The sequence below is a fragment of the Streptosporangium sp. NPDC003464 genome, from assembly GCF_053588315.1.
Genome location: NZ_JBSFPS010000039.1, coordinates 1 through 46,730 on the forward strand (window position 1 = coordinate 1; position 46,730 = coordinate 46,730).

37 protein-coding genes are annotated in these 46,730 nt (G+C 71.5%); 23 read left to right on the forward strand and 14 right to left on the reverse strand.

What is annotated here, in order from left to right:
• From ACWDS7_RS11650 to ACWDS7_RS11675, 6 genes are all read left to right on the forward strand, one after another.
• Window positions 1-2,371 (forward strand): ATP-binding protein (locus ACWDS7_RS11650; RefSeq protein WP_451929222.1); only part of this gene is annotated, 2,371 nt, incomplete at its 5' end.
• A 3-nt stretch (window positions 2,372-2,374) separates the two neighbouring features.
• Window positions 2,375-3,007, forward strand: a complete 633-nt coding sequence (locus tag ACWDS7_RS11655) for a response regulator (protein WP_306860835.1) — start codon at window positions 2,375-2,377, stop codon at window positions 3,005-3,007.
• 537 nt (window positions 3,008-3,544) lie between these two features.
• Complete coding sequence (locus ACWDS7_RS11660) at window positions 3,545-3,712, forward strand: hypothetical protein (protein WP_306860837.1); 168 nt, start codon at window positions 3,545-3,547, stop codon at window positions 3,710-3,712.
• Between the two features lie 25 nt (window positions 3,713-3,737).
• Entirely contained in the window at window positions 3,738-4,283 is a 546-nt protein-coding gene (locus ACWDS7_RS11665; RefSeq protein WP_451929242.1) for a MauE/DoxX family redox-associated membrane protein, read from the forward strand.
• A 10-nt stretch (window positions 4,284-4,293) separates the two neighbouring features.
• On the forward strand, window positions 4,294-4,824 hold the full coding sequence (locus ACWDS7_RS11670) for a TlpA family protein disulfide reductase (RefSeq protein WP_451929223.1): 531 nt from the start codon (window positions 4,294-4,296) through the stop codon (window positions 4,822-4,824).
• A gap of 92 nt (window positions 4,825-4,916) precedes the next feature.
• Entirely contained in the window at window positions 4,917-6,725 is a 1,809-nt protein-coding gene (locus tag ACWDS7_RS11675) for an ABC transporter ATP-binding protein (protein WP_451929224.1), read from the forward strand.
• Window positions 6,726-6,759: 34 nt separating this feature from the next.
• Here ACWDS7_RS11675 and ACWDS7_RS11680 read toward each other — a convergent pair whose 3' ends face one another.
• Together ACWDS7_RS11680 and ACWDS7_RS11685 are read right to left on the reverse strand one after the other, a co-directional pair.
• Window positions 6,760-7,947 (reverse strand): NYN domain-containing protein, encoded by a 1,188-nt coding sequence (locus ACWDS7_RS11680; RefSeq protein WP_451929225.1) that lies wholly within the window; start codon window positions 7,945-7,947, stop codon window positions 6,760-6,762.
• 368 nt (window positions 7,948-8,315) lie between these two features.
• Window positions 8,316-10,808, reverse strand: coding sequence for an RNA polymerase sigma factor (locus ACWDS7_RS11685; RefSeq protein WP_451929226.1), 2,493 nt, complete (start codon window positions 10,806-10,808; stop codon window positions 8,316-8,318).
• A gap of 184 nt (window positions 10,809-10,992) precedes the next feature.
• On the opposite strand from ACWDS7_RS11685, the gene pyrE reads away from it, so the two are divergent.
• Window positions 10,993-11,529, forward strand: a complete 537-nt coding sequence (gene pyrE, locus ACWDS7_RS11690; RefSeq protein WP_306860850.1) for an orotate phosphoribosyltransferase — start codon at window positions 10,993-10,995, stop codon at window positions 11,527-11,529.
• Between the two features lie 130 nt (window positions 11,530-11,659).
• Here pyrE and ACWDS7_RS11695 read toward each other — a convergent pair whose 3' ends face one another.
• Window positions 11,660-12,094 (reverse strand): hypothetical protein, encoded by a 435-nt coding sequence (locus ACWDS7_RS11695; protein WP_451929227.1) that lies wholly within the window; start codon window positions 12,092-12,094, stop codon window positions 11,660-11,662.
• Between the two features lie 54 nt (window positions 12,095-12,148).
• Entirely contained in the window at window positions 12,149-12,877 is a 729-nt protein-coding gene (locus ACWDS7_RS11700) for a DedA family protein (protein ID WP_306860854.1), read from the reverse strand.
• A gap of 163 nt (window positions 12,878-13,040) precedes the next feature.
• Between ACWDS7_RS11700 and fbaA the strand changes: the two genes are divergently transcribed.
• The 4 genes from fbaA (at window position 13,041) to ACWDS7_RS11720 (ending at window position 17,146) form a co-directional block, all read left to right on the forward strand.
• Window positions 13,041-14,063: a class II fructose-bisphosphate aldolase gene (gene fbaA / locus ACWDS7_RS11705; protein ID WP_451929228.1), complete on the forward strand. Its 1,023-nt coding sequence runs from the start codon at window positions 13,041-13,043 to the stop codon at window positions 14,061-14,063.
• Between the two features lie 241 nt (window positions 14,064-14,304).
• Window positions 14,305-14,724 carry a DUF3151 domain-containing protein gene (locus tag ACWDS7_RS11710; protein WP_451929229.1) on the forward strand — a complete coding sequence of 140 codons (420 nt, stop codon included), beginning with the start codon at window positions 14,305-14,307 and terminating at the stop codon, window positions 14,722-14,724.
• Window positions 14,725-14,849: 125 nt separating this feature from the next.
• Window positions 14,850-16,133, forward strand: a complete 1,284-nt coding sequence (locus ACWDS7_RS11715) for an adenylosuccinate synthase (RefSeq protein WP_306860860.1) — start codon at window positions 14,850-14,852, stop codon at window positions 16,131-16,133.
• Window positions 16,134-16,219: 86 nt separating this feature from the next.
• Window positions 16,220-17,146: a glycerophosphodiester phosphodiesterase family protein gene (locus tag ACWDS7_RS11720; RefSeq protein WP_306860862.1), complete on the forward strand. Its 927-nt coding sequence runs from the start codon at window positions 16,220-16,222 to the stop codon at window positions 17,144-17,146.
• Window positions 17,147-17,266: 120 nt separating this feature from the next.
• Here the strand turns inward: ACWDS7_RS11720 and corA are convergent, their stop codons facing one another.
• Window positions 17,267-18,385, reverse strand: a complete 1,119-nt coding sequence (gene corA / locus ACWDS7_RS11725) for a magnesium/cobalt transporter CorA (protein ID WP_306860865.1) — start codon at window positions 18,383-18,385, stop codon at window positions 17,267-17,269.
• 501 nt (window positions 18,386-18,886) lie between these two features.
• Between corA and purD the strand changes: the two genes are divergently transcribed.
• The 5 genes from purD to ACWDS7_RS11750 all read left to right on the forward strand — a co-directional run bounded on the left by purD (window position 18,887) and on the right by ACWDS7_RS11750 (window position 25,460).
• Complete coding sequence (gene purD, locus ACWDS7_RS11730) at window positions 18,887-20,119, forward strand: phosphoribosylamine--glycine ligase (protein ID WP_306860867.1); 1,233 nt, start codon at window positions 18,887-18,889, stop codon at window positions 20,117-20,119.
• 70 nt (window positions 20,120-20,189) lie between these two features.
• Window positions 20,190-21,227 (forward strand): hypothetical protein, encoded by a 1,038-nt coding sequence (locus ACWDS7_RS11735; protein ID WP_306860869.1) that lies wholly within the window; start codon window positions 20,190-20,192, stop codon window positions 21,225-21,227.
• Between the two features lie 300 nt (window positions 21,228-21,527).
• The gene (gene murA / locus ACWDS7_RS11740) at window positions 21,528-22,796 is read left to right on the forward strand and encodes a UDP-N-acetylglucosamine 1-carboxyvinyltransferase (protein ID WP_306860871.1); all 1,269 of its coding nucleotides are present in this window, start codon (window positions 21,528-21,530) and stop codon (window positions 22,794-22,796) included.
• Between the two features lie 225 nt (window positions 22,797-23,021).
• Window positions 23,022-24,311: a GTP cyclohydrolase IIa gene (locus tag ACWDS7_RS11745; protein ID WP_306860873.1), complete on the forward strand. Its 1,290-nt coding sequence runs from the start codon at window positions 23,022-23,024 to the stop codon at window positions 24,309-24,311.
• Between the two features lie 210 nt (window positions 24,312-24,521).
• The gene (locus tag ACWDS7_RS11750; RefSeq protein WP_451929230.1) at window positions 24,522-25,460 is read left to right on the forward strand and encodes an EamA family transporter; all 939 of its coding nucleotides are present in this window, start codon (window positions 24,522-24,524) and stop codon (window positions 25,458-25,460) included.
• Between the two features lie 165 nt (window positions 25,461-25,625).
• On the opposite strand, the gene hisC is transcribed toward ACWDS7_RS11750, so the two are convergent.
• Window positions 25,626-26,687 carry a histidinol-phosphate transaminase gene (hisC, locus tag ACWDS7_RS11755; protein WP_451929231.1) on the reverse strand — a complete coding sequence of 354 codons (1,062 nt, stop codon included), beginning with the start codon at window positions 26,685-26,687 and terminating at the stop codon, window positions 25,626-25,628.
• Window positions 26,688-26,770: 83 nt separating this feature from the next.
• Between hisC and ACWDS7_RS11760 the strand changes: the two genes are divergently transcribed.
• Complete coding sequence (locus ACWDS7_RS11760) at window positions 26,771-27,442, forward strand: Uma2 family endonuclease (RefSeq protein ID WP_451929232.1); 672 nt, start codon at window positions 26,771-26,773, stop codon at window positions 27,440-27,442.
• A 10-nt stretch (window positions 27,443-27,452) separates the two neighbouring features.
• On the opposite strand, the gene ACWDS7_RS11765 is transcribed toward ACWDS7_RS11760, so the two are convergent.
• From ACWDS7_RS11765 to ACWDS7_RS11785, 5 genes are all read right to left on the reverse strand, one after another.
• Window positions 27,453-28,118 (reverse strand): NUDIX hydrolase, encoded by a 666-nt coding sequence (locus tag ACWDS7_RS11765; protein WP_306860881.1) that lies wholly within the window; start codon window positions 28,116-28,118, stop codon window positions 27,453-27,455.
• 19 nt (window positions 28,119-28,137) lie between these two features.
• Window positions 28,138-30,003, reverse strand: coding sequence for a DUF4434 domain-containing protein (locus tag ACWDS7_RS11770; RefSeq protein ID WP_451929233.1), 1,866 nt, complete (start codon window positions 30,001-30,003; stop codon window positions 28,138-28,140).
• 60 nt (window positions 30,004-30,063) lie between these two features.
• Complete coding sequence (locus ACWDS7_RS11775; RefSeq protein ID WP_306860885.1) at window positions 30,064-31,152, reverse strand: glycosyltransferase; 1,089 nt, start codon at window positions 31,150-31,152, stop codon at window positions 30,064-30,066.
• A 19-nt stretch (window positions 31,153-31,171) separates the two neighbouring features.
• Window positions 31,172-32,434 (reverse strand): nucleotide sugar dehydrogenase, encoded by a 1,263-nt coding sequence (locus ACWDS7_RS11780; protein WP_451929234.1) that lies wholly within the window; start codon window positions 32,432-32,434, stop codon window positions 31,172-31,174.
• Window positions 32,435-32,632: 198 nt separating this feature from the next.
• A complete protein-coding gene (locus ACWDS7_RS11785; protein WP_451929235.1) occupies window positions 32,633-34,300 on the reverse strand; it encodes a glycosyltransferase family 4 protein in 1,668 nt (555 codons plus the stop codon).
• A 56-nt stretch (window positions 34,301-34,356) separates the two neighbouring features.
• Between ACWDS7_RS11785 and wecB the strand changes: the two genes are divergently transcribed.
• Window positions 34,357-35,526, forward strand: coding sequence for a non-hydrolyzing UDP-N-acetylglucosamine 2-epimerase (wecB, locus tag ACWDS7_RS11790; protein WP_306860892.1), 1,170 nt, complete (start codon window positions 34,357-34,359; stop codon window positions 35,524-35,526).
• 74 nt (window positions 35,527-35,600) lie between these two features.
• On the forward strand, window positions 35,601-37,658 hold the full coding sequence (locus tag ACWDS7_RS11795; protein WP_451929236.1) for a glycosyltransferase family protein: 2,058 nt from the start codon (window positions 35,601-35,603) through the stop codon (window positions 37,656-37,658).
• Between the two features lie 464 nt (window positions 37,659-38,122).
• On the opposite strand, the gene ACWDS7_RS11800 is transcribed toward ACWDS7_RS11795, so the two are convergent.
• Window positions 38,123-38,536 (reverse strand): VOC family protein, encoded by a 414-nt coding sequence (locus ACWDS7_RS11800; RefSeq protein WP_451929237.1) that lies wholly within the window; start codon window positions 38,534-38,536, stop codon window positions 38,123-38,125.
• A gap of 137 nt (window positions 38,537-38,673) precedes the next feature.
• Between ACWDS7_RS11800 and ACWDS7_RS11805 the strand changes: the two genes are divergently transcribed.
• From ACWDS7_RS11805 to ACWDS7_RS11815, 3 genes are all read left to right on the forward strand, one after another.
• Window positions 38,674-39,546: a sigma-70 family RNA polymerase sigma factor gene (locus ACWDS7_RS11805; RefSeq protein WP_451929238.1), complete on the forward strand. Its 873-nt coding sequence runs from the start codon at window positions 38,674-38,676 to the stop codon at window positions 39,544-39,546.
• Window positions 39,547-39,581: 35 nt separating this feature from the next.
• A complete protein-coding gene (locus ACWDS7_RS11810; RefSeq protein ID WP_451929239.1) occupies window positions 39,582-40,052 on the forward strand; it encodes a VOC family protein in 471 nt (156 codons plus the stop codon).
• Window positions 40,053-40,468: 416 nt separating this feature from the next.
• Window positions 40,469-42,148, forward strand: a complete 1,680-nt coding sequence (locus tag ACWDS7_RS11815) for a DEAD/DEAH box helicase (RefSeq protein ID WP_451929240.1) — start codon at window positions 40,469-40,471, stop codon at window positions 42,146-42,148.
• A 73-nt stretch (window positions 42,149-42,221) separates the two neighbouring features.
• Here the strand turns inward: ACWDS7_RS11815 and ACWDS7_RS11820 are convergent, their stop codons facing one another.
• Window positions 42,222-43,721 carry an SPFH domain-containing protein gene (locus ACWDS7_RS11820; protein WP_306860905.1) on the reverse strand — a complete coding sequence of 500 codons (1,500 nt, stop codon included), beginning with the start codon at window positions 43,719-43,721 and terminating at the stop codon, window positions 42,222-42,224.
• 56 nt (window positions 43,722-43,777) lie between these two features.
• Window positions 43,778-43,978 (reverse strand): hypothetical protein, encoded by a 201-nt coding sequence (locus tag ACWDS7_RS11825; RefSeq protein ID WP_306860907.1) that lies wholly within the window; start codon window positions 43,976-43,978, stop codon window positions 43,778-43,780.
• A 468-nt stretch (window positions 43,979-44,446) separates the two neighbouring features.
• Between ACWDS7_RS11825 and ACWDS7_RS11830 the strand changes: the two genes are divergently transcribed.
• On the forward strand, window positions 44,447-46,414 hold the full coding sequence (locus ACWDS7_RS11830; protein ID WP_451929241.1) for an NAD(P)-binding protein: 1,968 nt from the start codon (window positions 44,447-44,449) through the stop codon (window positions 46,412-46,414).
• Window positions 46,415-46,730 lie beyond the last annotated feature (316 nt).

The window sequence follows — 46,730 nt, forward strand, 5'->3', positions numbered from 1 at the left end:
CCTCAAGACCACCATCAACACCATGGTCGACCAGCTCTCCTCCTTCGCCTCCGAGGTCACCCGGGTGGCCCGCGAGGTCGGCTCCGAGGGCAAGCTCGGCGGCCAGGCCCGCGTCGAGGGCGCCGAGGGCATCTGGAAGCGCCTCACCGAGAACGTGAACGAGCTGGCGGGCCGCCTGACCACTCAGGTCCGCGCGATCGCCGAGGTCACCACCGCGGTCGCGACCGGCGACCTGACCCGCTCGATCACCGTCGACGCCGGCGGCGAGATCGGCGAGCTGAAGGACAACATCAACACGATGGTGTCGGTGCTGCGCGACACCACCAAGGCCAACCAGGAACAGGACTGGCTGAAGTCCAACCTGGCGCGGATCTCCCGCCTCATGCAGGGCCACCGCGACCTGATGGAGGTCGCCAAGCTGATCATGAGTGAGCTGACCCCGCTGGTCTCCGCCCACTACGGCGCCTTCTACCTGGCCGAGCCCACCGGCGACCACGACCTCTATCTGATCGCCGGATACGGCGCGCGCCCCGGCTCGAAGATCCGGCAGCGCTTCTCGGTCGGCGAGGGGATCGTGGGACAGGCCGCGTTCGAGGGCAAGCGGATCATCCTGGAGAGCGTCCCGGCCCGATACCTCACCGTGGACACCGGCCTCAGCTCCTCCGCCCCGGCCCAGATCGTCGTGCTGCCGATCCTGTTCGAGACCCAGGTCCTGGGCGTCGTGGAGCTGGCCTCCTTCAGCCACTTCGGCGAGGTCCACCACGACTTCATGACCCAGCTCGTCGAGACCATCGGCGTCACGATGAACACGATCATCGCCAACTCCCGGACCGAGGACCTGCTGACCGAGTCGCAGCGCCTCACCACCGAGCTCCAGGAACGCTCCGACGAGCTCCAGCGCCAGCAGGAGGAGCTGCGCCGCTCCAACGCCGAGCTGGAGGACAAGGCCGCGCTGCTGGCCAAGCAGAACCGGGCCATCGAGATCCAGAACTTCCAGATCGAGCAGGCCCGCCGGACGCTGGAGGAGCGCGCCGAGCAGCTCGCGGTCTCCTCGCGCTACAAGTCCGAGTTCCTGGCCAACATGTCCCACGAGCTGCGCACCCCGCTCAACAGCCTGCTCGTGCTGGCCAAGCTGCTCACCGAGAACGCCGAGGGCAACCTCACCGTCCAGCAGGTGGAGTTCGCCCGGACCATCCACGGCGCCGGCTCCGCCCTGCTCCAGCTGATCAACGACATCCTCGACCTGTCCAAGGTCGAGGCCGGGCGGATGGACATCCACCCCCAGCAGATCTCCCTGCCCAAGCTCGTCGACTACTTCGAGGCCACCTTCGCGCCGCTGGCCCAGGACAAGGGGCTGTCGTTCGCGGTCGAGGTCGACCCGTCGATCCCGCAGGAGCTCCGCACCGACGAGCAGCGCCTGCAGCAGGTGCTGCGCAACCTGCTCTCCAACGCGATCAAGTTCACGCCCAAGGGCGAGGTGCGGCTGCGCGTGATCCACGCCCAGCGTGCCGTGACCTTCGTGGACGACACCCTGCGCGGCGCCGACGGCATCCTGGCCTTCGAGGTGGTGGACACCGGCATCGGCATAGCCGCCGACAAGCTGGAGGTCATCTTCGAGGCGTTCCGTCAGGCCGACGGCACCACCAGCCGCAAGTACGGCGGGACCGGCCTGGGCCTGTCCATCTGCCGCGAGATCGCCCGCCTGCTCGGCGGCGAGATCCACGTGGTCAGCGAGGTGGGCCAGGGGAGCACCTTCACCCTCTACCTGCCGCCGTCCTACGGCGGACCGCTGTCCTCGCGCGACGGCGGAGCGGCCGCGCCCAACTCCCCGCCGCGCAGCCAGACGCTCATCGGGGTGCTGGAGGAGCCCGACGACCTGCCGGAGCTGGCGCTGCCGGAGGACATGCCGGTCCCGCACTTCCCGCAGGAGGAGGCCCAGGCGTGGAAGGGCGGTGACGACCCGCTCACCGGCGCCAAGATCCTGATCGTGGACGACGACATCCGCAACGTCTTCGCCCTGACCAGCGTCCTCGAACGGTACGGCTCCACGGTGGTCTACGCCGAGAACGGCCGCGAGGGCATCGAGCAGCTCGAACGCAACGAGGACGTCGCGCTGGTGCTGATGGACATCATGATGCCCGAGATGGACGGCTGGGCCACCACCTCCGCCATCCGCCGGATGCCGCAGTTCGCCGATCTGCCGATCATCGCGCTTACCGCTAAGGTCATGCAGGGCGACCGGGAGAAGAGCATCGCGTCCGGCGCCTCCGACTACGTGCCCAAGCCCGTGGACGTCGACCGCCTGCTCGAACGCCTGCGCGGCTGGCTCACCCGGGGCAAGCCGGCCGGTGACTCCGACGAAGGGGCGTGATCAATGCCTGAGCGAGCGAAAATCCTCCTGGTGGACGACCGGGAGGAGAACCTGATCGCGCTCGAGGCAATCCTCAGCTCCCTCGACCTGATACCCGTCCGGGCCAGGTCCGGCGAAGAGGCGCTCAAAGCCCTGCTCAACACCGAGTTCGCGCTGATCCTGCTGGATGTGCGCATGCCGGGGATGGACGGATTCGAGACCGCGTCCCACATCAAGCGCCGCGAGCGCACCCGCAACATCCCGATCATCTTCCTGACCGTGGTCGACAGCGCCCCCGACTACGCCTTCCGCAGCTACGCCGCCGGGGCCGTCGACTACCTCACCAAGCCGTTCGACCCCTGGGTGCTCCGGGCCAAGGTCGCGGTGTTCGTCGAGCTCTACAACATGAACCGCCGCCTGGCCGAGCAGGCGTCCATGCTCCGTGAGCGCCTGGCCGCCGAGCTGCCGCCGGGCGAGGCGTCCGACCAGGCGGCCGTGCTCCCCGAGCTGTCCAGGCGCCTCACCGCGGTCGAGGACGAGCTCGCCCGAGTCAGCGAGCTGGCCCGCAAGGCCAACGACCCGAGCCTCGCGGGGCCGCTGTCCGACCTGGCCCACCGCCTCAGCCACCTCAGGGCGGGCCTGGACGCCCTCACCTGAGCACGGCCGCGTCCGGACGGGCCCTCGCGTGGCACGCGTGGCCCTCGCCAGGCGTAGGTACGGCAGTCCTCGCCCGGCTTAGGCGCAGCGGGCCTCGCGAGGCATAGGCGCGGCCCTCGCGAGGCCGTACGCGCCACTCGGCCTCGACCGGGCCGGCTGGGACCCGGCGCACGGGAGAGGGCGCATGTCGCGTCGGCGAGGCCGGCGCCGGCCGGTCGCACCGGGACGGGGCCCGGCAGGGTGTCTCCGCGGAGAGGATTTTTGGTGAGCCGGCCCCAAAGGCACCTATCCGAAATTAGCTATAAAAGACGCCTAGAGCAGGCCGAAATCACTCCGCGGGCAGATGTCAAGATCAGAAACTGTCGAAGCGTGACCGCTGGTGTGGCGATCTTCACCATTATTCTCTGATCTTGGTCCGGCTTACGGTGCAGGCGCCAACGAGCGATGATCACCGACTCCGGCCGCACGGAGATGGCAGGCAACGCTCGATGACCAATCGGTATCGATCACACCGTACGGTTCGACAGAGGAGATCTCATGATCCGTTCCCTCGGCAAGCTGGGCGACCGTCTGCTCGACAGGCTGCTCCCCACGGCCTCCGCGGCCGCTGAGACGTGCTGGGACGAGACGAAGTGGGTCGGGTACACCGTACGCCGGACGTGCTGCATCGCCGCCGGCCGCACGGCCTGCACCCCCTGGCGCTGACCGAGACTCCGGCCGAGTGACCGTCATGCAGTACGTGGCGCTGGCCTGCCGATGCGCACTGGGCGTCGTCTTCCTGGTGGCGGTGTTCGGCAAGGTGCGCGGCCGGGAGGCCTTCCTTGCCTTCCGTGCCTCCGTGCCGGACATGGTCCCGCTCGCCACCGGCAGGGCGACGCCGCTGAGCGTCGCGGTGATCCTCGCCGAGGCGTGCGTCGTCGTACTGCTGACGGTCCAGTGGACGGTGCCGGCCGGTTTCGTGCTGGCCGGCGCCGTACTGCTGGCGTTCTGCGCGGGCATCGCGCGGGTCGTGCGCTCCGGTTCCCGGACCCCCTGCCGCTGCTTCGGCGCCACGGCGACCCCGCTGAGCGGCAGGCACCTGATCCGCAACGCGGGCCTGCTCGCCGTCACCGCGACGGGAGGCGTGGCCCACCTGCTCACCGCACCGGGTGACGCGCATCCCGCGGGCGTCGCCATCGCGATGGCCGGCGCCGGTGTGCTCGCCCTGGCCGTCGTCTTCTTCGACGACCTGGCCGACCTGTTCGCCGGGCCACCGCCCACTCCCGGGCACCTGTGAGGGGATCTCGATGCCGTACCTCGTCGTCGCCGTCGTCTTCGTCGGGGCCCTGTGCGCCGTCAACCTCCTGCTGACCCTGGCCGTCATCCGCCGCCTCCGCGAGCATTCGGCCCAGCTCGCCAACGGCCGGTCGACGAGACCGCCGCTCGTGGCCTCCGGCACCGCGCTGCCCGAGTTCACCGCCTCCGCGTCTGACGGCACGACCGTGTCACAGGACTTCTTCACCGGGCCGACCCTGGTGGGGATGTTCTCCACCACCTGCGCCGCCTGCCACGAGCGGCTGCCCGAGTTCACCGCCTGGGCGGGACAGCTGGGGCCCGGACGCGCGCTGGCGGTGGTCACGGGCGACCCGGAGGACGCCGGCGTGTTCACCGCCGCGCTGGCTCCGGTGGCTCCCGTGGTCGTCGAACCACCGGACGGGCCGCTGGGCCAGGCGTTCCAGGTGTCGTTCTTCCCGACCTTCTATCTCGTCGACGACCGCGCGGTGATCACCGCTGCGGCGGACGCCCCGGACCGGCTGCCACTGGCGGCGCGCACGTGAGGGAGCCCGGCGGGGAGGGCTCGGGGACCGGGTCCCTTCTCCACCGCGGGCGGGCGGCGGGCGAGCTGGCCTGGCAGGCCCAGCCTGCCGCCGTGGCCGGTTCACTGGTGGTGGTGCTGCTCATGGGGGCGGCGCCGGTGGCGACCGCCTGGCTCACCAAGCTGGTTCTCGACGGGCTGGCCGGCGACGGGGGCCGGAGTGTCCTGCTCCCCCTCGCGGCCGCCCTCGGGGTGGCGGGTCTGGCTCTGGTCGTCCTGCCGCATGTTTCCGAGTACCTCACGGGGCAGCTGCACCGGGGGCTCCAACGACTGATCTACGACCGGCTGTTCCGGGCCGTCAACGCCGACCCCGGGCTCAGCCGCTTCGAGAACCCCTCCTTCCACGACGAGCTGCGGCTGGCCCACGAGGCCGGTCAGAACGCCCCGCAGCAGATCGTCGGCTCGTCCCTGGCGATCTGCCAGGGCCTCCTGACGCTGCTGGGGTTCATGGCCACGCTGACCGTGCTCAGCCCGGTCATGGTCGTCATCGTCATCGCCGCCGCGCTGCCGTCGGCCAGGGTGCAGCTCGCGCTGAGCCGCCGCAGGGCCCGCACGATGTGGGGCATCAGCTCCAACACGCGTCGTCAGATCTTCTTCAGCGCCCTCCTCACCAGCCCCGACGCCGCCAAGGAGGTGCGACTGTTCGGGCTGGGTGACTTCCTGCGCACCCGGATGCTCACCGAACTCAAGACCGTCAACGAGGCCGAACGGGATCTGGACCGGCGGACGCTGCGCAGCCAGGGGCTGCTGTCCCTGCTGGGCGCCGTCGTCGCGGCCGGTGGCCTGTTCTGGGCCGTGCTGGCCGCCACGGCGGGAGGTCTGAGCGTCGGGGACGTCTCGGTGTTCGTCGCCGCCGTCGCCGGGGTGCAGACGGCCCTGACCTCGATCGTCGGCCAGTGGGCGAGCGCGCACAACGCCCTGCTGATGTTCGGGCACTACCTCGGTGTCGTCCAGGCTGATCCCGGTCTCCCGGTACCCGCGGAGCCCACCGCGCTGCCCCCGCTGCGAGAGGGCATCGAGCTGCGCGACGTGTGGTTCCGCTATGACGACGAGCACCCCTGGGTGCTGCGGGGGGTTGACCTCTTCATCCCGCACGGCCAGGCCGTCGCCCTGGTCGGCCTGAACGGGGCGGGCAAGAGCACCCTGGTCAAGCTGTTGTGCCGGCTGTACGACCCGGTCCGCGGCTCCATCCACTGGGACGGCGTCGACCTGCGTGACATGCGCCCGGCCGACCTGCGCGAACGGATCGGCGTGGTGTTCCAGGACTACATGTCCTACGACCTCACCGCCGGCGAGAACATCATGCTGGGCGACCTGGCCGCGGGCGCCGATCCGGAGCTCGTCCGGACCGCCGCCCGGCGCGCCGGGATCCACGACACGCTCGCCGACCTGCCGAAGGGTTACGACACGCTGCTCAGCCGGATCTTCTTCGGTGACGACGAGGACCAACAGGCCGGGGTGGTGCTGTCGGGCGGGCAGTGGCAGCGGCTGGCGCTGGCCCGCGCCCTGATGCGTCACCACCGGGATCTGCTCATCCTCGACGAGCCGAGCTCCGGCCTGGACGCGGAGGCCGAGCACGCCGTCCACCTGGGACTGCGCCGGCACCGGGCAGGCCGTACCAGCGTCCTGATCTCACACCGGCTCGGAGCCCTGCGGGAGGCGGACCTCATCGTCGTGCTGAGCGAGGGGAAGATCGCCGAACGCGGCTCCCACCGCGAGCTCGTGGCGCTGGGAGGTGAGTACGCGCGGCTGTTCACCCTGCAGGCCAGCGGCTACGGGCCCACCTCCGCCGTCCCCGCGGAAGGCTCCGCGGAGGAGAGCATGAGCACGGCCGCGCCCGGCCCCCGTCCGGCCATGGGGTGACCCTCGCGAGTCCGCCGGCCACGGACCGCGGAGCCTAGCGGCGGGCGCGTTCCAGCGCGTCCCAGAAGCCCCGGCGGAGGGCGTGGCGGACCTCGTCGTGGAGGAGGAAGTCGATCGGCAGGGAGGAGCCCTGGAGGAGGCGGGCCTCCAGGTCGGAGGGCATGCGGGGCTTGCGGGCGAGCACGGCCTCCAGCCACAGGGCGGGGGCGTCCTTGGCGACGGACTCGCCGAAGTCGTGGCCCTCCTTGTGGGCGGCCTTCACGGCGTCGGACAGGGTGGTCGTGCTGCTGTTGGAGGCGTTCTGGACCGGCACGGGGGCCGCCTGGGGACCGGTGTAGGCGCCGAGCTGGCCGGGCTGGTAGCCGGGCATGCCGCCGGTGTTGCCCGTGCCGTACTGCTGGGCCTGCTGGGGGGTCGGCAGCGGGCCGGTCGGGCTGTTGGGGGCGGCCAGGGGCTGCGGCGCGGGGGTCTGCGGCGGCTGGGGAGCCGGGGCCGGCGGGGGCTCGTGATTGTAGGCCGGGTAGGACGGCGGCGCGGGATGGGGGGCGGCGGGCGCGGGAGTGGCTCGGGGAGCCTGGACCAGCGGGGCCGGCGCGGTGGGCGGGGCGCCGTTGCCGAGGGCGACGGTGGCCTGGCCGTTGCCGGCCGGCTGGTGGCCGTTGCTCAGGGCGGGCGTCTCCGGGGAGCCGGTGGCCAGGCTGACGTAAGGCCGCAGATGGCTGCTGCCGATCTCGATCAGGTCGTCGCACTCCTGGCGGAGCGAGCGGGAGACCGCCCAGCCGCCGTCGGCGGCGATGTGCACGACGGTGACCCGGATGCCGAGGTCCTGGGCGTCGCAGACGACCTGCGCCAGGTCCTCGTCGCCGCTGACCACCACCGCGTCGCAGACCGCGCTGTTGCGGGCCAGCGTCATCAGGTCGCGGTGGACCTGGGCGTCCACGCCCTCGCGGCGGCCGGGACGGATGCGTGACAGCCGGAGCTTGAGGCCGGGGAGGTCGGCCAGCGCGTCGTGCTCGGCGGTGCGACGGCCCTCGACGCTCGCCTCGTACCAGTAACAGCGCAGCAGCGGCAGCCCGGTGCGCTCCTTGGACAGGTTGCCGAGCAGTTTGAGCAGACCCGGGTAGTCCCAGGAGACCGCCTCGCGATGGCGGGTCCCATGCACGGCCATCGCGCCGTCGGCCAGCAGGTAGCCTGCGTCCACGAACAGCGCGCAGCGATCCACGCGACACCGCCCTTCCTACGTGGCCCGCCCCTTCGGCTCAGACAAGCCTGAAAGACCTCTGAGAGACCAGCCAGACGGCCCTTCCTCAGGGTAATCAAGCAACTGATCGTCCGAGGGTGAATCCCGACGATTCGACCTGCGCCTGACCATACGCCGGAGTGTTCACGCAGACCGTACCAGTTCGTCCAGTTCTTGAGACCGCCCCCGTTGGCCGTACCTGTCCCCGGCCTTTATTGGCCCGTTCCACACTCCCGCCGCTTCTCGCCGCGCGGAAAACTCACCGGGACCCACCGTGGCCCGCCGGAACCCGCGGCGCTCCGGCCGGACCTCCCGGACCCCCGGACCTCACGGGCGGCCCCCCAGGACCCTCACGAACGGACCTGGACCCGCACCACCGCCGCGCCGAAGAACAGGACGTCACGGCCGGTGCTCACCTTGAGGACGGGGTTCGGGCCGAGAGGCGCCCGGAAGCCGTCGACGTCCGTGCCGAAGGTCAGGTCCGTGCCCTCGGCCCCCGTGGCGGACCCGTCGAAGGGGTTGTCCGCGTCCCGGTCACCGTCGTCCGGCCGGAGCGGGCGCCCGCCCAGCGTGACGCGCTCCCCCCTCAGGTCGGCGTCGCCCTCCCAGGTCACCAGGTGGACCCGGGCGGGCGAGGCCGTTGACGTCAGCCCGTCGAGGGGGATCCACGCGGGTCCGTGCTCCCGGTCCACCACGGTGGCGGCGTCGACGACGACGGCCTGGCTGTACGGCCGGCGGGAGTCGGCCGCGATGACCACCAGGCTCCATCCGGCGTGCCGGGAGACGCCGGGCGTGAGCGAGGCGTCGGCCGCCCAGTATGTCCCGCGGAGCCCGCCCATCAGCCGGGTCACGTCGGCGAACGCCTGGTATGCCGTCCCGGCGGGCAGCCGCCGCTCCGTCACCCGGTCGGCCCGCACCCGCGTATAGCCCCCGTCCCCCGGCGCCTTGAACTTGATCCGGCCGTCCGCGGGCGCGCTGGCCGACCAGTAGAGCCCGGCCCAGACCAGCCTGGCTCTCCTGGGCAGGGACAGCCGGGCCGCGCTCGAACTTCTCGTCGACCCGTCCCGGTCCTGGTCGAAGGGCCTCATCCTCCACAGGTCGTTGTCGCGGCTGTGGCCCCGGCGGGACCGGGCGGCCCGGCACCGGCGGTCGGCGCGGGCGCAGTCCAGCAAGGTGTTGCCGATGGCGGAGGTGACCACCTGGCCGTCGGTGGCGAACCGGGCCGGAGCCCCGACGGCCCGCACCCCGGTCCGCGCCCTGGCCGTCACCCCGGCCCCCGGGGTGGAGACCCGGACCGAGGGCGCGGCCCCCTCGGCCGCCGCCGGCGAGACCACGACCCGGAGGAAGATCGCTGTGGTCCGGCCCGCCGCCAGCGGCCCCCGGGAGCACCGCGCGCCCGCCACGTCCGCGCGGCAGGCCCAGCCGTCGACCGTGCCGACCGGCTTGACGACGGAGACCGCCCGCCCCCGGCGCGCCGCCGCGGAAACCGTCACCCCGTACGGCAGGCCGACGTCGGCGACGAGTTCCCCGCTCTCCCCCGCACCGACGTTGCGCAGCCGTACCGCCACGATGCCCGCCTCGGAGCGGACCAGCGCGCCGAGCGCGTCGATCCTGGCGATCAGGCGCGGCGCGGGCACGAGGGCCACTCCCCGGCCGGAGGGCGGCGCGGGCACGAGGGCCGCTCCTCCGCCGGAGGGCGGCGCGGCGGGCCGGGGGCCGGCCCGCCCCCGCGACCGGTCTCCTTCCCCCGGCGAGGGCGTCCTGCCCGGCGGGGACGGCGGCGGGGACGGCGGGTCCTGCGGCGCGGGCGCCGGGGCGGCGATCGGCGGCGGATCCGGGACCGGGGCGGCCGGCGCGGCCTGCGGACCCCGGGCCGAGACCAGTGTGAGGGCCGCCGCCAGGGTGACCGTGCCGGCCGCCGCGCCGACCGCGACCGCCCGCCGCCGCGCCGCGGGCGCCGGCCGCCACCGGCCGGACGGTCCGGACGTGCCGGCGGCGCCCACGCCGCCCAGAGCCGCGAGGTATCCGGCGAGCGCGGGGCCGGCGACGAGCGGGCCGACGGTGGCGCGCAGGCTCCGGTCGACGTCGGTGAGCTCCAGGAACGCCTCGTGGCATCCGGTGCAGTCGTCCATGTGCCCGTCCAGGGCCCGGCTCTCGCGCCTGGCCAGGGCGCCCCGCACGTAGGCGTCCATCCCGCCCAGCACGGGACGGCATCCCGGCCTCGGGACCCCGGCGAGACGGGCCCGCAGGTATGCCTGGCGCCACCCCTCCCTGGCCGTGCGGACCAGGGCGGCCGCCCCACCGGCCGTCAGGCCCAGCAGGGGCGCCACCTCGGCGGCCGTGGCCCCCTCGACCCCCGTATGCCACAGGACGAGCTGCCAGCGCTCCGGCAGGGACCGGTAGGCCCTGACGGCCGGCGAGCGTGCCGGGCCGGTCGGCGCGGGGCCGGCGAAGGACGTGTCCGGCTCGGGCGCCTCCGTCCCTTCGGTGAACGCGTCCGGGTCGAGCGTTCCCGTCCCTCCGGTGAACGCGTCCGGGTCGGGCGCCTCCATCTCCCCGGTGGCCGCCTGGCCGCCCTCCACCGGCGGCCTGTCATGGACCGTACGGCGGAGCGCGGTGAGCAGGTAGGGCCGGAACGCCTCCCGCGGGCCGCCACCCCGCCTGAGGAGTCCGAGGATCCCGGCGAACGTCTCCACCACGGCCTCCTCCGCCTCGGCGGGACCGCCGACGAGCCGGAGGGCGAGGATCCGGGCCGCAGGCGCGTGCCGTCCGTGGAGCCGGCCGTAGGCCGCCGCGTCCCCATGCCGCGCCTCGGCCAGCAGTTCGGCATCACCTTGAGCCATATTCGCACTCATTGCTACCTCACGATTACCTGGAGTCGCCTGTCGGATGATTCCGCGCTTCACGGCATGACCAAACCGGGATCGCACTGTTGCCTCCGGCGGACCGGGTCCGGGCGCGGCGATGGTGACCGCACCCGTGGGGGCACGATCCGGGCGCTGCCGGAACCGCCCTAACCTTGTTGCCATGAGCGATCGTGAGAACCTGCTGACCCAGATCAAGGACAAGGGCGTCGTGCACGGCAAGGTGGTGCTGTCCTCCGGCAAGGAGGCGGACTTCTACGTGGACCTGCGCCGGGTGACCCTCGACGGGCAGGCCGCACCCCTGGTGGGCCGGGTCATGCTGGATCTCACCGAGGACCTCGACTACGACGCGGTCGGCGGGCTCACCCTGGGCGCCGACCCGGTGGCGACCGCCATGCTGCACGCGGCGGCGGCGCGGGGCCGGACACTCGACGCGTTCGTGGTGCGCAAGGCGCAGAAGGCGCACGGGATGCAGCGCCGGATCGAGGGCCCGGACGTGGCGGGCCGGCGGGTGCTGGCGGTGGAGGACACCTCCACCACCGGCGGGTCCCCGCTGACCGCCGTGGAGGCGCTGCGCGAGGCCGGCGCCGAGGTCGTCGCCGTGGCCACGATCGTGGACCGGGGCGCGGCCTCCGCGATCGCCGAGGCCGGCCTGCCGTACCGGACCGCCTACAGCCTCCAGGACCTCGGCCTGGCCTGAGCGCCGGAGACCCGGGCGCCGGGACCTGAGAGCCGAGGGCCTGCGAGCCGGAGACCTGCGAACCCGGGACCTGAGAGCCGGGGACCTGCCGAGCCGGACCTGAAAGCCCGGGACCTGCGAGCCTGAGAGGTCAGTCGCGGGAGACGGTGAACTCCTGACGCTCCCCGGCCTTGCCCGGGGGGCGGACGGCGCCGTTCACCTCGACGCGGACGGAGGCGGAGTCGGTCAGCACCACGTCGACCTTGGCGTCGAAGGACTGGGCCTGCTCGTCGGCGGCCATCTCCCGGTCGATCAGCACGTCGCCCCCGGCGACCCTGAGGAAGACCTTGGGGCAGTGCTCCCGCAGGCACTGGACGCGGACCGTGGGGGTCTGCCCGGCGGTGGTGGAGGGCGGGGTGGAGGGCGAGGCCGCCGGAGTGGGCCGCGCGGCCGGCTCGGTGCCGGAGCCGAGCGTGCCGACCAGGGACAGGACGCCGACCACGATCAGGGCGACCAGCGCCAGCACCGCCAGGCCCATGAGGACGAGGCGGGCGATGCCCATCGGATCAGACCTGTGGCGTCCCACACAGTGGAGGGTAGCGGCTGAGGCGGAGGTCCCACGACCGACCTCCGCGGACCGTTATCGCTGACCGTCGCCCCTCGACGGGCCGGTCGGCGTGCTGCGGTGGTGCTTGCCCTGCGGCAGCGGGACGGCGGGGACGCCGCCGTCCTTGCGGTTCTTCATGAACTCCCTGACGATCGGGATGATCGAGAGCAGGATGATCACCAGAGCGCCCGGCAGGATGTATTTGTCGATGTCGGGCACCGCCGAGCCGACCAGGCGGCCGAAGACCAGCAGGCCGTCGGTCCAGATGATGCCGCCGACGCAGTTCCACAGGAAGAACCGCTTGCGGTCCATACCGAGCATGCCCGCGACCGGGTTGAGGAACGTGCGGACGATCGGGATGAACCGGGCGAGGACCACGGCCTTGGACGGGCCGAACTTCTCGAAGTAGTGCTCGGCCTTGTCGACGTATTCCTGCTTGAAGAGCTTGGAGTCGGGCCGGTCGAACATCCTGCGGCCGTAGGTGGCACCGAGGTGGTGGCCCAGCTGGGCTCCGGCGATGGCGCAGACCGGGGCCAGGACCAGCAGCAGCGGGAACGACAGCGGCTTGAGGCCCTCGATGGCCGCGGCCGCCTCGGGCGTGCTGAAGACGCCCGCCGCGACGAGCAGGGAGTCGCCCGGCAGGAAGAAGCCGAGCAGCAGCCCGGTCTCGGCGAAGATGATGCCGAGGACGCCGATGGTGGCGAACGGGCCGAGCAGGCCGAGCCACCACTTGGGGTCGAGGATGTTGTGCAGGAGGTCCATCGGCGTGAAGCCTACCGGCGGAAAGGGCCCAGATCGAGATACGGCACAGGTAGAAGTGGTGACGGAGCTATCCGGCCGGGAAGGAACCCGGAATACTGGCCAACGGGCTATGTCTCCAAAGTCCCGCCAGCTGTTCACAGCCGTCTCGAGGGAGATGACACCGATGCCTATCGCAACCCCAGAGGTCTACGCAGAGATGCTCGACCGGGCCAAGGCGAACGAGTTCGCCTACCCGGCGATAAATGTGACCTCGTCCCAGACTCTCAACGCCGCTCTGAGAGGTTTCGCCGAGGCGGAGAGCGACGGCATCATCCAGGTGTCGACCGGCGGGGCCGAGTTCCTGTCCGGCACCACCGTCAAGGACATGGTGACCGGCGCGACGGCTCTGGCGGAGTACGCCCGCGTCGTCGCGGCGAAATATCCCGTGACGGTGGCGCTGCACACCGACCACTGCCCGAAGGACAAGCTGGACAGTTTCGTCCGCCCGCTGATCGACATCTCCCTGGAGCGGGTGGCGCGCGGCCAGGACCCGCTGTTCCAGTCGCACATGTGGGACGGCTCCGCCGTACCCCTGGAGGAGAACCTGGAGATCGCCAAGGAGCTCCTGGACAAGTGCGCCCGCGCCAGGATCATCATGGAGGCGGAGATCGGCGTCGTCGGCGGCGAGGAGGACGGCGTCGTCGGCGAGATGAACGAGAAGCTCTACACCACTTCCGAAGACGCCCTCGCGACCGCCGAGGCGCTGGGCCTCGGGGAGCGGGGCCGCTACCTGCTCGCCGCGACCTTCGGCAACGTGCACGGCGTCTACAAGCCGGGCCACGTCAAGCTCCGCCCGAGCGTGCTGAAGGACATCCAGGAGGCCGTCGGCGCCAAGCACGGCAAGGAGAAGCCCTTCGACCTGGTCTTCCACGGCGGCTCCGGCTCGCTGCTGGAGGAGATCCAGGAGGCCATCTCCTACGGCGTGGTCAAGATGAACATCGACACCGACACGCAGTACGCCTTCACCCGCCCGATCGCCGACCACATGTTCAAGAACTACGACGGCGTGCTCAAGGTGGACGGCGACGTCGGCAACAAGAAGGCCTACGACCCCCGCTCGTACGGCAAGGCCGCCGAGACCTCGATGGCGGCCCGCGTCGTCGAGGCGTGCCAGCACCTGAAGTCCGCCGGCACCAAGCTCTCCTAGGCACAGACGCCCCGGACGGGCTCACCTGGGCACGGGCGCCCCGGACCGCCGGGTCCCGGACCGGCCGGGCCCCGGACCGCCGGCTCCGGCACGCGCGGCGCGTCCAGAGCGCTCACAACGTCCGGGCCGCGACGCTCGGAGCCCCGGCGGTAGGTCCGCCGGGGTGACACATCGGTCCCCGGAGCGCGTCTTCGGGGGCCGATCTTGGCCTGACACCGGTGTAACGGGTAGGACTGTCGTTATGGAATCGCACGAGAACCTCATCGCCGGCCCGCCACCCACCCGGCTGCCGGACCTGCCCGAGGCCCGAGAGGCGCTGCAATCCGGCGCCCAAGCATCAGATGTCGCCGCGCGTTTCCCCTCCTACCCGGCCGCGTGGGCCGCGCTCGCGGACGAGTATTTCGCCGGCGGGCACGCCGTGACGTCCTACGCGTTCGCCCGCACCGGCTACCACCGCGGCCTCGACCAGCTGCGCCGGGCGGGCTGGAAGGGCCACGGCCCGATCCCCTGGGATCACGAGCCCAACCGCGGTTTCCTGCGTTGTCTGCACGCCCTGGCCCGCGCCGCCCAGGCCATCGGCGAGCGGGACGAGGCCGAACGCTGCCTCCAGTTCCTGAAGGACTCCAGCGCCGACGCGGCCGAGGAACTGCTCGGACGCTGAGCCCCGGATCTCCCGCCCAGGGGTGGGAGATCCCCCAAATGTGACACGGTCGGGTATTCTCTCCACGCAAGAGCCCCTGTCGCGATTGCGTCAGGGGTTTTCGTTTTTGTGGTAGGAGATTAGCGATGCCGGCTGTCGTTCTCGTGGGCGCCCAGTGGGGCGATGAGGGCAAGGGTAAGGCGACCGACCTGCTCGGCGACAAGGTCGACTACGTCGTCAGATACCAGGGCGGAAACAACGCGGGTCACACGGTCGTCATCGGCGACCAGAAGTACGCGCTGCACCTGCTGCCCACGGGAGTGCTCTCCCCGAACGTCATCCCGGTGATCGGCAACGGCGTCGTCATCGACCCGGGCGTGCTGCTGAGCGAGATCGACGGGCTCCAGGCCCGCGGGGTCTCCTCCGAGCGGCTGCTGATCTCGGCCAACGCGCACCTGATCATGCCCCACCACAAGGCCCTCGACAAGGTCACCGAGCGCTACCTCGGCAAGGCCAGGATCGGCACCACCGGCCGGGGCATCGGCCCCGCCTACGGCGACAAGATCTACCGGATGGGCGTGCGGGTCCAGGACCTGCTCGACCCGGGCATCCTGCAGAAGAAGATCGAGGTCGCCCTCGGCGAGAAGAACCAGATCCTCACCAAGATCTACAACCGCCGGGCGATCGACGCCGGCATGGTGCTGGAGGAATACCTCGGCTACGCCGAGCGCCTCAAGCCGCACATCGCCGACACCACGCTGATCCTGAACAAGGCCCTCGACGAGGACAAGGTCGTGCTGCTGGAGGGCGGCCAGGGCAACCTGCTCGACATCGACCACGGCACCTACCCGTTCGTCACCTCCTCCTCCCCGACGAGCGGCGGCGCCTGCTCCGGCTCCGGCATCCCGCCGACCCGGCTCACCCGGGTGATCGGCATCCTCAAGGCCTACACCACCCGTGTCGGCTCCGGCCCGTTCCCGACCGAGCTCGACGACGAGATGGGCGAGTGGCTGCGCACCACCGGCGGCGAGTACGGCGTGACCACCGGCCGCAACCGCCGCTGCGGCTGGTTCGACGCGGTGATCGCCCGCTACGCCAGCCGGATCAACGGCGTCACCGACTTCTTCCTCACCAAGCTCGACGTGCTGTCCGGTCTGGAGAGGATCCCGGTCTGCGTCGCCTACGAGGTCGACGGCGTCCGCTACGACGAGATCCCGATGACCCAGACCGACTTCCACCACGCCAAGCCGGTGTACGAGGAGTTCCCCGGCTGGCAGGAGGACATCACCGGCGCCAAGACCTTCGAGGACCTGCCCGCCAACGCGCAGTCCTACGTCAAGGCCCTGGAGGAGATGAGCGGCGCCCGGATCTCCGCCATCGGCGTCGGCCCCGGCCGCACCCAGACACTCCAGATCCACTCGATGATCTAGTCTGCTCCCGGTAAGGTTCGTGCCCGGCGGCCGCCGGGCGCGAGCCGTACCGAGAGATCGGCGCGCGGGGTCGGTAGGGTCCCTCTGTGCATGCCGAGATTCATGGTCACCGCGGAGCCCGCGGACTGCGCCCGGAGAACACGCTGCCCGGGTTCGCCTATGCCCTGGAGCTGGGCGTCGACGCGCTGGAGCTCGACGTCGCGCTGACGGCCGACCGCCGGCTGGTGCTCACCCACGACCTCACGGTGTCGGCGGTGACCAGCGCCGACACCCGGCCGGCCCGCCACGGTGATCCGCTCTTCCCCTACGTGGGCAGGCCGGTCGGCGAGCTCACGCTGGCCCAGCTGCGCACCCTCGACTGCGGCGTACGGCTGCCGCGCCACCCCGAAGACCGTTTCGTCGGCACCCAGGTGCCGGTGCCGGACACCCGGATGCCGACGCTCGGGGCCGTGCTGGGCCTGGTGGACGCCTACGGCGCCGACGGCGTCCGGATGCACGTGGAGCTGAAGTCCGATCCGACGAGGCCGGAGCTCAGCGCCGACCCCCAGGAGTTCACCGAGCTGGTGGTCGCCGAGCTCGACCGGCACCACCGGCTCGACGGGGCGGCGATCCTCAGCTTCGACTGGCGGATCCTCCGGGCCGCCCGCTCCCTGGCCCCGGCGACCCGGCGCTACGCCCTGATCGAGCGCGCCACCATGGACAGCGCCTGGCTCGACGGCCTGCGGCTTGAGGACTTCGACGGCGACATCCCGGCCGCCGCCGTGGCGGCCGGGGGCACCGCCCTGTCCCCCGACCACGTGCTGATGGAGGAGGAGCTCGCGCGCCGGGCCGAGAAGGCCGAACTGCCCCTGGTCGTGTGGACCGTCAACGAGCCCGGCCGGGCCGCCGAGATGCTCGACCTCGGGGTGGCCGGGATCGTCACCGACTATCCGGACCGGATGCGCGCCCTGTGGGCCGAGCGGGGCATGCGCGTCCCTCCGCCCGCCACCCCGATGCGCCGGGCGAGCGCGTAGCGGCCCCGCCCGGGCCGCCGCCCCTGCGGCACCCGTCCGGCGGTCGCACGGCTCCGCCGGGGCGCGGGAGGGCATGGCCGGGCGGCCCGGCCCTCCCGCGCCCCGGCGGACGCGCCGTGGTCACATCCAGCCGTTGCGGCGGAAACCCCGGTAGAGCAGCGAGCAGGCGACCACCATCACACCGATCACGACCGGGTAGCCGAAGACGGAGTCGAGCTCGGGCATGTGCTCGAAGTTCATCCCGTAGATCCCGGCGATCATCGTGGGGACGGCCATTATCGCGACCCACGAGGAGATCTTCCGCATGTCCTCGTTGGCGAGGGCGTTGGAGCGGGCGAGCGCCGCCTGCAGGATGGAGTTGCACAGCTCGTTGGACGACTCGACCTGCTCGCAGACCCGGGCCAGGTGGTCGACGACGTCGCGGAAGTATTCGCGCATCTCCGAGGGGATCATCCGGCGCTGGGCCAGCGTCGACAGGGGCGACTGGAGCGGGGTGACGGACCGCTTCATCTCGATCATCTCGCGCTTGAGGTTGTAGATCCGGCCGATGTCACGGGCGCTGACGTCGGCGAAGACCATGGCCTCGACGTCTTCCAGCTCGGCCTGCATCAGGTCGGCCACGTTGAGGTATCGGTCCACGACGTGGTCGGCGATCGCGTGCAGCACGCCGGTCGGGCCGCGGTTGAGGAGCTTGGGCTTGTCCTCCAGGCGCTCGCGCACCTCCGACAGCGGGCAGTGCTTGCCGTGCCGTACGGTCACCACGAAGTCGGGCCCGACGAACACCATGATCTCGCCGGTTCCGATGATCTCGCTGGTGGCGGTCAGCACGTCGTGGTCGAGGTAGGCGACGGTCTTGAGGACCACGAACAGCGAGTCGCCGTAGCGCTCGACCTTGGGGCGCTGATGAGCCTTGACGGCGTCCTCGACGGCGAGCGGGTGCAGGGCGAAGACCTCCGCCAGCCACTCGACCTCGGGGGCGTCGGGTTCATGCAGGCCGACCCAGACGAAGGCGTTGCTCTTCTCGTCGGCCGCGTTGTGCGCGCGGACGAGCTCCAGGGCGTCGGGGATGCCCAGGGCGTCGATCTTCTTGCCGTCGACGTAGGCGGCGTATTCGACGAGTGAGTCGCTCGGCGGGACGCAGACGCCGTTCATCCGGTCACGGACCGGGACGGCGGGGGCGTGCGGGGCACGGACGGCCCGTGCGTGCTTGATGCGGGGAAAAAGGAGCGAGGAGCGCATGGCAAACCTTTCCCGCCCAACCCAGCACCGTTCACGCGCGACGCGATGTCACCTCAGTTCGAACGGGAATGCGCGTGGGAGCCGGTCGGGCACTGATCCGGAGTGGTCGAGAGTGCGCACACAGTGCGTGCGCGGGCACGTACTGCTGGGATCGCCAGAGGACATTCCCAACCACCTCCAATCAGTAAGAGACAGGCAAAGCCGCCCAAACTTAGCACAGATCTGGGCACGCCCCTTAAGCGTACTCCCGGCCGCAACAAGCGATCATCCATAACCTGACGAAATTCCCGCGTGATTTACGGTCGCATCCGCCGTCTTCGACGGCCGAGCCCGCGGACGCGGCGTTACGGGAACCGCGCCACGGTCCTACGCCACGACAGCGCGCCTTGAGCGTGCGCCGTGAGCGTGCGCGCCGCCCCGCCGACGCGGCCCGTCGACACGGGACCCGTTGTCCACAGCCTGTGGATGGATGGCCGGCCGGGGGCCGATAGGCTCTCGCAAGTGCGCGTTCTTGTGATTGGATCCGGCGGGCGTGAGCATGCCCTGTGCCGGTCGCTGACGGCAGATCCCCAGGTCACCGAGGTTCACTGTGCCCCCGGCAACGCCGGCATCGCACAGGTCGCGACCCTGCATCCGGTGACCCCGACCGACCCCGCGGCGGTCACCCGGCTGGCCGGGGAGCTGGGGGCCGACCTGGTCGTGATCGGCCCTGAGGCACCGCTGGTCGCCGGCGTCGCCGACGCGGTCAGGCAGGCGGGCGTCCCGTGCTTCGGGCCCTCCAAGGAGGCCGCCCGGATCGAGGGCTCCAAGGCGTTCGCCAAGGACGTCATGGTCGCGGCGGGCGTGCCCACCGCGCGGTCCCGCACGTGCGTCACGCCCGAGGAGGCCGCCGCGGCCCTGGCTGAATTCGGCGCCCCGTACGTGGTCAAGGACGACGGCCTCGCGGCCGGCAAGGGTGTGGTGGTCACCGACGACCTCGACGAGGCGCTCGGGCACGCCGCCTCGTGCGGGCGGGTCGTCATCGAGGAGTTCCTCGACGGCCCCGAGGTGTCGCTGTTCGCCCTCTGCGACGGGACCACGGCCGTGCCGCTCCAGCCCGCCCAGGACCACAAGCGCGCCTACGACGGGGACAAGGGCCCCAACACCGGCGGCATGGGCGCCTACACGCCGCTGCCGTGGGCCCCGGGCGACCTCACCGAGCGGGTGATGGCCGAGACCGTCCTGCCGACCGTCACCGAGCTGGCCAGGCGCGGCACGCCGTACACCGGGGTGCTCTTCGTGGGGCTGGCCCTCACGGCGGAGGGGCCGAAGGTGATCGAGTTCAACGCGCGGTTCGGCGACCCGGAGACCCAGGTCGTGCTGGACCGGTTGGAGACGCCGCTCGCGGGCCTGCTGCTGGCGTGCGCGGACGGGACGCTCGGCGGGTTCGGACCGCTGTCCTACCGCGACGGCGCCGCGGTGACCGTGGTGGTCGCGGCGGAGAACTACCCGGCCGACCCCGTCAAGGGCGACGTCATCGAGGGGCTGTCCGACACCGTCGAGAACGCCTACGTGCTGCACGCCGGCACCGCGTTCGAGGGCGACCGGATCGTCTCCAGCGGCGGGCGGGTGCTCAGCGTGGTCGGCACCGGCCCCGACGTGGCCGCGGCGCGCGCGGCGGCCTACGAGGCGGTCGGCCACATCCGGATGCGCGGTTCGCACCACCGCACGGACATCGCAGGACGTAGCGCTTGATCGGCATGTCGCGATAAGCCGGGGGCAGGCTCTGCCCCGTCCCCGGCCGCTCCGCCCCCACGGAGGAAAGATGTCGCTCGACCAGTCAGCGGTCCCCGAACGGATCGGCGACACCGGCGTGCTGCGCTGGCCGGGCACCTGGCGGGTCTACGTCGCCACCCGCAGCGAGGAGATCCGGGCCGACGCCGAGCGCGCCCTGACCATGCGCGAGGAGGCGGGCCAGCTCGTGTCCGTGGGCGAGGGCATCGGCACGCACCTGGCCCGCGCCGAGACCTACGCCCGCGGCAAGCACGGCCTGCGGCGCTGGCTGACCGGCCAGGCCATCGAGGGCGCCTGGTCCAACGTCAACAGCGCGACCGTGATGCTGTACGGCGTGCTGCCGACGGCGGAGCTGTGCGGCCGGGTGCCCGAGGTGGTGGCGATCGGCCGGGCCTACCTGCCCGGCGACGACCCCCGGCTGGTCCAGCTGCAGGCCAGGCTCGCCGCCGGGGATCTGGCGGAGGACGACAGGCCGCTGATGCAGTCGGTGCTGCGGGCCGCCTACACCGCGCAGGCGATGGAGACCGGCCGGGTCCGCAGCTTCCGCAACCTGCTGCTCGGCGGGGTGGTCATGCTGACCCTGATCGTGCTGGGCGTGGTGGCCATCGGCGCGATCTGGCCGGACGTCATCCCGATGTGCGGCAACCAGGCGGTGATCCAGGCCCAGGGGCTGATGCCCGCGCAGATCTGCCCGACCGGCGCCCTGCGGCCCAGCCACGGCGACGTCCCCCTCGTGGCCCTGATCGGCATGCTGGGCGCGGCGCTGGCCACGGCGGCCTCGCTCTCCACCCGCTCGGAGCTGTCCACGCGCTACTCGCTGGCGGTGGTCCAGAACCTGCTCAAGGCCCCCGCCGGGGTGGCCACCTCCGTGCTGGGCCTGCTGATCCTGAACTCCGGTTTCGTCCCCGGCTTCGCGGGTCTCGGCTCCCAGCCCGCCATCCTGGTCTGGGCCATGGCCTTCGGCTACGGCCAGCAGGTCGTCACCCGTTTCGTCGACCAGCGGGCCGACAACCTCCTGTCGGCCGCCTCGCCGCTCACCCCGGCCGGCAGGGGGACCCGCGCCGCGTGAGCGGCCCGATGTCCGCCGCGCGGGGGGCCGGTCCCGCCCGCACGGCCGTCCGGCCGTGCGGGCGGGACTCGGGACTGCCGGACGGTCGCCCCCGTGGCCAGGCGGGGGTCGCGGATGCGGGACCATTGCGGGGAGGCTCGCGAGCGGCCGAATGATCGGCGGCACAGCGGGTAGTCGCCACCCGAAGTGGCCGGTTCAGGGGCATCCAGCGGCTACTGTTGGCCGATAACCCCCGGCTGCCGCCACTGGCCTCCGCATCAGCCAAATCCCCGCTTCCCCTTTCCCCAAGGAGCATGTCGCATGGTCCGTTACCGCGTGCGCGGTGGCACCCCACTGCGTGGAACCGCCTTCATCCAGGGTGCCAAGAACGCCGTACTGCCCATGATCGGCGCGGCGCTCCTGGCGGCCAAGGGCCGGACGGTGCTGCGCAACGTCCCGATCATCGAGGACGTGCGCCGGGCGGTCGAGCTGGCCGAGGCGATCGGCGCCAAGGTCGAGCTCCACGAGGCCGAGCGCACACTGGTGATCGACGCCTCCACGCTGAGCAGCCCGGTGCTGCCCGCCGAGATCGCCCGCCGCTTCCGCGGTTCGGTGCTGTTCGTCCCCGCCCTGCTGCACCGCCTCGGCGAGGCGATCATCGAGGGCGTGGGCGGCTGCAACCTGGGCAGCCGCAACCTCGACTTCCACTACCTGGGCTACAAGCGCCTGGGCGCGATCGTGGACGAGGGCGACTCCGTCATCCACGTCAAGACGGCCGGCTTCACCGGTGCCACGCTGTATCTGGACACCCCCTCGCACACCGGCACCGAGAACCTGATCATGGCGGCCGCCCTCGGGCGCGGCACCACCGTGATCGAGAACGCGGCGCTGGAGCCCGAGGTCCTCGACGTGATCGAGATGCTGACCCGGATGGGCGCGCGGATCAGCGGCGGCGGCACCGGGTTCATCACGGTGGAGGGCGTGGAGGAGCTCCAGGCCGTCGAGCACACCGTGATGCCCGACCGCCTCGACGCGGGCGTGTTCGCCATGGCCGCGGCCATCACCGGCGGCGAGGTCAACCTGGTCGGCGCCGACCTGGACCACCTCGGCGTGGTCCGCTACAAGCTGGAGCAGATGGGGGTGGAGTTCGCCGACCACGGCGCGGTGCTCCACGTGCGCCGGGACCGCCCGCTGCGCCCGATCAACGTGATCACCGACACCTATCCCGGCTTCGCCACCGACCTGCAGTCGCCGATCATGACGGTCGCCTGCCTCGCCGACGGCGCCAGCTACATCCACGAGCGCATCTTCGACGGCCGGTTCGCCCTGGCCACCGAGCTGAACAAGATGGGCGCCGACATCGAGGTCAAGGAGAACAGCGCCGTCGTCCGCGGCGCGACCCCGCTGACCGGGACCGAGGTGACCGCGCACGACCTGCGTTCCGGAATCGCCCTGGTTCTCGCCGGTCTCGCCGCCGAAGGGGAGACCCTGATCGAATCCGGTTATCTCATCGACCGCGGCCACTCATATCTGGCCGAGCGTATGCAGGCCCTGGGCGCAGATGTGAGGCGAGAGATTTCTTCCTCATAATCAGCGGGTTTCAGTCACTCAAAAACCGCTCTGACCTGTGTAAACAGTAACAGTTAGGGGTTTAGCCGGGAGGTTCGTCCCGGAATTGACGGCAAATCGGGCGTGACATTACGGCCCCCGCAAGCGATCGTTCCAAAAGAGAGCCGAAAACAAACGGACAGCAGGATGGGACGAACATTGGTCGAGCGGGCCGAAGAAACTCCACGAGTGTCACGCCCGGGTGCCATGACACCGGACCTCACTATCGGTGTGGTGGGCCCCCATGACCTCGTCGAGCGAGTGATGTTGATGGGACACGCGGCGGCGCCCCTGCCCTGCCGCCTGGTAGCCGCTGCCTACCGGGACGAGCAGGAAGCCGCCGACAAAGTCACCCGCCTGGGGGCAGGCGTGGACGCCTGCCTGTTCGCCAGCCCGGTCCCCTATGACCTGGCCAGGCGCTCGGGCGTGCTGACGATGCCGGCGACGTACGTGCAGCTCGGCGGCGCCGCGCTGATCGCGGCCCTGGCCAGGGCCGCGTTGGACGAACGGATCGACCCGCGCAGGGTCAGCGTCGACGTGCTGAGCCGGGCCGACGTCGAGGAGGCCTACACCGACCTGAGCCTGCCGGTCGGTGACGTGCACAGCCGCGACGAGCCGGGGGCGACCGGGACGATCGCCGCCTTCCACGAACGCCTGGCCCGGCAGGGCAGCACCAGCGGGGCGCTGACCTGCCTGCCCGCCGTCGCCGACCGCCTGCAGACGGCCGGGGTCCCGGTGGTCAGGATCCGACCGACGTCCGCGGCGGTCCGTACGGCGCTGCACACGGCCGCCCTGCTCGGTGCCCACCACCGGCTGGAGGAGTCGCAGCTCACCGTCATCCTGGTGGAGGTGCCGACGCTCCGCGAGCCGGTCCGCCGGGCCGCGCCGCGCTACTGGCGCGACGAGCTCCGGCTGTCCCTGCACCGGCTGCTGGTGCAGGAGGCGAACCGGATCAACGCGTCGGTGACCTCGGTCGACGACCACAGCTACATGGTCACCGCGACCCGCGGCTCGGTGGCCACGGCCACCGAGGGGTTCCGGGTGCTGCCGTTCGCGGCACGGGTGCGGGACGAGCTCGGCCTGGCCGTGGAGGTGGGGGTCGGCATGGGCCGCACCGCCCATGACGCCGAGTCCCACGCGCGGGCGGCGCTGGCGCGCACGCAGGCGGGCAAGCAGGCCCAGGGCTTCGCGGTCGACCGCGAGGGCCGGGCGTTGGTCCCCGCGCCCCGGATGCCTCCGCAGGGCGGCGGGCCGCTGAAGCCGAAGGGCGTGGAGGTGCTGGCCCGGCTGGCGGCCAAGCTGGAGGGCGGGGACACGGTGGTGGACGCGGAGAGCGCGGGCAAGATGCTCGGCGTCACACCGCGTACGGCACGGCGGCTGCTGCGCACGTTGGTCGACGAGGGACTCGCGTGGCCGCTTCCGCCGAACCGCACCCCGCAGCCGGGCCGCCCCCGCCAGCTCTACCGCCTGATCGTGGAGAAGCTCGGCAGCCGCTGACCCGCCCGGCCGTCCCGTGGTCCGGGGCCGCGCCCGCCCGTGCGGCGCGGCCCCGGACCACGTGCGGCGTGGGCCCGGACCACGTACGGCGTGGGCCCGGACCACGTACGGCGTGGGCCCGGACCACGTACGCGCGGGCCCGTCTCGACCTGTCTCAAGGGGTGAACCCCGCGAGCCGCGTTCCGGGCACGGGCGATATTGTCATGAGCTATGGGTCATGACACTGCTGACAGCCGCAGATCGCTCCTCATGTGGGGAGCGCTGGCGATCGTCTACGTGGTGTGGGGGTCCACCTACCTCGCGATCAAAATCGTCATCGAGACCATGCCGCCGCTGCTCAGCGGAGCCATGCGCTTCACGACGGCCGCGCTGGTCCTCGGCGCCGTGGTCTTCCTGTTCCGGGGGCGGCCGGCCTTCCGGATGACCTGGAAGGAACTGGGCGGGGCGGCCCTGGTCGGGCTGCTGCTGCTGACCGCCGGCAACGGCATGGTCGCGGTGGCCGAGCAGCACATCTCCAGCGGGCTGGCGGCGCTGCTGGTGGCCTCGGTGCCGCTCTGGCTGGTGATCTTCAGGATCGTCGCCCGGGACCGGCCCGGCCTGCTGACGCTGGCCGGGGTGCTCATCGGTTTCGGCGGCGTGGCGGTGCTGTCGCTGACCGGCGGGAGCAGCGCGTCGGACGGCATCGGGATCGCGGTCATCCTGCTGGCGTCGGTGTCGTGGTCGGTGGGCTCGTTCCTGTCCGCCCGGATCCCGATGCCCGCCAACCCCTTCACCGCGAGCGCGGTCGAGATGGCCGCGGGCGGGGCCGGGCTGATACTGACCAGCACGGTCCTGGGCGAGCACCTCGACCTCGGCGCCGTCTCCGGGCGTTCCTGGGCCGGGCTGGCCTACCTGGTCGTGATGGGCTCCCTGGTCGGCTTCACCGCCTACGTGTGGCTGCTGGGCAGCGCCCCGATCTCCCTGGTCTCCACCTACGCCTACGTCAACCCCGTGGTGGCGGTCGCCCTCGGCGCGCTCGTCCTGGGCGAGCCGGTCACGGGCTCGATGCTCGCCGCGGGCCTGGTGATCGTCCTCGGTGTGGCCCTGGTGGTCTCCACCGAGCGCCGCAAGAAGGCCCCGGCCGAGGAGAGGGAACCCGCGACCGTATGACGCGCGGGCCCGCCGGCCCCCGCCTCGGGGCGGGGACGCCGGGCGCGGAGGGCCGCCGTGAACGGTGGGAGGCCGCCGTGGGCGGCCGGAGACGGCTCTGACGGCCGCACCGGGGCGGGAGCGGGCTCGCGCCCCGGCGAGGGCGTCAGGGCCTCTCGGGTCGCGTCAGGGCCTCTCGAAGGCCCCGGCGACGGCCAGGAAGGTGTCGTTGGCCTCGGCGGAGCCGATGGAGACGCGGGCCCCCTCACCGGCGAAGGGACGCACGGCGACGCCCTCGGCCGCGCAGGCCTCGGCGAACTCCGTCGTGCGCTCGCCCAGCCGGAGCCAGACGAAGTTGGCCTCGGAGACCGGCACCGTCCAGCCCTGGGCGATCAGGGCCTCGCGGACCCGGGTGCGCTCCTTGACCACGGTGTCGACCCGTTCCAGCAGCTCGTCCTCGGCCGCCAGGGAGGCGACGGCGGCGGCCTGGGCCAGGTGGTTGACCGCGAAGGGCACGGTCGTCTTCCGCACGGCGGTCGCCACCGCCTCGCCGCCGATCAGGTAGCCGACCCGGAGCCCGGCCAGGCCGTACGCCTTGGAGAACGTCCGCAGCACGGCCACGTTCGGCCGGTCACGGTAGACGGTGAGGCCATCGGTGACGTCGGCGTCCCTGACGTACTCCCGGTAGGCCTCGTCGAGGACGACGAGCACGTTCTCCGGCACCCGGTCGAGGAACGCCTCCAGCTCGGCGGCGTGGACGACCGTGCCGGTGGGGTTGTTCGGGTTGCAGACGAAGATCATGCGCGTCTGCGGGGTGACCGCCTCGGCCATGGCCTCCAGGTGGTGCGTCTCACCCTGGAGGGGGATCCGGACCGAGGTCGCCCCCGCCAGGTCGGCCAGGAGCGGATATGCCTCGAAGGACCGCCAGGCGTAGATCACCTCGGCGCCCGGCTCGCTCACGGTCTCGAAGAGCTGCTGGGCCACCGTCACCGAGCCCGCGCCCAGTGCGACGTGCTCGGGCGGCACGCCGTACCGCTCGGCGAGGGCGTGCGTCAGGCCGGTCGCCGCGGGATCGGGGTAGCGGTGGATCTCGGTCGCGGCCTTCGCGACCGCCTCGACCACGGAGGGCAGCGGCTCGTAGGGGGATTCGTTCGAGGACAGCTTGTAGGACCGACCGTCGGCTGACACCACGGCCTTGCCCGCCTTGTATGGGGGCATTGTGTCCAGGATCGCGCGGAAACGAGGCATGGCCTTACTTTATGAGGAGCGGGCGGATGGGGCATCATCCTGGAAGACTGGAGGTGAGAGGCGTGCCCGACCGGGAGGACGACATGAGCATCGCACCGCTGGCCGAGACCGAGCAGCCCGATACGGAGGCGGCCGAGACCGAGGCGGCCGACGCGGAGGCGGCCGAGACCGAGCCGTCCGAGTGGGAGCCCGTCCCCGACTGGATCATCCCGTCATCGGATGGTTTCACCGCCGATGACCTCGACCGGCTGCGGGAGATTCCCCCGCACACCGAGCTGATCGATGGCACTCTCGTCTTCGTGAGCCCCCAGACCAACTTCCACATGTCGACGCTCTTCCTCCTGGAGAGTGCGCTGCGGCGGGCGGTCCCGCCGGATCTGCGGGTCAAGCGCGAGATGACCGTGACGCTCGGTGAGCGGCAACGGCCCGAGCCAGACGTCCTGGTGGTGCGTGCCGAGGCCGTCAAGGGCCCGAGGCAGACCACCTATCAACCGGCCGACGTCGTCCTGGCCGTCGAGGTGGTCTCCGCCGAGTCCGAGATCCGCGACCGGGAGCGCAAGCCCGCGCTCTACGCGGCGGCGGGCATCCCCCACTTCTGGCGGATCGAGGAGAAGGACGGCCGCCCGACGGTCTACGTCTACGAGCTCGACCCGGCCACCAGGTCCTACGTCGCCACCGGCATCCACCACGACCGGCTGAAGCTCGGCGTCCCCTTCGACGTCGACCTCGACCTGACGGAGATCGACGAGCTCTGAGACCCCGCGCCTACTCCTTGAGCGAGCGGAGCATCGGGGGGTGGAGCAGGAGAGCCGGGCCCCGGCGGTAGAGCTTGGCGGGGCGGCCGCCGTCGCGGGTGGTGGTGCGGCCGGTGGGCACCAGGAATCCCTCGGCCTTGGTGACCTTGCGGTGGAAGTTGCGCGGGTCCAGGGCGCGGCCCCAGACGATCTCGTAGACCCGGCGCAGGTCGGCGACGGTGAACTCCGGGGGGCAGAAAGCGGCGCCCAGCGGGGTGTATTCGAGCTTGCCCCGGGCGCGCTCGATCCCGTCGACCATGATGCGCCGGTGGTCGAAGGCCATCTCCTGGAGCGAGGAGACCGGCTGCCAGCTCATGTGCGCCTCGGTGGAGGCCGGCAGGTCGGGGGCGAGGCCCAGGTAGGCGACGCTCAGCACGCGCTGGCGCGGGTCGCGGTCGGGGTAGCCGTAGGTCTGGAGCTGCTCCAGGTGGACCGGGGCGCCGGGCAGGCCGGCCCGTTCGGCGAGGACCCTGGCCGCCGCCGCGGGCAGGTCCTCGTCGAGCTGGATGAAGCCGCCTGAGAGGGCCCAGCGTCCCTCATAGGGGGGTTTGTCCCGCCGCCAGACGAGCGCGCTCAGCGCCTGGCAGCGCACCGTGAGGACGACCAGATCCACGCTGACGGGAATGCGCGGAACCATGCCAGGCACGTTACACCGGTCAGGCGTTTATCAGGACGTGCAGCGGCGCGGCGGCGGCCCGTCCGTCGGGCGCGGCGACCTCGATCCGCACCCAGGCGCCGGACGGGACCTGGGTCCAGTCGAACGGGACCCAGGCCGTCTTCATCCGGGCCGGCAGGTCGGGCGGCGGCTCCGTCAGGTCCACCCCGGCCACGTCGACGACCTTGGGGGCCTCCTGGCCGTCCCAGGTGATCGTCACCTTGGAGCCCATGGGCAGGTTGTAGCCCCGGATCTCCATGCCGTCCTGGATGTCGCGCTCCTTACGGACGGCGTCCACCGGGATCGGCCGGTCGTGGTCGCGGGCGATGTCCTCGGCCAGGGACGGGGAGCCGCAGGTGAAGAAGTCGCTCCACATGTAGGAGACGACCTTGGAGACGTAGCGGCCGACCTGGGTCACGGCCGTGTCGAGCCGCTCCTTGTCGGTGCGCCCCCGGGTGCCCGCCCGGTCGGCGCAGAACTTCTCGTCGGACGGCTCGAACGCCTCCACGTTGGCCCAGAGCTGCACGTTGTAGCCCTGCTCCACCATCCGGGTCCGCGCCGCGGCCATCTCCCGGTAGTAGTCGCGGGTGGAGCCGTGGTAGGCGATGCCGTTGGTCGTCTCCCCCACGACCGTGCGGAGCCGCTCGTCCACCTGGTCGTCGCGCTGGTCCGGCCAGAACAGGCCGACCTTGCCGGTGCCCCGGCTGTCCTGCGGCGCGATGATGCCGACCCCGGTCCTGGCGAGGGCCTCGAAGCCGGCCGCCACCTGCTTGGGGCTGGCGCTGATCGGCAGCCGCTTGCGCGCGTCCATGTAGGGGCTGACCAGGATCGGCTTGCCCGGCATCTCCTGCTCGACGATCTCGTGCTGGGAGGCGTAGACCCGCAGGGTCGGGTGGTCGAGCTTGGCCACCTCGGGGTCGTCCGACCCCGTGTAGCGCATCTCCCGCATCTGGAGTTCGAAGGGCTGGTAGAAGCCGCCGAGCGAGACGCGGTCCTGGAAGCGGGCGCCGTAGTCCTGCAGGATGCGCCGGGTGAGCGTGATGAGGGTCTTCGTCCCCTGCTGGGCGGCCCGGGTCTTCTGCGCCGGGTCGCGCGGGGCCAGCGGCAGCGCGGGGAAGACCTTCACGCCGAACTGGTCGCCGAGGTCGAGCAGCTCGGTGAGGCTGTCCTTCTCCGCGGCGGCTATCAGGATCACGTGATAGCCGCGGCCCTTGTTCCTGACGTTGGCGCAGCTCGGGTCGTCGGTGCCGTCCTCGGTCGCGATGAGCCGGTAGAAGACGGTCTTGCCGACCTGGATCTTCCGCTCGAACTCGGGACAGCGGAACAGCCCCGGCCCGAACGCCTCGTCGGTCCGGTAGACGAACGTCCAGCTCACCCGGTTGCCCGGGTTGGCCGCCTTGAGGTCCCGCTCCGCGGCCGCCACGCACGGCAGCCCGTCCTCCTCGCACGGCTCGTAGCGGGGGTCGACCTTGTCCTCTTCCTCGTCGTCCTCGCTCTTGTTCTCCAGGATCCGGCCGTCGTCGTCGAGGCGGCGGGCCTGCAGTCCCCAGCCGATCCGGATCACCGTGTCGCCGCCCACCTCGTGGATGGCGCCGAACTGCCGCCGCCAGGTGCAGTGGTCGGCGGTGGGGATGAGCCAGTAGCCGGTCACCGCGTAGGGCGAGGCCATCTCGGTGTCGAACGTTCCACACGGGTCGGTGAAGGCGCTGGCCTCGGGGGTCAGCGCCGCGGAGACGGTGGTGGAGGGCGAGGGGGCGGCCGAGGTCCTGTCGCCCGCCGGGACGTCCCCGTCCCTGGGCAGGACCAGCACGATCGCCGCCACCGCCGCGAGGATCGCCACGCCGAGAAGAGCGGTCAACCAGCGCACGTTCAGGACACTACCGTTCTTGTGATCAGGCGGACATAAGCAGCATCGCCAGACAAGAAATCAGCTTTTAACCCCTGCCCATGCCTCCAGCTGGGACACGAAACGGCGGGCCGAGTTGGGCCAGTGATGGTTCGCACGGGCCGCCGCATACCCTCGGGCGCCCTGAGCATGCCGCTCCCTGACGTCGTCCCGCAGGGTGAGCACGGCCTGGGCCACGGCCTTGGGGTCCTCCCAGGGCACGACCATGCCGCTGCTGTAGCGCTCGACCAGCTCCACCGCGCGCGGCGACGGGGTGGTGATCACCGGGATGCCGTGGGCCATGTACTCCACGATCTTCGTGGGCATGGAGTGGCGGTAGTTGGGCTCGTCGTGCAGCAGCGACAGCCCGGCCAGCGCCCCGTCGAGCCGCTTGAGCGCCTCGTCGTTCGGCATGAAGTCGCGCCACTCCAGCACGCCCTCGGCCACCGCCTCGTTCAGCATGGGACGCGACTGCGGGTCGGCGTAGCCGATCAGCTCGACCGCCACCCGGTAGGGCCGCAGCAGCCGGGCCGCCTCGATGGCGTCGCGCACCCCGCGCGCCTCCGACAGCCAGCCGAGGTAGACGACGCGGTCGTCTCCCGGCGGGGTCACGTCGTCGGGCACCCAGGTCTCGTTCGGGACGACCAGGTGGGCCCGGTGGAAGCGGCCGGCGTAGGCGGTCTCGGCGAGCAGCAGGTGCAGGCGGCGCTCGGCCGTACCTTCGAGCATGCGGGCCAGGAAGCGCACCGGCGGGCGCAGGAACGCGGGCAGCCAGGGCTTCAGCGACAGGGTCGCCGGAGTGTCCTCGTGCACGTCCCAGACCACCGGGGGCCGCTTGCGCACGCCTACGACCGCGAGCAGCAGCTCGGGGTCGTGGATCACCACCAGATCAACCTGATCGCGCATGCGCTTGAACACCTTGCGGGCGGCGCGCACGGCCGAAAGCCGCTTGCGCTCAGCCGCCCGGGGGAGATCGACGCCGTTCACCCACGACCGGACCATTACGCCCCGTGCGGTGTACGGCGCGGCATACGTGACCTCATGACCGGCATCCACGAGCGCGCGGATCTGCCGGTGCAGGATCCGGGCGTCCTCGGGGTGATGCACCACCGTCATGACGAGCACGTGCACTGCGCGCAGCCCTCCGTCGCTAGAGCCGCTCGACGCGTTCACCCTCGGCGAGGACGCCTCGGGTGTCGAGCACGAGTCTGCCGTGGTCCTCGACGATCGACAGGTCGAAGGCGGCGTGCTGCTGCATCAGCAGCGTCACGTCCGCTTCGGCGACCGCCCTGGAGAGGTCTTCCTCACGCGGCACCGGGTTACCGTCCACACGCCATTCCTTGACGTACGGATCGGCGAAGACCAGTTCGGCGCCGAGTTCGAGCAGCGCCCGCGCGACCGGCAGGGCCGGGGTCTCGCGCTCGTCGGCGATGTCGGGCTTGTAGGTGACGCCGAGCAACAGCACCTTGGAGCCGTTGACGGCCTTCTTGTGCCGGTTGAGCAGCCGCTGGACGCGGGCCACCACATAGGACGGCATCCGCTCGTTGATCTCCTGGGCCAGCTCCACGAAACGGAACGGGTAGCCCAGCTTGCGCACCGTGTAGGACAGGTAGGACGGGTCGACGGGGATGCAGTGCCCGCCGACGCCCGGTCCGGGCAGGAACTTCTGGAAGCCGAACGGCTTGGTGGCCGCCGCCTCGATGGACTCCCAGAGGTTGATGCCGAGTTCGTCACAGAAGATCGCCATCTCGTTGACGAGGGCGATGTTGACGTGGCGGTAGGTGTTCTCCAGGAGCTTGGCCATCTCGGCCTCGCGGGTGCCGCTGACCGGCACGACCTGCTCGACGAACTGGGAGTAGAAGCCGACCGCCCGGTCCCGGCAGGCGGCCGTGTAGCCGCCGACGACCTTGGGGGTGTTGCGCAGGCCGTACTTGGGGTTGCCCGGGTCGATGCGCTCGGGCGAGAAGGCGAGGTGGAAGTCGGTGCCCGCGACGAGGCCGGAGGCCTCCAGGATCGGGCGGGCGACCTCGTCGGTGGTGCCGGGCCAGGTCGTGGACTCCAGCACGACGAGCGTGCCCGAGGACAGGTTGCGGGCGACGGTCTGGGTGGCCCCCTCCACCGCCGACAGGTCGGGGCGGTGGTCCTCGTCCAGCGGGGTCGGCACGCAGATGACGATGGTGCGGCTGTCGGCCAGCACGGACTCGTCCAGCGTGGCGCTGAACCCCCCCGCCAGCATGTGTTCGAGGTCGGCGTCGGTCAGGTCGTCGATGTAGGAACGCCCCGCGTTGAGGGCCTCCACCTTGCGGGGGTCGACCTCGAAGCCGACGACCCGCAGGCCCGCGGCCGCGGCCTCCTTGGCCAGTGGCATGCCGACGTATCCCAGACCGATCACGGCCAGGTCATAGGCGCTCACGCGGCCTCCTTCCTCGGCCGCGCCCGCGAGGGCACCGCGCCCGCCGGCCGGCTGGCTGTGCTCACTCACAGGGTGACCCTGGAAAGCCGGAAACAACACTTCATGGTGGCAAAGGCTATCTCAACTCCGCGCAAGCCACGCCTAATGCGATTGAACGCATCACAAACGGCTGGGTTATCTGCCACCGGCACAGGACCATCAACCCGCAAACGACCGGTAAATGTCACGGTAGGTCTCCGCGACACGGCTCCACGTGCGCTTCGCGGCCACCTCGGCCCGCCCGGCCTCGCCCATCTCGGCCCGGCGCGCCGGGTCGTCGCGGAGCCCGGCCAGGGCGTCGGCGAGCGCCTCCGGGTCCCCGGCGGGGACCAGGAGCCCGGCGCCGTCGGAGCCGACGAGCTCCGACAGGGCGGGCAGGTCGCTGAGCACGACCGGCTTGCCCAGAGCCATCGCCTCGACGGGCTTCAACGGCGTGACGAGCCGGCAGACCCGCAGGTCCTCCCGGGGGCAGACGAAGATGTCGATGGCCGACTGGGCCTGCAGCGCCTCGTCCGGACCGACCCGGCCGGGCAGGATCGCGAGGTCGCCCAGCCCCAGCTCCTCGACCTGCTCCAGCAGCTCCGGGCGCGCCGCGCCGTCCCCGACCAGCAGCAGCCTGATCGGGGCGCCCCGGTCGCGCAGGAGGGCGGCGGCGCTGATCATGGTCGCGAAGCCCTCGTAGGCCACGATGCTCGACACCGAGCCCATGACGATCTCGCCGGGCTCGATGCCGTAGGCGGAACGGAACGCGGCGCCGTCGTATTCGGCGGTCAGCAGCGAGTCGTCCACCGCGTTGGGCGCCAGGAAGATCCGCTCTCTGGGCACGCCCCGCTCGACGATCTCGGTGGCCATGGTCTCCGCGAGGGTGACCACGGCGTCGGCCGAGCGCATGATGAACGCCTCGCGGTCGCGCTGGAGCACGTGCCGCTGGCTGCCGACCCGCTTGGGGTCGCGGGAGGCCCAGGTCTCCTCCAGGAAGCCCCGGACCTCGTAGACCATCGGCGTGCCGGTCCGCTCCCGCACCGCCAGCGCCACCGAGCCGTTGCGGTGGTCGGTCGCGGCGTGCAGCACCTGCGGCCGGAGCGTCCTGACCAGCTCGGTCACCTCGCCGGCGCCCCGGATCATGCGGCCGTGGCTCTCGAACGGCACCTCGCCGCTCGGCAGCAGCCGGTGGTAGGGGGTCCCGTCGATCTCCTCGTACGGCGTGACGTCGACGTGGCCCTGCATCATCGGCCAGCCCCAGCTGGTCACGACGTGCGGGTCCAGCCCGGCCGCCCGCTGCGCGGTGACGATCCGGTGCGTGCGCACGGTGTATCCGGCCTGCGTGTACGGCAGGGCGTTGGTGACGCAGTGCAGCACCCGGCCCTCGATCCGCTCGCCCACGATCACCTTGGACTTGGGCGGGATCGGGTTGGGCTGGATGGCCGCCAGCTCGCCGGCGTAGTAGGTGGCCCGGCGCTTGATGAAGGGGTATTTGACGTACGGCTGGAGCACCGCGACGGCCTCGGTCATCCGGCCGGCGTCGAAGTGCTCCTTGGCTCCGTTCCACGGGCCCTTGAGCACGCGCATGCCGAGTCTGCGGACCACGAACCTGGCCTGGCGCGCGGCGGGCCAGGCGAACCGTCCCACGACGGGGCGGAGCCTCGGCGGGAGGGTCTCCGCGGCCGCCTGCGCCACACGCACGGGGTCGGACTTGACCTTGGTCACCACGACTCGGGAGACGATCACAGGGTGCTGGACGAACCCCCTGATGAGCCCCCGCAGACCGGCACGTGCCGACTTCGCGGAGATCTTGGAGGAGTCTGGCCTGCTGGCATCGGATACCACGCCGTGACCGTACCATAGGCAACGTTTGCCACACTCCCGCATGAAAGGCGAGGTCAATGAGGGACAACGCCCCACTGGGGACGACCCCGGACCCCGACAATCCCCTCGTCCTGCACGTGCTCGGCGCGCGGCCCAACTTCGTGAAGGCCGCTCCGGTGGTGCGCGGTCTCGACGCCCTGGGGGTGAGGCAGGGCATCGTCCACACCGGTCAGCACTATGACGCGCTGATGTCGGACGTGTTCTTCGCCGACCTCGGGCTGCCGGAGCCGATCGCCAATCTGGGCGTCGGGTCCGGCTCGCACGCGCGCCAGACGGCGGCCCTGCTGACCGGCCTGGAGGACGTCGTCCTGGCGCACCGGCCCGCGCTGGTCGTCGTCTACGGCGACGTCAACTCGACGCTGGCCGCGATCCTCGTCTGCGCCAAGCTCCACGTCCCGACCGCGCACGTCGAGGCGGGTCTGCGCTCCTTCGACCGGGAGATGCCCGAGGAGGTCAACCGGGTCGTCACCGACGCCCTGTCCGACATCCTGTTCGCCACCTCGCCGGACGCGCTCTCGCACCTGGCCAACGAGGGCGTGGACCCGGCGCGCGTCCACCTCGTCGGCAACCCGATGATCGACAGCCTGTTCTCGGCGCTGGACCGCCTCGACCCGGCCCCGGTCCGCTCCCGCCTCGGGCTCCCGGAGCGGTACGGCGTGGCCACCCTGCACCGCCCCGGCAACGTGGACGACCCCGCCTCCGCCAAGGAGCTGGTCGACGCCGTGCTGGCGGTGAGCGAGCGCCTGCCCATCGCGGTGCCGCTGCACCCGCGCGGCCGGGCCCGCCTGGCCGAGGCCGGGCTGGTGAACGGCGACAACCTCCTCATCGTCGACCCGCTGGGCTACGTGGACTTCCTGTCCCTGGTGCGGGGCGCGGCGCTGGTCGTCACCGACTCCGGCGGCGTGCAGGAGGAGACGACCATGCTCGGCGTCCCCTGCCTGACCGTCCGGCCCAACACCGAGCGGCCGATCACCGTCACCCACGGCACCAACCGCCTGGTCACCCCGGCGCTGCTGCCCGCCGCCGCCGACCGGGCCCTGGCCGACGGCGCGGCGACGCCCTCGGGCGAGCTGCCCCCGCTCTGGGACGGCAAGGCCGGCCCCCGGATCGCCCGCGTGATCGAGGCCTGGCTCAAGGGCGGCAACCTCTCTCCGGCGGCACAGGCCGTACCGCCCAAATCCCTGTAAAACGAATATTTCGTCGCGGCCGAAGCCGTACGCTGGCACGACCCCGGATAAAGGCGATCCCCATGAGTTCCCCCATGAGTGAGCAGACCCCCGAAGAGCCGAAGTACCAGCGTCTCGGACCGATCAACTGGCTGCCCGAGGAGCGCAAGGTCGTCGAGCGCTTCGAGGAGCGCGTCCGGGACCTGGAGCGGCGGCTGGCCATCGCCGAGGCCCGCGCGGACTACGCGCAGTGGAAGCTGGAGTCCACCAAGGTCCAGCGGCCCTACCGGGTGGCCGAGGCCATCACGGGGGCCAAGGGGTCGGGGGTCGTGCGGCTGCCGGGCAAGCTCCGCATGGCGCTGCGGCCCCGCAAGGGGCCCGAGGCGCCCCGGCCGGTGGCCGAGGTGATCGAGGAGCTCGACCGCCAGGGGCCCGTCGTGGACGTGCCGAAGGTGAAGTGGCCGGCCGGGCCGGTCAACCGGCCGGACATGAAGGTCGCGGTCATCCTGGACGACTTCTCCCGGATGGCGTTCAAATACGAGTGGGACCAGATCGAGTTCGGGCTCCGCGACTGGCCGGAGATCTTCGCCGAGCGCCGTCCCGAGCTGCTGTTCGTGGAGTCGGCCTGGCACGGCAACCAGGGCCGCTGGCGCTACCAGATGACCGGCTCCAACGCCCCCAAGCCGGAGCTGCGCGCCCTGATCGACTGGTGCCGCGAAGAGGGGATCCCCACGGTCTTCTGGAACAAGGAGGACCCGCCCAACTTCGACTTCTTCATCGACACGGCCAAGCTGTTCGACTACGTCTTCACCTGCGACGGCGACATGGTGCCCCGCTACCAGGAGGTGCTGGGGCACGACCGGGTCGACGTCCTGCAGTTCGCCGCCCAGCCCCGGGTGCACAACCCGATCCAGGAGCGGCGCGGCCGGCTGCACGACGTGGTCTTCGCGGGCATGTACTTCCGCGACAAGCACCCCGAGCGCCGCGAGCAGATGGAGACCGTCCTCGCCCCGATCCGCGAGCTGGGCCTGCACATCTTCGCCCGCAACGGCACGGTCGACGAGAAGTACGCCTGGCCCGCCGAATACGTCCCGCACATCGTGGGCGAGCTCCCCTACGACCAGATGCTGGCCGCGTACAAGATGTACAAGGTCTTCCTGAACGTGAACTCGGTGCTCGACTCGCCGACCATGTGCGCCCGCCGGGTCTTCGAGCTGTCGGCCTGCTCCACCTCGGTCGTCTCCGGCTGGTCACGGGCCATCCAGGAGACCTTCGGCTCGCTGATCCCGATCGCCCGCGACGAGCTGGAGTCCTACAACCAGGTCCTGCACCTGATCAACAGCCCCGAGCTCCGCGCCCGCCAGGGCCACCTGGCCATGCGCGAGGTCTTCGACAAGCACCTGTTCACCCACCGCGTCGACCAGATCCTCTCCTTCCTCGGCAGGCCCGTCGAGCAGCGGTCGAGGTCCGTCTCGGTGGTGCTGCCCACCAACCGCGCCGCCCAGATCGAGCACGCCATCTCCTCGGTGGCCAAGCAGATCCACCGGCCGCTCCAGCTCGTGATGGTCCTGCACGGCCTGGACATCGACCCGGTCGTGGTCGCCGACAAGGCCCGCATGGCCGGGATCTCCGACGTCGTGGTGCTGCCCGCCGACCCGTCGCTGTCACTGGGCGCCTGCATGAACCTGGGCATCGCCGCGGCCGAGGGCGAGCTGATCGCCAAGATGGACGACGACAACCTCTACGGCGAGCACTACCTGTCCGACCTGGTCCGCGCCTTCGACTACTCCGACGCCGAACTCGTCGGCAAGGGCGCCCACTACGCCTACTTCGAGGGCAGCAACACCACGATGCTCCGCCTGCCCGGCCTGGAGCACCGCTACAGCTGGCTGGTCCAGGGCGGCACCTTCCTCGGCAAGGCCGACATGTTCCGCCACTACGGCTTCGCCGACATCACCCGTGGTGAGGACACCCATCTGGTCCGGAGACTGAAGGAGGACCGCGTCAAGATCTACTCCGCCGACCGGTTCAACTTCGTCTACTGGCGCAGCGGCGACGCCGGGATGCACACCTGGCAGGCCGACGACATCAAGCTCACCCGCAACGCCCAGTTCTCCTTCGTCGGCCACCCCGACGCCCACGTGATGATCTGAGCCGCCCGGCGCGCGGCGAGGCTGGACGAGCCGCTCCACGGCGCGGGCGACGAGGTCGGGCTGCCGGCATTCCGTTGGATGTGGTGTTCGGGCTGACGGCGGGGTAGGAGCCCGCAGGATGGGGCGCCGGCCGGCGGGCCAGTCGGCCGGCGCGAGGATGCCCATGATGACGAGATGGGTCGGCGCCGCCCAGCTTTCCACCGCCGGGCCATGGTTGACGATGTGGGTGGTGACCGCGCCGGTGAGCACGGGTATGAGGGCTGAAGCAGCCGTAGTACCCGTCCCACCGGGCGGCGGCCACCTGCTTGACCACGCCGCCGCCCGCAGCCACCGCGTTGCGGATGGTCCCGTCCACCACCTCCCTGGAGTCCGGGTTCAGGTGGAGCGAGACACCGCGGAAGCCGGATCCCTCCGCGAGGACACCGGCGTCCCGCGTCGACGCCGGACCTACTTCTCCTCGGCGGCTACTCCGCGTAGGGCTGATCCGTTCCCCGGGCGCTGTAGCCGAGGCTCCAGATGTAGCCGTCCGGGTCGGCGAAGGTGCCGCCGTACCCGCCCCATGGCAGAGCGCCGGCGGGCTTGAGGATCGTGGCGCCGGCCTTCTCAGCCTCCGCGATGATCTCGTCGACCCGCGCCTCGCTGCGGACGACGTAGGTGAGGACCAGTCCGCTGAAGCCGTTGCCCTCCGGGCCCGTGCCCACCTGGCCGGCCAGGCCTTCACGGCCGTAGAAGCCGACGGGCGAGGCTCCGTCCGACTCGAAGAACACCGAGATGCCGTAGTCGTTCTTGATCTTCCAGCCGAGACCGTCCGTGTAGAACTGCTTGGCCCGCTCCATGTCCCGGACGCCGAGCAGGATCGAGCTCACGTGCGCTTTCATGGTGTGTCTCCTTCTGTTCGAGGTGTACGCGCCGCCTGAACCGGCAGGCCGAACATCCCGGGCCGGGCCCGGATGTCACATCGGCGTGGGTTCGCCGGTCAATCGGTATGACAGGCCGCGACGGAGGAATGTGACAGATGGTTGAGCACGACTGGCTGAGCGAGCGGTTCGCCGAGCACCAGGGCCGCTTGCACGCGGTGGCCTACCGGATGCTCGGCTCACCTGGCGAGGCCGAGGACGCGGTGCAGGAGGCGTGGCTGCGGGTCAGCCGCGCCGACACCGGCCAGGTGGAGAATTTGGCTGGGTGGCTGACCACGGTCGTTGCCCGGGTCTGCCTGAACATGCTCGAGGCGCGTCGGGCCCGGCGTGAGGAGCCGGCCGGGGCGCTGCCGCCCGAGCCGGCCGCGCCGCACCCGGGCATCCGCCCAGTCGGCCAGGCCGGCCCCGAGGACGAGGCGCTGCTGGCCGATTCGGTCGGTGTCGCGCTGCTGGTGGTGCTGGACACGCTGACTCCCGCCGAACGGCTCGCGTTCGTCCTGCACGACGTTTTCGCCGTGTCGTTCGGCGAGATCGGCGCCATCATGGACCGCTCCCCGGTGGCGGCCCGGCAACTCGCCAGCCGGGCTCGGCGCCGGGTGCAAGGCGCGGCGGACGCGTCCGACGCCGCGCGATCGGCGAAGCGGGAAATCGTCGCCGCATTCCTTGCCGCCTCCCGGAGCGGGGACTTCGCCGCCCTGCTCGAACTGCTCGACCCGGACGCCGTGGCCGTCGAGGTCCGCGGCGCCCACGCGGTGGCGGCTTTCTTCGCCGGCCGGGCTCAGGCCGCCCGGCTCGCTCTGGTCGACGGCGTTCCAGCGGCCGTCTGGTCGCACCGCGGCCGGCCGAAGGCCGTCTTCACGTTCACCGTCAGCGGCGAGAAGATCACCCACATCGCCATCGACACCGACCCGGACCGGCTCCGCGACCTCGACATCGTCTTTCTCAGCGCCGACGACAAGGAGCGGCGATGAGCCGTACCCCCCGACCGGTCCGCAGCGTGACCGGCATGAATCTCAAGCTGTCGTCCTGCACTCTCGCCGTCCACGACGTTGACGAGGCGCTCGGCTTCTACCGTGACGTGCTCGGCTTCGAGGTACGCGACGACGTCGAGGCCGAGGGGACGCGGTGGGTGCGCGTCGGCCCGCCGTCGCAGCCGGACGTGCAGATCCTCCTCGGATCACCCGGCGCGGACCCGGGTGCCTCGCCGGCCGACCGTCAGGCGATCGAGGACCTGATGGCCAAGGGCCTGCTGGGCCGCCTTGTCTTGGTGACCGACAACTGCGACGCCACCTTCGAGCACATCGAGGCCGCGGGCGCTGAAGTGATGCAGGAACCGATCAACCAGCTCGACGGCCTCCGCGACTGCGCCTTCCTTGATCCCTCCGGCAATATGCTGCGATTCGCCCAGCCGTGGCAGGCAGTCCTGGCACTCGCATCGCAGCGGACACACGCCGCGACGGCCCCCCAGGCACCCTGAACGCGGCCACCGAAAGGGCGGCCCTCACCGGGGAGAACGCCGACCTGCGCGCGCGGCTCGGCCTGCCGCCCGCCTGATGCACCTGTCCGGAAGGTGCCCGCCGCCGGCGGCGGCCCATCGGCCGGGAACTGTTCATTTAGCCCATACCGGGGCATGTCATGAAATAAGCACCTTGGCCTGCCCAACGCTGCCCGGTCGACGTCGCCCGGCCCATCCCCGGTAGGGTCGGTCGGCTGCCCCATCCGCACACGTGCGGGAGGCCGTTCGCCACGGCCGCCGCGCTGAAGAGGTGCACCATACTGGGTCGGCGGAACCGGCGGCCCGGGTCCGCCGCGAGGATGGGACACGCAGCAGGGACGGAACGTGTGGTCAGCGTGAGTCCCGTACACGTCCGTCCCGGAACGAGGAGCCCGACCATGAGCCTGAACACGACCGACGACACGAGCAGCTTCGCCGACCTGGCACTGCGGCCCGAGCTGCTGCGCGCGCTGTCCGGTCTCGGCTACGAGGAGCCCACACCGATCCAGCGCGAGGCGATCCCTCCGCTGCTCGAAGGGCACGACCTTCTCGGGCAGGCCGCGACGGGGACGGGGAAGACGGCCGCGTTCGCGCTGCCGGTCCTGCAGCGGATGGCCCGGGACGGGGAGGGCCCCGAGCCGATCGCGCTGGTGCTCGTGCCCACGCGCGAGCTGGCCGTCCAGGTCTCCGAGGCGTTCCACCACTACGGCCGCGAGCTGGGCGCGCGCATCCTGCCGATCTACGGCGGGCAGCCGATCGGTCGGCAGCTGCGGGCGCTCCAGCAGGGCGTCGACGTCGTGGTCGCGACGCCCGGCCGCGCGCTGGACCACATCGGCCGCGGCACGCTCCGCCTGGACGACCTGGAGATGGTCGTCCTGGACGAGGCGGACGAGATGCTCGACATGGGATTCGCCGAGGACATCGAGGCGATCCTGCAGCAGACCCCCGAAGACCGCCAGACGGTGCTCTTCTCGGCGACGATGCCGCCGCGCATCAACGGGATCGCCCGCCGCCACCTGAACGACCCGGTCCGGATCGAGATCGGACGCGAGACGACGGCCCCGGGCGAGGCCCCGCTCGTGCGGCAGACCGCCTACATGGTCCCGCGGGCGCACAAGCCCGCGGCGCTCGGGCGCGTGCTGGACGTGGAGGCGCCCACGGCCGCGATCGTCTTCTGCCGCACGCGCGACGAGGTCGACCAGCTCACCGAGACCCTGAACGGGCGGGGCTACCGCGCCGAGGCGCTGCACGGCGGGATGGGCCAGGAGCAGCGCGACCGCGTGATGGGACGGCTGCGGAGCGGCACGGCGGACCTGCTCGTCGCGACCGACGTGGCCGCGCGCGGGCTCGACATCGAGCAGCTCACCCACGTGGTCAACTACGACGTCCCCTCCGCGCCGGAGTCCTACGTGCACCGGGTCGGCCGGGTCGGCCGGGCCGGACGCGAGGGCGTGGCCATCACCCTGGCCGAGCCGCGCGAGCACCGGATGCTCAAGACCATCGAGCGGGTGACCAAGCGCCGGATCCCGATCGAGAAGGTGCCGACGATCGCCGACATGCGCGCCCGGCGGCTGGAGCTGACCCGCGCCGCGCTGCACGAAAGCCTCCTGGAGGACGACCTGGAGCGCTTCCGCGTCGTGGTCGAGACGCTCGCCGACGAGTTCGACATCGTGGAGGTGGCGCTCGCCGCGGTGAAGCTGGCCCACGAGGCCGGCGGGGGCGCCGACGACGACGAGGAGATCCCGGACGTCACACTCAGGACCGAGCGGGACGGGCGTGGCCGCCGTGAGCCCGCCGGACGCCAGGAACGGCGCGGCCCGGCGCCGACGGGCCGGATGACGCGCCTGTTCGTCGGCGCCGGGCGCAACTCCGGGATCCGGCCGCAGGACCTGGTCGGCGCGATAGCCGGCGAGTCGCGCCTGAGCGGGCGCGAGATCGGGGCGATCGAGATCGCCGACCGCTTCTCCCTCGTGGAGGTCCCGGAGTCCGCGGCCGACGAGGTGATCGCTGTCCTGCGGGGGAGCACCATCAAGGGGAAGAAGGCGACGGTCCGCCGGGAGCGCTACAGCACGCGGTAGGCCGCGGACGGCCCCCCGCGCGCCCGCACGGGACCCTCCCGCAGGAGAAAGCCCCGGCGGGCGGTCGCCTGCCTCAGGGGGCCGGGTCGACGGCCTTGCCGTTGGTCTCGGGGCCGGTGCCGTTGGCGGCGGTGCCGTTGGGGGTGGCGCCGTTCAGGAGGGAGCGGGCCAGGCCGAGGCCGGTGCCGCCGAGGGTGAGGGCCTTGGCGAGCATCTCCTCGATGCCCTGGGCACCGTTCAGGACGACCATGTGGTCGACGTTGCCGAAGGCCTTCGCCCCGGATTCGACGATCTTCGGCCAGTTCTCGGCGAGCTGCTGGGCGATGACCGCCTCCTGGTTCTCCGCCAGGGCCTGTGCGCGGGCCCGGATCGCCTCGGCCTCCGCCAGGCCCTTCGCCCTGGCGGCCTCGGCCTCGGCCAGGCCCTGGGCCTGCGCGGCCTCGGCGGCGGCCAGGCCGCGGGCCTTGGCCGCCTCCGCGTCGCCGAGACCGGTGGCCTTGGTGGCCTCCGCCGCCGCCAGACCGCGCAGCCGTACCGACTCCGCCTCGGCCGCGGCGGCCTGCTTGACCTGGGACGCCTGGGCGGTGGCACGGAGCTCGGTCTCGCGGGCCTCGGCCTCGGCCTGGGCGATGCGGGCGTCGCGCTCGGCCTGCGAGAGCGTGACGGTCTCGTACGCCCTGGCGTCGGCGGGTTTGCGGACCTGGGCCTGGAGCCGCTGCTCGGCCAGCGCGGCCTCCAGCTCGGCGGCGCGGGTCTCCTGGACCACGACCTCCTGGCGGGCCGAGGCCTCCGACAGCGGGCCGGCCTGGCGGGACCTGGCCTGCGCCTCGTCGATCTCGGCCTGGTAGGCGGCCTGCTTGATCTGGGAGTCGCGCCAGGCCGAGGCCTTGTTGGCGGCGGCGATCTGCTCGGCCTCGGTGGCCTCCTGGTCGCGCTGCGCCTCGGCGATGCGGGCGGAGGCGGCGATCCTGGCGGCGTGCGGCTTGCCGAGGTTGGTGATGTAGCCGGTCTCGTCGTCGATCTCCTGGATCTGCAGGGAGTCGACGATCAGACCCAGCTTGATCATCTCGTCGGCGGCCGAGGCGCGGGTCTCGCCGGTCAGCCGTTCGCGGTTGAGGATGAGGTCCTCGACGGTCAGGTTGCCGATGATCGAGCGCAGGTGGCCGGTGAACAGCTCGTGGATGGCGCCGTTCATGGAGTCCTGCTGGTCGAGGAAGCGGCGGGCGGCGTTGGCGATGGAGTGCAGGTCATCGCCGACCTTGTAGATCACCACGCCCTTCACGACCACCGGGATGCCCTGCTGGGTGACGCAGGAGACCTGGAGGTTGGCGGCGCGGCTGTCCAGGCGCAGGCGGCGCGCGGTCTGGAAGCCGGGGAGCACGGAGGTGCCCTTACCAGTGACGATCTTGAATCCGAGGCTGTCGGTCAGCTCGGTCTTACCCCGGGCGCCGAGACCGGAGATGATCAGCGCCTCGTTGGGCTCGGCCACCCGCCAGACGGCCTTGAACAGCATGATGATGACGAGAAGGGCGACAAGGACGGCGCCCCCGATGACGAGATACTCCGTAGGCATCACAGTCTCCGCGGTGGAGGGAGAGGGAGGAAGGAGAGGAAGAGAGAGGGAGGGAGTCAGACGAGCGCGCGGGCGACGTAGACCGTACGCGGCGGGAAGTAGTCGACCACGATGACGATCGAGCCCGTGGGGATCTCCTCGTCGGGGACCGTGGCGTGCGCGTAGAACGCCTCGACACCCCCTCGGACCGCCACCATCACCTCCCCGACCAGGCCGGGACCGATCTTGCCGGTGACCCTGCCCTGCTTACCGACCACGCGAGGCTCCTCGTCCCGTCATTAACCGAAATCCCGAATGCGGACGCTACTCCGATATGCCCTGATTCACCACCCGCCCTCCGAGCGAGATAGGCGTTGTCGGACTATCGGCGCAAATCCCTGCGCTTCATCTCTGCCCCGACAACGAGCGCAATCGTCAATGCGTTCCTGAACCGGCCGGCGATCCGTCCGGCCGGGCGCACCGCCCCGCCGGCCGGGGTCACCGCGCCCCGTCGAGGGGTCCGGCGCGCCCCGCACATCCATCCGGAAAGCGGCATTACCGCACATATCACTGAAACGATTCCGGGCATCGCCCGTTTCCGCTTACCACCCGGCGCCTTTTCCCCGGTGACATCGGGCGTCCAATCGGCGAATATCATTAATGGCGTTCCGGCCGGGCGGGCAAAAACTTGCCGGAAACGGCGTGTGGCGGGCGGGGGATTTCCCCCTGATCGTGATGATCGCCCCATGACCGATCCCCAGGAGATCACTCCGATCAAGGCCCGCGAGCTGGGCATGGACCGGCCCATCTCCCGCCGCGACTTCTTCGACGGGGTGGCCGTGACCGCGGGGGTCGCGGCGCTGGGCGCGCTGGCCGGGTGCGCCGGCGCGGGGCGGCCCGGCGCCATCGGCACGGGGCGGCCGGAGGCCCCGCCCGAGATCGTCTACCCGCCGGACCTCACGGGGCTGCAGGGCAACACCCCCCAGGCGCTGAGCGTGCCGCACGCCCTGCGCGACGGCCGCTTCTGGGACTACGCGGGCGCGCCCGAACCCACCGGCGAGCACTACGACCTGGTCGTGGTCGGCGCGGGGATCAGCGGCGTCAGCGCGGCCCACCGGTGGCTGGAGCACGCCCCGGACGCGCGGATCCTGATCCTGGACAACCACGACGAGCTCGGCGGCCACGCCCGCCGCAACGAGTTCCACCCGCAGGACCGCGGGGGACCGCTGATCGGGTACGGCGGATCGCAGTCGATCGAAGCCCCGTCCGCGTGGACCCCCGAGGGCAAGGACCTGCTCGACAAGATCGGGGTGAAGGTCCGCAGGTTCGAGAAGTACTTCGACCAGAAGCTCTACACCGACCTCAAGATGTACGACAGTGTCTTCTGCGACCGGGAGACCTTCACGAGGGAGAAGCTGGTCGTCTTCACCCCCGGCAAGAAGGCTCCGGAGTGGATCGCCGAGCTGCCGGTCGCCGAACAGGCCAGGAAAGACCTGATCATGCTCTACGGGCACCCGCCGGACTGGTTCCCCGGCCTGTCCGACCGCCAGAAGAAGCGGCGCCTGGCCAGGCTCACCTACGCGGAGTTCCTCAGGGACGTCTGCAAGGTCCACCCGGACGTGCTGCGGTACGTCCGGACCATGCCGAACGACGAGTGGGGCTACGGCTCCGACACCTTCGGCGCGATCGACGCCTGGGGCAGCGCCGGCTATCCCGGGTTCCGGGGGCTGGGGCTCGACAGGTCCGAGCCGTCGGAGTACAACTCGCCGAGCGTGATCAAGCAGTGGAAGGCCGACGACCCGTACATCTACCACTTCCCGGAGGGCAACCAGGCGCTCGTCCGGATGATGGTCGGCCGGATGGTCCCGGGCTTCGCCACGGCCACCGAGATGGCGGACATCAGCACCGCGACGTTCGACTACGACCGGCTGGACCTGCCGCGCAACCAGGTCCGTGTCCGCCTGTCGTGCCCGGTGGTCTCGGCCGCCAACGACGGCGACCCGGCCACGGCCGCCACCGCCACGGTCGGCTACTTCGACGGGGACCGGGTCAGGACCGTCCGGGCGGCCGGTGTGATCATGGCCTGCTGGAACATGGTGATCCCCTACCTGGTCGGCGAGCTACCGGACGAGCAGAAGGACGCGCTGCGCAAGGCGGTCAAGGTGCCGATGCTGTATTCGACGGTCCAGCTCCGCAACTGGGAGTCCTGGAAGAGGCTGGGCGTCCACCACACCCGCTTCACCGGCGCCTACTGGTGCGTGGCCGAGCTCGACTACCCGGTGAGCATCGGGGACTACCGGCGCCCGGACACCCCGGACCAGCCGATCAACGTGCACATGATCTCCACCCCGGCCGTGCCGGGCATGTCACCGGCCGACGGCTCGATCGCCGGGCGCCACAATCTGATCAAGACGCCCTACGACTACCTGGAGTACAGCATCCGCGACCAGCTCACCCGGCTGCTCGGCCCGGGCGGCTTCGACCCGGCCCGCGACATCCAGGCGATCACGGTCAACCGGTGGGGCCACGGCTACGCGCCCGAGTACGCCACCCCGTGGAACCTCGACTTCTACCCGCGGGGCCCGTTCCCCGCGACGCTGGCCCGCCGGCGGGCCGGCCGGATCGCGATCGCCAACTCCGACTCGGTGCCGGCCGCCTACGCCGACGCGGCGATCACCGCCGCCTACCGCGCGGTCAGGGAGCTCCGGACGTGAGCGGGCCGGGTGAGAGCCCGGTTCGGCCGGATGAGAGTCCGGTCCGGCCGGCTGGGTCCCCGCTCGGCCGGGTGAGCGCTCTGTCCGGCCGGTCGGAGTCCCGGCTCGGCCGGCTGGGGTCCCGGTTCAGGCGGGCCTCCGCAGGCGGGTGAAGGCCCAGCTCGTCCCGGGCTCGACCGCCCAGCGGGTCATCCGCCGCACCGGCCCGGTGCACAGCAGCGCGGCGAGCCCGACCCCGCAGGCCGCGACGGCCGCCGCGCCCGGCAACCTCGACCTCGGGGGTGTCGCTCGCCGTCACGGTCCCGGCCGTGGCCAG

Coding starts and splice junctions, on each gene's coding strand:
- ACWDS7_RS11655 (WP_306860835.1), top strand. CDS start 2,375: ATGCCTGAGCGAGCGAAAATCCTCCTGGTGGACGACCGGGAGGAGAAC.
- ACWDS7_RS11660 (WP_306860837.1), top strand. CDS start 3,545: ATGATCCGTTCCCTCGGCAAGCTGGGCGACCGTCTGCTCGACAGGCTG.
- ACWDS7_RS11665 (WP_451929242.1), top strand. CDS start 3,738: ATGCAGTACGTGGCGCTGGCCTGCCGATGCGCACTGGGCGTCGTCTTC.
- ACWDS7_RS11670 (WP_451929223.1), top strand. CDS start 4,294: ATGCCGTACCTCGTCGTCGCCGTCGTCTTCGTCGGGGCCCTGTGCGCC.
- ACWDS7_RS11685 (WP_451929226.1), bottom strand. CDS start 10,808: ATGGCTCAAGGTGATGCCGAACTGCTGGCCGAGGCGCGGCATGGGGAC.
- pyrE (WP_306860850.1), top strand. CDS start 10,993: ATGAGCGATCGTGAGAACCTGCTGACCCAGATCAAGGACAAGGGCGTC.
- ACWDS7_RS11700 (WP_306860854.1), bottom strand. CDS start 12,877: ATGGACCTCCTGCACAACATCCTCGACCCCAAGTGGTGGCTCGGCCTG.
- fbaA (WP_451929228.1), top strand. CDS start 13,041: ATGCCTATCGCAACCCCAGAGGTCTACGCAGAGATGCTCGACCGGGCC.
- ACWDS7_RS11710 (WP_451929229.1), top strand. CDS start 14,305: ATGGAATCGCACGAGAACCTCATCGCCGGCCCGCCACCCACCCGGCTG.
- ACWDS7_RS11715 (WP_306860860.1), top strand. CDS start 14,850: ATGCCGGCTGTCGTTCTCGTGGGCGCCCAGTGGGGCGATGAGGGCAAG.
- corA (WP_306860865.1), bottom strand. CDS start 18,385: ATGCGCTCCTCGCTCCTTTTTCCCCGCATCAAGCACGCACGGGCCGTC.
- ACWDS7_RS11735 (WP_306860869.1), top strand. CDS start 20,190: ATGTCGCTCGACCAGTCAGCGGTCCCCGAACGGATCGGCGACACCGGC.
- murA (WP_306860871.1), top strand. CDS start 21,528: ATGGTCCGTTACCGCGTGCGCGGTGGCACCCCACTGCGTGGAACCGCC.
- ACWDS7_RS11745 (WP_306860873.1), top strand. CDS start 23,022: ATGACACCGGACCTCACTATCGGTGTGGTGGGCCCCCATGACCTCGTC.
- ACWDS7_RS11750 (WP_451929230.1), top strand. CDS start 24,522: ATGGGTCATGACACTGCTGACAGCCGCAGATCGCTCCTCATGTGGGGA.
- hisC (WP_451929231.1), bottom strand. CDS start 26,687: ATGCCTCGTTTCCGCGCGATCCTGGACACAATGCCCCCATACAAGGCG.
- ACWDS7_RS11760 (WP_451929232.1), top strand. CDS start 26,771: ATGAGCATCGCACCGCTGGCCGAGACCGAGCAGCCCGATACGGAGGCG.
- ACWDS7_RS11765 (WP_306860881.1), bottom strand. CDS start 28,118: ATGGTTCCGCGCATTCCCGTCAGCGTGGATCTGGTCGTCCTCACGGTG.
- wecB (WP_306860892.1), top strand. CDS start 34,357: ATGAGGGACAACGCCCCACTGGGGACGACCCCGGACCCCGACAATCCC.
- ACWDS7_RS11795 (WP_451929236.1), top strand. CDS start 35,601: ATGAGTGAGCAGACCCCCGAAGAGCCGAAGTACCAGCGTCTCGGACCG.
- ACWDS7_RS11800 (WP_451929237.1), bottom strand. CDS start 38,536: ATGAAAGCGCACGTGAGCTCGATCCTGCTCGGCGTCCGGGACATGGAG.
- ACWDS7_RS11805 (WP_451929238.1), top strand. CDS start 38,674: ATGGTTGAGCACGACTGGCTGAGCGAGCGGTTCGCCGAGCACCAGGGC.
- ACWDS7_RS11810 (WP_451929239.1), top strand. CDS start 39,582: ATGAATCTCAAGCTGTCGTCCTGCACTCTCGCCGTCCACGACGTTGAC.
- ACWDS7_RS11815 (WP_451929240.1), top strand. CDS start 40,469: ATGAGCCTGAACACGACCGACGACACGAGCAGCTTCGCCGACCTGGCA.
- ACWDS7_RS11820 (WP_306860905.1), bottom strand. CDS start 43,721: ATGCCTACGGAGTATCTCGTCATCGGGGGCGCCGTCCTTGTCGCCCTT.
- ACWDS7_RS11830 (WP_451929241.1), top strand. CDS start 44,447: ATGACCGATCCCCAGGAGATCACTCCGATCAAGGCCCGCGAGCTGGGC.